The sequence below is a fragment of the Phycisphaerae bacterium genome, assembly GCA_012729815.1.
GTDB lineage: Bacteria > Planctomycetota > Phycisphaerae > JAAYCJ01 > JAAYCJ01 > JAAYCJ01.
In genome coordinates this window covers 1-48,377 of the sequence record JAAYCJ010000073.1, presented here as the reverse complement: position 1 = coordinate 48,377, position 48,377 = coordinate 1, and the positions used below count along the sequence as shown (strand labels likewise).

The 48,377-nt window shown below is 63.4% G+C and carries 37 protein-coding genes and 1 tRNA gene; 19 read left to right on the top strand and 19 right to left on the bottom strand.

All coding sequences use genetic code 11. From position 1 onward, the window contains the following. Nucleotides 1-425 precede the first annotated feature (425 nt). The 3 genes from GXY33_05785 to GXY33_05775 are packed head-to-tail and all read right to left on the bottom strand — an operon-like array spanning nucleotide 426 to nucleotide 2,388. Entirely contained in the window at nucleotides 426-623 is a 198-nt protein-coding gene (locus tag GXY33_05785; protein ID NLX04634.1) for a hypothetical protein, read from the bottom strand. Between the two features lie 36 nt (nucleotides 624-659). Continuing rightward, entirely contained in the window at nucleotides 660-1,001 is a 342-nt protein-coding gene (locus GXY33_05780) for a P-II family nitrogen regulator (protein NLX04633.1), read from the bottom strand. A gap of 43 nt (nucleotides 1,002-1,044) precedes the next feature. Further along, nucleotides 1,045-2,388 carry an ammonium transporter gene (locus GXY33_05775; protein NLX04632.1) on the bottom strand — a complete coding sequence of 448 codons (1,344 nt, stop codon included), beginning with the start codon at nucleotides 2,386-2,388 and terminating at the stop codon, nucleotides 1,045-1,047. 458 nt (nucleotides 2,389-2,846) lie between these two features. Here GXY33_05775 and GXY33_05770 point away from each other — a divergent pair, with 458 nt between their 5' ends. Next, nucleotides 2,847-3,158, top strand: coding sequence for a hypothetical protein (locus tag GXY33_05770; protein NLX04631.1), 312 nt, complete (start codon nucleotides 2,847-2,849; stop codon nucleotides 3,156-3,158). A gap of 32 nt (nucleotides 3,159-3,190) precedes the next feature. On the opposite strand, the gene GXY33_05765 is transcribed toward GXY33_05770, so the two are convergent. Then, nucleotides 3,191-3,532: a P-II family nitrogen regulator gene (locus tag GXY33_05765; protein ID NLX04630.1), complete on the bottom strand. Its 342-nt coding sequence runs from the start codon at nucleotides 3,530-3,532 to the stop codon at nucleotides 3,191-3,193. A gap of 42 nt (nucleotides 3,533-3,574) precedes the next feature. Beyond that, entirely contained in the window at nucleotides 3,575-4,876 is a 1,302-nt protein-coding gene (locus tag GXY33_05760; protein NLX04629.1) for an ammonium transporter, read from the bottom strand. Nucleotides 4,877-5,336: 460 nt separating this feature from the next. Between GXY33_05760 and GXY33_05755 the strand changes: the two genes are divergently transcribed. The 3 genes from GXY33_05755 (at nucleotide 5,337) to GXY33_05745 (ending at nucleotide 7,426) form a co-directional block, all read left to right on the top strand. Then, nucleotides 5,337-6,104, top strand: a complete 768-nt coding sequence (locus GXY33_05755; GenBank protein NLX04628.1) for a triose-phosphate isomerase — start codon at nucleotides 5,337-5,339, stop codon at nucleotides 6,102-6,104. An 89-nt stretch (nucleotides 6,105-6,193) separates the two neighbouring features. Next, a complete protein-coding gene (gene secG / locus GXY33_05750) occupies nucleotides 6,194-6,508 on the top strand; it encodes a preprotein translocase subunit SecG (protein NLX04627.1) in 315 nt (104 codons plus the stop codon). Nucleotides 6,509-6,535: 27 nt separating this feature from the next. Beyond that, entirely contained in the window at nucleotides 6,536-7,426 is an 891-nt protein-coding gene (locus GXY33_05745; GenBank protein NLX04626.1) for a YicC family protein, read from the top strand. 5 nt (nucleotides 7,427-7,431) lie between these two features. On the opposite strand, the gene GXY33_05740 is transcribed toward GXY33_05745, so the two are convergent. The 3 genes from GXY33_05740 to GXY33_05730 form a co-directional block, all read right to left on the bottom strand. Next, nucleotides 7,432-8,331 (bottom strand): OmpA family protein, encoded by a 900-nt coding sequence (locus GXY33_05740; protein NLX04625.1) that lies wholly within the window; start codon nucleotides 8,329-8,331, stop codon nucleotides 7,432-7,434. Between the two features lie 20 nt (nucleotides 8,332-8,351). After that, complete coding sequence (locus GXY33_05735; protein NLX04624.1) at nucleotides 8,352-9,131, bottom strand: motility protein A; 780 nt, start codon at nucleotides 9,129-9,131, stop codon at nucleotides 8,352-8,354. A gap of 154 nt (nucleotides 9,132-9,285) precedes the next feature. Next, entirely contained in the window at nucleotides 9,286-10,926 is a 1,641-nt protein-coding gene (locus tag GXY33_05730) for a SpoIIE family protein phosphatase (protein ID NLX04623.1), read from the bottom strand. A 310-nt stretch (nucleotides 10,927-11,236) separates the two neighbouring features. On the opposite strand from GXY33_05730, the gene GXY33_05725 reads away from it, so the two are divergent. Continuing rightward, nucleotides 11,237-12,163: a LysR family transcriptional regulator gene (locus GXY33_05725; GenBank protein ID NLX04622.1), complete on the top strand. Its 927-nt coding sequence runs from the start codon at nucleotides 11,237-11,239 to the stop codon at nucleotides 12,161-12,163. Nucleotides 12,164-12,202: 39 nt separating this feature from the next. Here the strand turns inward: GXY33_05725 and maf are convergent, their stop codons facing one another. After that, the gene (gene maf / locus GXY33_05720) at nucleotides 12,203-12,796 is read right to left on the bottom strand and encodes a septum formation protein Maf (GenBank protein ID NLX04621.1); all 594 of its coding nucleotides are present in this window, start codon (nucleotides 12,794-12,796) and stop codon (nucleotides 12,203-12,205) included. A gap of 340 nt (nucleotides 12,797-13,136) precedes the next feature. On the opposite strand from maf, the gene GXY33_05715 reads away from it, so the two are divergent. The 7 genes from GXY33_05715 (at nucleotide 13,137) to GXY33_05685 (ending at nucleotide 26,180) form a co-directional block, all read left to right on the top strand. Then, a complete protein-coding gene (locus GXY33_05715) occupies nucleotides 13,137-14,414 on the top strand; it encodes a thioredoxin domain-containing protein (protein ID NLX04620.1) in 1,278 nt (425 codons plus the stop codon). Nucleotides 14,415-14,713: 299 nt separating this feature from the next. Continuing rightward, nucleotides 14,714-15,592 (top strand): polyphosphate polymerase domain-containing protein, encoded by an 879-nt coding sequence (locus tag GXY33_05710; GenBank protein ID NLX04619.1) that lies wholly within the window; start codon nucleotides 14,714-14,716, stop codon nucleotides 15,590-15,592. Continuing rightward, on the top strand, nucleotides 15,589-16,158 hold the full coding sequence (locus GXY33_05705) for a DUF4956 domain-containing protein (GenBank protein NLX04618.1): 570 nt from the start codon (nucleotides 15,589-15,591) through the stop codon (nucleotides 16,156-16,158). The genes GXY33_05710 and GXY33_05705 overlap by 4 nt, the downstream gene beginning before the upstream one ends. 3 nt (nucleotides 16,159-16,161) lie before the next feature. Continuing rightward, entirely contained in the window at nucleotides 16,162-16,359 is a 198-nt protein-coding gene (locus tag GXY33_05700) for a hypothetical protein (GenBank protein NLX04617.1), read from the top strand. Next, complete coding sequence (locus tag GXY33_05695; GenBank protein NLX04616.1) at nucleotides 16,359-17,294, top strand: HlyD family efflux transporter periplasmic adaptor subunit; 936 nt, start codon at nucleotides 16,359-16,361, stop codon at nucleotides 17,292-17,294. Before GXY33_05700 ends, GXY33_05695 begins: the two co-directional genes overlap by 1 nt. 52 nt (nucleotides 17,295-17,346) lie before the next feature. Then, a complete protein-coding gene (locus GXY33_05690; protein ID NLX04615.1) occupies nucleotides 17,347-21,909 on the top strand; it encodes a hypothetical protein in 4,563 nt (1,520 codons plus the stop codon). Nucleotides 21,910-22,415: 506 nt separating this feature from the next. Further along, a complete protein-coding gene (locus GXY33_05685; protein NLX04614.1) occupies nucleotides 22,416-26,180 on the top strand; it encodes a hypothetical protein in 3,765 nt (1,254 codons plus the stop codon). Here the strand turns inward: GXY33_05685 and GXY33_05680 are convergent, their stop codons facing one another. Next, nucleotides 26,181-27,101: a hypothetical protein gene (locus GXY33_05680; protein ID NLX04613.1), complete on the bottom strand. Its 921-nt coding sequence runs from the start codon at nucleotides 27,099-27,101 to the stop codon at nucleotides 26,181-26,183. 432 nt (nucleotides 27,102-27,533) lie between these two features. Next, complete coding sequence (locus tag GXY33_05675) at nucleotides 27,534-27,971, bottom strand: hypothetical protein (GenBank protein NLX04612.1); 438 nt, start codon at nucleotides 27,969-27,971, stop codon at nucleotides 27,534-27,536. Nucleotides 27,972-28,179: 208 nt separating this feature from the next. Here GXY33_05675 and GXY33_05670 point away from each other — a divergent pair, with 208 nt between their 5' ends. Genes GXY33_05670 through GXY33_05655 form a run of 4 tightly spaced genes read left to right on the top strand, consistent with a single transcriptional unit; the run spans nucleotide 28,180 to nucleotide 35,091 of the window. Continuing rightward, a complete protein-coding gene (locus GXY33_05670; GenBank protein ID NLX04611.1) occupies nucleotides 28,180-28,833 on the top strand; it encodes a TetR/AcrR family transcriptional regulator in 654 nt (217 codons plus the stop codon). 51 nt (nucleotides 28,834-28,884) lie between these two features. Further along, on the top strand, nucleotides 28,885-30,642 hold the full coding sequence (locus GXY33_05665; protein NLX04610.1) for an efflux transporter outer membrane subunit: 1,758 nt from the start codon (nucleotides 28,885-28,887) through the stop codon (nucleotides 30,640-30,642). A gap of 57 nt (nucleotides 30,643-30,699) precedes the next feature. Then, the gene (locus GXY33_05660; protein NLX04609.1) at nucleotides 30,700-31,905 is read left to right on the top strand and encodes an efflux RND transporter periplasmic adaptor subunit; all 1,206 of its coding nucleotides are present in this window, start codon (nucleotides 30,700-30,702) and stop codon (nucleotides 31,903-31,905) included. Nucleotides 31,906-31,917: 12 nt separating this feature from the next. Next, complete coding sequence (locus tag GXY33_05655) at nucleotides 31,918-35,091, top strand: efflux RND transporter permease subunit (GenBank protein ID NLX04608.1); 3,174 nt, start codon at nucleotides 31,918-31,920, stop codon at nucleotides 35,089-35,091. Between the two features lie 144 nt (nucleotides 35,092-35,235). Here the strand turns inward: GXY33_05655 and GXY33_05650 are convergent. Next, nucleotides 35,236-35,307: transfer RNA gene (locus GXY33_05650), tRNA-Gly, on the bottom strand. 233 nt (nucleotides 35,308-35,540) lie between these two features. On the opposite strand from GXY33_05650, the gene GXY33_05645 reads away from it, so the two are divergent. Beyond that, nucleotides 35,541-37,202 (top strand): FHA domain-containing protein, encoded by a 1,662-nt coding sequence (locus GXY33_05645; GenBank protein NLX04607.1) that lies wholly within the window; start codon nucleotides 35,541-35,543, stop codon nucleotides 37,200-37,202. A gap of 3 nt (nucleotides 37,203-37,205) precedes the next feature. On the opposite strand, the gene GXY33_05640 is transcribed toward GXY33_05645, so the two are convergent. The 3 genes from GXY33_05640 to GXY33_05630 all read right to left on the bottom strand — a co-directional run bounded on the left by GXY33_05640 (nucleotide 37,206) and on the right by GXY33_05630 (nucleotide 43,741). Further along, nucleotides 37,206-40,103 (bottom strand): hypothetical protein, encoded by a 2,898-nt coding sequence (locus GXY33_05640; protein ID NLX04606.1) that lies wholly within the window; start codon nucleotides 40,101-40,103, stop codon nucleotides 37,206-37,208. 92 nt (nucleotides 40,104-40,195) lie between these two features. Then, the gene (gene fliM, locus GXY33_05635; GenBank protein ID NLX04605.1) at nucleotides 40,196-41,197 is read right to left on the bottom strand and encodes a flagellar motor switch protein FliM; all 1,002 of its coding nucleotides are present in this window, start codon (nucleotides 41,195-41,197) and stop codon (nucleotides 40,196-40,198) included. 96 nt (nucleotides 41,198-41,293) lie between these two features. Next, entirely contained in the window at nucleotides 41,294-43,741 is a 2,448-nt protein-coding gene (locus GXY33_05630) for a ComEC family competence protein (GenBank protein ID NLX04604.1), read from the bottom strand. Nucleotides 43,742-43,969: 228 nt separating this feature from the next. On the opposite strand from GXY33_05630, the gene GXY33_05625 reads away from it, so the two are divergent. Continuing rightward, complete coding sequence (locus tag GXY33_05625) at nucleotides 43,970-45,286, top strand: nucleotide sugar dehydrogenase (protein ID NLX04603.1); 1,317 nt, start codon at nucleotides 43,970-43,972, stop codon at nucleotides 45,284-45,286. 24 nt (nucleotides 45,287-45,310) lie between these two features. Here GXY33_05625 and GXY33_05620 read toward each other — a convergent pair whose 3' ends face one another. The 4 genes from GXY33_05620 to GXY33_05605 all read right to left on the bottom strand — a co-directional run bounded on the left by GXY33_05620 (nucleotide 45,311) and on the right by GXY33_05605 (nucleotide 47,664). Then, nucleotides 45,311-46,057: a hypothetical protein gene (locus GXY33_05620; GenBank protein NLX04602.1), complete on the bottom strand. Its 747-nt coding sequence runs from the start codon at nucleotides 46,055-46,057 to the stop codon at nucleotides 45,311-45,313. A 51-nt stretch (nucleotides 46,058-46,108) separates the two neighbouring features. Continuing rightward, a complete protein-coding gene (locus tag GXY33_05615) occupies nucleotides 46,109-46,399 on the bottom strand; it encodes a nucleotidyltransferase (protein ID NLX04601.1) in 291 nt (96 codons plus the stop codon). Between the two features lie 89 nt (nucleotides 46,400-46,488). After that, nucleotides 46,489-47,376 (bottom strand): radical SAM protein, encoded by an 888-nt coding sequence (locus tag GXY33_05610; protein ID NLX04600.1) that lies wholly within the window; start codon nucleotides 47,374-47,376, stop codon nucleotides 46,489-46,491. A gap of 30 nt (nucleotides 47,377-47,406) precedes the next feature. Next, nucleotides 47,407-47,664 (bottom strand): hypothetical protein, encoded by a 258-nt coding sequence (locus GXY33_05605; protein NLX04599.1) that lies wholly within the window; start codon nucleotides 47,662-47,664, stop codon nucleotides 47,407-47,409. A gap of 99 nt (nucleotides 47,665-47,763) precedes the next feature. On the opposite strand from GXY33_05605, the gene GXY33_05600 reads away from it, so the two are divergent. Next, on the top strand, nucleotides 47,764-48,377 hold a 614-nt coding region (locus tag GXY33_05600), incomplete at its 3' end, for a hypothetical protein (GenBank protein NLX04598.1).

The window sequence follows — 48,377 nt, the reverse complement described above, 5'->3', positions numbered from 1 at the left end:
TATCGTCTTGCCCACGGCCGGTATCCCGAGACGCTTGATGCCTTGGTTCCCGAGTTCCTCGATGCCGTGCCGGAGGATCCATTCGACGGCAAGCCGCTGCGATACCAGGCCCGCGCCAACGGCTTTGTCGTCTACAGCGTCGGTCATGATCTCGCCGACAATGGCGGTCGGGAGAGGGACGTTGCCGGCGCATCGCGCGTCTTTGGCGGATCACCTGCCCTTGTCAGGCCATACCCTCCCGGCAGCGATGTTACGTTTGCGGTTGGTCCTCAGCCGGAACCGGCTTTGAGCTTGCCGGCGGGCGGGCCGCCGCGGTGAAAAAAAGCCCCCGGTCGGTGGGTCGCCGACCGGGGTGAACGTGGGGCGTGGGTCCGCCCTTTCGGGCAAACAAAGGCAGCGAGAAGTTTGCCCGTGATTGAGGCTTGCTACCGAACCGGGATCAGTCGCGGCGTCGCCGGCGTTTCAGCGGGCCGGTACGCGGCCGATTCGCCGCAGCGGTTCTCCCGGTAGATTTTCCGCAGGAAATCCTGCTCCTGATCGTGCACGTACCTCAGGAACCTGGCCATCTGCCCGCGGCTGAGGCACCCGCAGTCCAGATACTCGTTCGCCCGCAACGTGTTCATGGCTCGTCCTCCGAATGACCTGGGCTTCCATCCGGCTCATCCGATCGCCTCGCTTCCGCGTTCGCCGGTGCGGATGCGAATGCAGTCCGGCAGGTCGAGTACGAAGATCTTGCCGTCGCCGATATCGCCCGTGCGGGCCCCTTCGATGATGGCGTTGACGGTCGGCTCGACGAAGTCCTCGTTGACCGCGATTTCGAGGCGGACCTTCTTGAGCAGGTTGACCTCCTCGATCACGCCGCGGTACATCTCGGTGAATCCCTTCTGCTGGCCCGCGCCCAGGACGTTGCTCACCGTCATCTTGTGCACTTCCGCCCGGAAGAGGGCCTGCTTGACGTCGTTGAGCTTGTGCGGTTGGATCATCGCTATAATCAGCTTCATTGCTTGTCACTCCTGAATAGTCGCCTTGTTGGGTTGGCTCCCGCTAAGTGGTCACGAAGATTTCGAAGCCGGCGTAGGCCTCCTGGCCGTGTTCGCCGATGTCCAGGCCGCGCAGCTCCTCGTCGCCGCTGACCCGCAGGCCGACCGTGGCCTTGATCGCGCCGAAGACCACCACCATCGTCACCACCGTCCAGGCCACGATCGCGGCTGCGCCGAGGGCCTGAATGGCGATCAGGTGAACACCGCCGCCGGTCAGGACGCCGCCCTCGGTGGCGAACAATCCCACCGCCAGGACGCCCCAGATTCCGTTGAGCCCATGCACCGACCAGGCGCCGACCGGGTCGTCGATCTTCAGGTTGTCCAGCAGCCGGACGCCCGCGACCACCAGAATGCCGGCCACGAGGCCGATCACGATCGACGAGACCGGGCTAACCGCTGCACATGGGGCGGTGATGGCCACCAGCCCGGCCAGCAGGCCGTTCATGGTCATCGTGAGATCCGGCTTGCCGTAGAGGGACCAGACCACGAACATCGCGCTGATGGCTCCGGCGGCGGCGGCCAGCGTCGTGTTCATCGCCACCATGCCCGCCAGGGCGGCGTTGCCGCCGGTCAGTCCCAGGGTGCTGCCGGGGTTAAAGCCGTACCATCCGAACCACAGGATGAATACGTCCAGGGCGGCCAGCGGGATGGTGTGGCCGGCGAGCACGCGAGGCCGTCCGTCGCGGCTGTACTTGCCGATCCGCGGGCCCAGCATCATCGCCCCGACCAGCCCCGCGAATCCGCCCACCGCGTGAACCACGCCGCTGCCGGCGAAGTCGGTGAATCCCAGCTGCGAGAGCCATCCGCCGCCCCAGACCCAGTGGCCGACGATCGGGTAGACGAACATGCTGATCAGCACCGAGTAGATCAGGTACGCCTGGAACCTCATGCGTTCGGCCACGCAGCCGGAGACGATGGTCGCCGCGGTTCCGCAGAAGACCACCTGGAACAGCCAGAACACCCAGATCGGCAGGCCCGCGTTTTCCTCGAGCCCGATCAGAAACCACCCGCTGGCGCCGAAGAAGTCGTTGCCGTCGCCGTACATCAATGCGTATCCAATGGCGAAGAACGCGATGGCGGCGAACGCGAAGTCCAGGAAGTTCTTCATCAGGATGTTGCAGGTGTTCTTGGCCCGCACCAGCCCGGCCTCGAGGATTCCGAATCCCGCCTGCATGAAGAAGACCAGGAACGCGGTCACCAGTACCCAGGCTGTGTTGATCGCAATTCCGTGATCCGTCAGAAGGGCCGAAACGTCCACTGGCTCGTCCGACTGGCCAAAGCAGACCCCCGGACAGGCCAGGAGTCCCAAGGCCACCGCCACCCACGTCCAGAAGCTTCTGCGTCTCATGGCTGCACTGTCTCCAACATGCAAAAAAGTCTTGCCGCACACGACGTGCGGATTGCCACTCAAGGATGCAATCCGCGCGCCATCGCGGACGGGCGATCGGAAAGGATTGCGGAGAATGGGTTTATGAGATGTTGGCGGCGGCATTGCGTTGGATGGGCGGCGACAAAAGTGTAATATGCTTTGAAGCGGCTACGTTTTTGTGTTCCATTTGCCGGGATTTGTTTATTGTGGCTTGTCAGAACGTTAAAGCTGTCCGGCTGTCCGTGACGATAGTTGGGAAGTACGCGTTGCGGTCGGACGCGCACCAACACCCAGTGGGCAACACCATGCAGCGTGAGAAGAGACTCAAGCATTCTTTACGGGAATGCCGGCAGCGGCTTGACGATCTTGATTCCCAGGCCTCCAGGGCCGCGGCTCGTCAACAAAGACGGGCCGAACGGATTCCCTATCGAACCGTCGTGAAGGCGGCATTCCACCAGGACCGCGCTCAGCCGCTCGTCTACACGTCGCTGACCCGCAATCTCAGCCGGTTTGGCGTCGCCCTCCTGATCGGCCAGTTCATCTACGCCGGCACCGCCTGCTGCCTCAACTTCGAACTGCCCGACGGCGACTGCCGCCCCCTGACCGGAAAGGTCATCCGATGCCGGTATCTGGCCGGCAGCGCGAGCCTCTACGAAATCGGCGTCGAGTTTGATAGCCCCATCTATCTTGCTGAATCAACGCCGTCGCCGCCGGAGGCGACGGAATCGCCGTCGCCATCCGGCCCGTAAGGTTCCGCCTTTTCCTGATTCGCCTGACCGCTTTAGATCGCCTTTCCTCCCCGCTCTTCCGTGCGGATCCGGATGCACTCTTCCAGCGGCGCGACGAAGATCTTGCCGTCGCCGACCTGTCCTTCGCCGTGGCGTGCCGCGGCCAGGATCGCATCGACGGTGGTTTTGACGAATTCATCGTTGCAGGCGATGTCCAGCCGCACCTTCGGGATCAGGTTGGGCACCACCCGTTGGCCGCGGTAGAGGTCCTCGGTCTGCTGCTGGCCATGCCCGGTGCACCGGCTCACCGTGATCCGCGTGATCTCCGCGTCGATCAGGGCCTCGCGAACCGCGTCCAACTTGTCCGGCTGTATGATCGCAGTCACCATCTTCATGATCGGTTGTCTCCTTTGATCGGGCTGCTCTTTATGCGCCTCTCAGTTCGGGTTCAACATTCCATAGCCGTGCTCGCCGTGGAGGCTGTGGTCCATCCCGGCCATTTCGTTCTGCGGCTGCATCCGCAATCCCAGCGTCTTGTCCACCAGCACGACCAGGATGATCGTCAGCAGGCCGGCGTAGGCGATGGTCGTCGCCACGCCCAGGACCTGGACGCCAAGCTGTCCCATCGTTGTCCAACTCTCGCCGCCGTTGTTGGCGACCCAGCTTTGGCGGATGAAGAATGTCAGCAGCACCGCTCCGAGCATTCCGGCCACGCCGTGGATGCCGAAGGCGTCCAGGCTGTCGTCGTATCCGATCCGGTTCTTGATGAGGATGGCCACGTAGCACACGCCCGAGGCCGCGACGCCCAGGGCGATCGCACCGGACGGCTGGACCACGCCGGCGGCCGGAGTGATAGCCACCAAACCGGCCAGGATGCCGCTGGCGATGCCCAGGCTCGTCGCCTTGCCGTGGTGGAAGGCTTCGATGATGATCCACGTGAGCGCCCCAGCCGCCGCCGCCACCTGCGTCACCGTCAGCGCCCTCGCCGTGGTCAGGCCGCTTTCGACCGCGCTGCCTGCGTTGAATCCAAACCAGCCCACCCACAGCAGGCCCGCACCGATCAGCGTAATGACCAGGTTGCTCGGGTGCATCGCGGTCCGCGGGTAGCCTCGCCTCGCCCCCAGATACAGCACCGCGACCAGGCCGCTGATGCCGGCGGAGATGTGGACCACCGTGCCGCCCGCGAAGTCGATTGCCCCCAGCTTGAACAGGAATCCCTCTTCCGACCAGACCCAGTGGCACAGCGGGCAGTATACCAGCAGGCTCCAGAGCACGATGAAGAAGCAGTACCCGCGGAATCGCACCCGTTCGGCGAACGCTCCGGCGATCAGGGCCGGCGTGATGATCGCGAACTTGCCCTGGAACATCGCGAATACGTATTCCGGGATGCCCGAGGCCATGATCGTCTCATCGATCCCATTCAGCAGGAACAGCTCGCCGTTCCAGCCGAACCATCCGCCCAGCACGTTCGGTCCGAAGCTCAGGGCGTATCCGCACACCGCCCAGAGCACCCCGATCAGGGCCATCGCAGCGAAGCTGTGCATCATCGTGCCCAGGACGTTCTTGGTCCGCACCAGACCGCCGTAGAACATCGCCAGCCCCGGCACCATCAACAGCACCAGGGCCGTCGAGATCAGCATCCACGCCGTGGTGCCGGTGTCGATGTGGTTGGGCTCCGCCGCCTGTACCGTGCCGGCCAGTCCCGGCGCCGCGCATAGAATCGCCGCCAACAGACCCATCGTTCTCACGCCCACGTTCGTTCTCCTTTTCTCGCTGTCTTACAATTTTGGCTGTACGTCGCCACAAGGCCTTTCGGTGGTCCTTACGCAATTTTGGTGCCAAACGCGGCATCCGCGCGGCTTGTGATCAGCTAACATGTTGGTAAAAAAGCTGTTATGGTAAATGAAAGGTCTGGTGCGGCGCCGCAACGCCTCGGGTTTCCGGCGGTGGAAAGCTACGTTTTTGTCCGCCGATGGGCCGGATGTACGTTTTTGTTAAATCGCTGTGGCGACCTGTCCTCCCCCCGGCCCCGGAACATCCGCTGCGAGCCATCCTCAGCGTGCTGGGGCCGTTGCTCAGCAGGCCAGAGGCGCATCCCGAAATCGCTTGGCTTTGGCTGGGTCACGGCGTATCATAGCCGTTTTCGTGTGCAGTCGCCCGGAAAGCGGCCTATTGCAAGAGCTTTTGAGGAGAAATCCGATGCGCAGACCCTTTGTCGCCGGCAACTGGAAGATGAACCTGAACCAGGCTGAGGCCGTCAAGCTCGTTCGCGAACTGGCCGAAGAGCTGAAATCCAACGCGGTCGAGGTCGGCGTCTGTCCGCCTTTCGTCTATCTGACCTCGGTGGCGGTGGCCATCGGCGACGCGGAGATCCGCCTCGGGGCCCAGGATGTCTACTTCGAGTCCAATGGGGCCTTCACCGGCGAGATCTCGTGCCAGATGCTTCAGGACGTCTGCTGCGAATACGTCATCCTCGGCCACTCGGAGCGCCGCCACGTGATCGGCGAGACCGACCAGTTGATCCACAGAAAGCTGCAAGCCGTTATTAATTCGGGACTTAAGCCTATTCTATGCGTCGGCGAGACGATCGAGCAGCGCGACGCGGGCCGGACCGAGAAGGTCGTCCAGGAGCAGCTTGCCGGTGGGCTCGGCGACCTTTCCGCCGCCCAACTGGGCAACCTGGTGATCGCCTACGAGCCGGTCTGGGCCATCGGCACCGGCCGCAACGCCACGCCGGATCAGGCCCAGGACGTTCACCGCTTCATTCGCGGCTGGCTCACCCAGAAGTTCGGCCCCCAGTTTGCCCAGAGCGTCCGCATCCAGTACGGCGGCAGCGTCAAACCCTCCAACGCCGGTGAGCTGATGGCCCAAACGGACATCGACGGGGCCCTGGTGGGCGGGGCCAGCCTCAAGGCCGCCGACTTCCTGGGCATCATCCGGGCCACGGCGCAGGCCAAGGGACTTTGACCGTCAATTCGGTTGCCATTTCCCTTAGCCGTCGGCTATAATAACCCGTTTCGACGGTAGTCGCGTTAATAAGTAAGGAAGAGTAATCCATGTGGGCGACACTTCTGGCCATTCTATTCTGTATCGTCTGTCTTCTGCTGATGATTATCATCCTGCTTCAGCGGGGCAGGGGCGGCGGCCTCTCCGGAGCGTTCGGCGGAGCGGGCGGTCAGTCCGCCTTCGGCGGGAAGACCGGCGACGTTTTCACTGTCGCCACCATCATCGGCACCGCGGTTTATCTGCTGATGGCCGTCTTCCTGGTTCGCGTCTACGTGCCTCAGAAATACGAATCGCCGACCTCGGGCCAACCCGAGATCGCCGTCCCGGCCACCCAGGAGGCGCCCTCCGACCTGCCGCTCGAATAGCGGCTTTGCTATCCACGGACCACACCCATGCTGGCATCGATGACAGGATTTGGACAGGCCTCCGCCACCCGCGACAGCGCCACCTACTCGCTGGAGGTCAAGTCGCTCAACGGCAAGTTCTTCAAGTCCGTCATCAAGCTTCCCGAAGCCCTGGGCAGCCATGAGCCCAGGCTCGAGCAGCTCCTCCGCGAGCGGCTCATCCGCGGTTCGGTTGTCTACGTGCTGCGTCTTCGCGACGTTTCCGAGAACGCCGCCTGGGACGTCAACACCGGGGCCATTCAGGGATACATCCAGGCCCTGCAGGGGGCCATGAAACTCGCCGGCGCCCAGAGCTCGGTCCGCATCGACCTGGCCGGTCTGCTCGCGCTGCCGGGCGTCTGCCAGATGCCCGAACTCGATCCTGAAGAGATGGAGAAGACTTGGGAACTCCTGAAGGGCCTTACCGATCAGGCCCTTGACCAGCTTCAGGCGATGCGCCTGGAGGAAGGGCGGTCCATTCAGGCGGATCTGCTGAGCCACTGCGCCCGGATTCGCGAGAACCTTCAGGTTATCCGTTCGCGGGCTCCGGTGGTTGTTCGCGACTATGCCGAGCGGCTCCGCAACCGCGTTCGGAACCTGCTCTCCGAGGTCGAGATCCAACTCCGCGAGGAGGATCTGGCCCGCGAGGTGGCCATTTTCGCCGAACGGGCGGACATCAACGAGGAGACGTCACGGCTGGACTCGCACCTTCTCCAGTTCCAGAACGTCATGGACAAGGAGGCCAACGCGGGCCGCAAGCTCGAGTTCCTCGCGCAGGAAATGCTGCGAGAGACCAACACGATCGGGTCGAAGGCCAACGATGCGGAAATCGCCCAGCACGTGGTGGCCATCAAGGGCCACATCGACCGGATCAAAGAGCAGGTGATGAACGTGGTCTGATCCGGCTAGTGGCCGCCGGCGGCCGGCGTTGCGGCCGGGTGCTCCGTCTCGGCCGGCGGCTGTGCTTCCTGGTGTGCCTCCGCCGTGGTTTCCGCTTCCCGTCCCGTGAGCATCTGTTCGCCTCGCGGCGCGGCGTCGGTCCGCTGGCCCGCGAAGTCGGAGACCAGCGATTCGGTGGCGACCACCTCGACCCGCCGGTTCGCCGCCAGGGCCATTTCGCTGTACGTGCCTTCCTTCAGCGGTTCGGTGTCCCAGCAGATTTCCACCCGCAGCGATTCGCGTTCCACGCCCAGGGCGATGAGCCGGTCGAACACCGCCTTGGCCCGCTCGAACGAGAGGTTCTGCCCGCTGCCGCGCAGGTGGTACTCCTCGTCCCGCGAGGTGTGGCCTTTGACCATGAACACATTGGTATGGCCGCCGATCTTGCGGGCGATGTCCACCAAGATCGGCACCGAGTCCGGCGTCAGATCGGAGGACTCCTTGTCGAAGGGGATGGCACCGCCGACCGTCAGGAGTTTGCCCTCGCGGACCGTGGTCACTTCCGAGAAGCGTCCCTCGACGCCTTCCACCCGGGTCCGCGACTCGCCGGCGTTGCCGTCGTTCGTGCCGCCTCCGGGCCCTTTTCTCTGCTTCTGCATCTTGATGAAGCCGTGCAGGATCGCCAGGTCCACCGGATCGGTCGAGTCGGCGGGAGGAATATATCCGAAGGCCTTCTTGATGGCGGCGATGATCTGGGCGAACTCCGGATCGTACTCCACGCTGCGGGTATTGCCCACCGAGATGATCACGAAGAAGCTCATCAGCAGCACGACCAGGTCGGCGAAACTGATCATCCACAACGGTGCGCTTTCGCCGGCCTCTTCGTGCTCGCCTCCGCCTTTTTTCTTGCTGTTGTGTCCGGACATTCCGAGCCGCTCCTTCTAGTCTAGCGTCGCTTTTCCAGCGACTTGCGCTGCCGGTCGGACAGGAACGAGTGGAGCTTCATCTCCACCACGTTCGGGTTGTCACCCGCCTGGATGCTCATGATGCCCACCAGCGTCATCTCCTTGAGGAGTTGCTCCTCGGATGAACGAATGCCCAACTTGTTGGCGATCGGTCCGCAGATTGCGTTACAGATGATCGTGCCGTACAGCGTGGCGCACATGGCCATCGCCAGTCCCCCGCCGATCGCCCCGATGTCGCCGCCCAGATTGCGGAACATCGCGATCTGTCCGATCAACGTTGCGCACAGTCCGAATCCCGGGCCGAACGCGCCGACCACCTCGAAGAACCGCTTGCCCTGTTTGTGTCGTTCGGCGAGTGTCTGGACCTCGATCTCCAGGGTCTGCTGGATGATCTCCGGGTCGGTTCCGTCGATCGCCAACTGGAGGCCCTTCTTGAGGAACGGGTCCTGCTGCTGCTTGATCGCATCCTCCAGGGCCAGCATGCCGTCGCGCCTCGCCACCTCCGCGTAGCTGACCAACTGCTTGACCAGCTTGTCCATGGGCAGTTCTTTGACCAGCAGCCATTTCTTGAGAATGCCGAACGTGTCCAGGACCGTCCGCAGCGGCATGGCCATGCAGCCGGCTGCGAACGACCCGCACAGCACGACCACCACGCCCTCGGTCGAGAAGAACGCTCCAATGTCCCCGTGGGTCGACTCGTACATTGCCCACAGGATGCCGCCTGCGGCGACGATCACGCCGATCAGTGTCGCGATATCCATCTCGATGCGTCCCTCATTCAGTCCGCCTGCCCGCACGCCGTTTCCCAACGTACCGGCAGACCGTTCCGCTTCTCATAAGGGAGTATCGACCGATTTGCCCCCCGACTTGGCTTGCGAGGGTGCTTCGACGGTTGCCGCGTCCGGTAATAAGCCGCTAGTCCGCCGAACGTCGAAACAGCAGCACCGTCACGTCCTGACTCGGACGCTCGCCCGATAAAAACGCCGACAGCTCGCTCGCCAGTTCACCCAGCACCGTGCTGGGCGACTCCCGCTGCGAGTCGCTCAGCAGGTCCAGCAACTGGCTCTCCTGGAACAGCCGTCCGTCCGAGGACGCCAGGGAGAATAATCCGCCCGTGCACAGGGCCAGGGCCTGCCCCTCCTCCAGCTTTCCCGAAACCGATTCGTACTTTGATTTTCGCGCCTCGCCCACCAGTTGTTCGTTCGGCGACTCCAGCCGCTTGCCGTCGCCCTCACCGTCGATCACGTACGCCCGCACCTGGCCCACGTGGACGAGGTGGAATTCGCCGGTCTGCGGAACGAGGCTCAAGACTCCCAGGTTCACCCGCCGGGGATCGTTGCGGGTCGAGAACAGCATCCAGCTCAACTGCCGCGTCAGCACCGCCGGCGCGTCCTGATGGACCGCTCCGATCCGAAAGCCGGCTGACAGCTCTCCCATCAGCACCGCTGAGTCCGGTTCGTCGCCGCTGATCTGTCCGATCAGCACCATCGCCAGCTTGTCGCTCCAGGGCACCACGTCGTAGAAGTCCGTGCAGACCCCGGAGCCGTTCTCCATCAGTGCCGCCATCCGAAGTCCGGACCACTGCGGCAGTTGCCACGGCACAATCCGCGCCTGCACCCTGCGGGTCATCTCCTGGCCGGCCGATCGCACCTCCTCCGAGTGGACCCACTGGGCGTACAGCACCCTTCCCAGCGCCGTGGCCATCTCCGAAGCCACGAAGACCGTGAAGTCCAGGTCGCTCGGATTGAACTTGCCCCGGTTCGCCTGGTTTTCCAGGTAGACCATTCCCATGCCCCCGCTGGAGTTCATCAGCGGGGCCGCGATGGCCGACTTTTCCCCGTTGTGGTTCGCCTCCGGGAACAGCACCGCCCGCCCGCACTCGACCACCGCCTTCTGGGCGCGTCGGGCCAGGGCCGGCGCATCGATCACCCGCCCAGCCATGTCCCGCCCCGTCGAGAGGTTCAGATTGCCTTCATCGTCGGTGCGCAGGCCGATCCACACGCACGAGGCCTGGAAATCCTCGATCAGCGAGTCGACCGCCATCGCCAGGATCGCGTGTGGATCAGCGATGGACGCCACCTTCGACGAGAATGAGGAGATGTAGTCAAAGCTGCCCTTTGAGAGGCTGAACGTGTCGTGCCGCTGCTTGACCACCGCCGTCTGATCCAGGTCCAGATCCTCGTAGTCCAGCTCAGCTGTCTCCGCGATCTCCGACTTGCTCCGGTAGACCACCTCCACCGGAATGAACCGTTCATTGTCCTTCTTTGAGGGATACACTTTGATCTTGTATTCGCCAACCGTCAGGACGTCGCGGTCGCGCAGCGTCTCCCGCCCGCGCAAGGGTTTGTCGTTGAGAAAACTCCGGTGGAGCTGATCATGGAGCGGTTCGACGTACCACCGGCCCTCCTCTTCAAGGATCATCAGGTGTCGTCCGCTGACGGTCTCGTCCGCAGCGAGCCGGATCTGGCAGGCCTCCTGGCGGCCCACGTACAGCGTCCGGTCGGCAAACCGCTTGTCGAGAATCGATGTTTCGCCTCGCTCCACTACAATCCGCATACCGTCCCTATCGTCAACCTGAACGTCTTTGTGAAGGGATAGAAAGCCCGAAAGGACCAACTTTCACCAGTCGGATACCGCCCAGCTTTCTCCAGTGTTCTATTTTATCGGACCCGGCAAGGATGCCAAAGTCAATAGTTCGCGGGGCGGCGGCACGCCTGGCGGCTCTATTAGTGATTATTTCTGTGTTGACAAGTGATATAATAGCTTCTTATAATATACATCATCCGTTCTGGTGGTGCCTGGGAAGTCTCTGTAACTTTTAGTAATTATATATGGTTGGAGTTGCCGGACACCGGGAGTATCTGACATGGACATGAAGCAGATCAAGATCTTCTGCGACCTGGTTGAGACCAAGAGCTTCTCGAAGGCGGCGGCCATGAACTACATCAGCCAGTCGGCCGTCTCGCAGCAGGTCAAGGCCCTCGAGAGCCAGCTCCGCCTGCAATTGGTGGACCGTTCGTGCCGGCCGTTGGCCCTTACCCATGCCGGCAATATCTGTTACCAGGGCTGCAAACAGATTTACGAGAAGTACGAGGAACTCCACAACCAGCTTGCCGCCTTCGCCCACGAGATCACCGGAGCGGTCACCATCGCGGGCATCGCCTCCATCGTGCTCTACCTGCTTCAGCCGTACGTGCGGTACTTCCTGCAGCGGTATCCCAACGTCCGGCTGAGGATCGAGCCGATGCGGGCCAACCAGGCCGTCGACGCCGTGCTCGAAGACCGGGCCGACATCGGCATGGTCGCCTGCCCGAAGGAAGACCGCCGGATGGGCGTGATCGACCTTTGCCGCGAACGCCTGGTTCTGACCATGCATCCCTCTAACCCGCTGGCCCAGAAGAAGAAGGTCGCCATCAAGGATCTGCACGATCAGCCGATGATCCACTTCGAGCGCGACCAGTCCACCCGCAAGCTCATCGAGAGCATCCTCCGCCGCAATGAGGTGTCCGTCAAGATCGTCATGGAGCAGGACAACATCGAGACCATGAAACGCGGGGTCGAAGCGGGCATTGGGATCAGCATCCTGCCCGAGCCGGCCATCGTGAGAGAACTGCAGATCGGCACGATCGTCGGCAAGCCGTTCGCCGAAAAGGAACTCCATCGTCCGGTCGGGATCATCTACCGCAAGGGCCGGGCGTTCAGCGAACCGGTCAAACGCCTCCTGGAAATCCTCAAGGAGCCGGCCCCCAAGATTGAGGAATCCCTGGCGCCTGCCGCCGTCCCGGCCCAGTAGCCGCCGGAGCGTTCCCGCCGTCGCCGAAACGTTCGAATGCTATCGCTCCGGAACGATTCCTTCCGCCGCCAGTATTCGGTTGACCAGTTCCATCGGCAGGCCCACGATGTTGGTGAAACTCCCCTCGTAGCGCATGACGTAGCGGTCGGCCTGCTCCTGGACGGCGTACGCTCCGGCCTTGTCGCGCCAGTCGGTCGTTCGCAGGTGCTCTTCGATCTGATCCTCGCTCATCGGCTTCATCGTGATGTGCGTGATCTCGCGGTCGATCCGCCGGAACAGCCGGTCATCCACCTTCAGCAGGGCCACTCCGGTAATCACCCGGTGGCGATTGTGCGACAGCAGCCGCAGCATCGTCCGGGCGTGGTCGGCGTCGCGCGGTTTGCCGAAGATCTGGCGGCCCAGGGCCACCACGGTGTCGGCGCCGAGGATGACCTGGCTGGGATCGGCGGCGTCGGCCGCCGCGCGGGCCTTGAAGTAGGCCAGGGCCTCCGCCGTCCCTTCCGGACCCAGGTCCTCGTCCAGTTCCGGTTCCTCGAGCTCCGGGCGGACCACCTCGAACCGGTAGCCCGCCTCGGCCAGCAGTTCCCGCCGCCTCGGCGATCCCGAAGCCAGTATCAGTCGCGTATGCGCCACCGTGCCTCCCCATCGGATTCATCATTTCCGTGCCCGGTCCTGGCGTTCTGGCCGGATCCGGTTCACCGTCCACTCGACGTTCCCATCCTTGCTGTGCGGACCCTGAAGCTCGCCTCGCGCGCCCTGAAGGGCGGCGATCGGGAGTCCATTATCGGAACTCCTTCTGCAGCCGATCGAGGCCGCATCCGGGTTGGTGTTATACCTTCCCTTGCCGCGGATGACAATGGACTTCGAATCTCCGTCCGGCTTGACCAGGATCATTTCCCGGTCCGACGTTCCCTTCGGACGCGCAGCCGCTATAATACTGGGCTTGCTGTTCCGGTGAGTAGAAGGAGGCGCAATGGCTGAGCTGGAAAAGGCTGCGGTGCCGGATCGTCCGAAGCTGACCTGTTACTGGTGTGTCATGGCCGTGCTGGCGCTGCTGGGCGTGGGCGTCTGCTGGACCATGATGGCCGCCACCGCCGGGCAGATTCCCGCCCTGGAATGGCAGTGGCTCTGCGGGGACGACGGCCTTTCGAGCTACGGCTGCAGCGGCGTTTTCGCCAGCCGGTACGGCAAGTTTCTTGGATTGCCTTTGTCGCTCTACGGGCTGCTCTACTTCTTATCTGTGGCGATTTGGCTGATCGTGTTCGGCCACGATGCCTTCAATATTCTTCTCGTTGCATTTTTATCTGTAGGGCTTACTGTTTCGGTGGCTCTGCTCGGGATTTTGTATCTGGTGCTTCCCGGCAACTGCGGGTGGTGCCTGTTGGTCCACGTGTGCAATTTTCTGCTGATCGGTGCGGGCCTGATAGCGGGATGGCGGTGTTACCGGTCGGGCTACCGCCTGTCGGTCCGCACGTGCATCCCCAAGGCCGCGGTGGTGGGGCTGATCTTTGTCGCCATGGTGGGATGGGCGTTTGCCGGCATGACCGGCACCATGATGGTCCAGTACAAGCAGAGCTACATGCAGATCGCCGAAGACGCTGAGTACCAGCTCTGGCGGTTTGCCTCGCAGGCGCCCCGGGAACTGGCGATCAGGCCGGCCGACCACATCCTGGGCGACCCCGAGGCGCCTATTAAGTTTATTATTTACAAAGACTTCCAGTGCGATAGCTGCACTGATGCATGGCGGGCGATCGACGGGTTTCGCCAGGAGCATCCCCAGCCGGCGGACATCGTCGTGATCGTGCGGCATTGGCCCCTGGCCCGCGAGTGCAACGATCAGGTATCGAGCAACCTGCATCCGTATGCATGCCGGGCCGCCTACGCCGCGGAAGCCGCCGCCGTCCTGGGGGGCGACGAGGCTTTCTGGCAATATCACCAGGCGCTGGTCGAGCAGCACAAGCAGCTGGACCGGAGTCCGTATCTCCAGATCGCCGAGGAGATCGGGCTCGATCGAGACCGCTTCGTGGAAGTCTGGACCTCGCAAGAGGTGCGGGAGAAGGTGGCGGGCGACCTTGAGACCGCCAAATCTCTTGATTTCAAGGGGGTTCCGGCGATCTTCCTGAACGGCCGGTTCATCGGCGACGCCTGGCGCAATCCTGAGGTCCTCAAACGGATGGCGGCCGATCAGCTCTCCGGTGCTTCGACTGCCGCCTCGGACCCGACATCCTTGCCCGCCCCGAGCCAGCACTAGCGACGTCGCGGGCGCCACAGGCCTTCGCGCCCGGCGTTCCTGGCAGGGCTGATCGATTCTAAGTCATTCCTTGAAGCGGGATTAACCTTGTTGACTTGACAGGGCTTGCGTCGGGTGTTAAAAGGGATTTAGGGATTCATTTCATCCGTATAAGCCAGAGGTCGGGTCCGGATTCCTAGTAGGCTGGTCCATTGGCAACTCGTCTGGATATTCAGATGTGGCTCTTGGACGCAGGCGATGCAAGATAAGTGCCAGTTGATTTTTCTGCATAATTGTAGATTGGGTCGATGCTGGGAGTTGTGGAAAATCAGAGACCTCGGAGTATCGAGTCTCGCTTCGAGATCAAGTACCTGATCAGCGAAGCGCAGGCCGCGGCCATGGTGGTATATCTGCGTCCGTTCATGCGGCTTGATCGTCACGCCCGGTCACACGAGCGAGGGGCCTATCCGATCGTCAGCCTCTACCTGGATTCCGACAATCTGCTGCTGTGCCGCCAGACGATGACGGGGGAGAAGAACCGGGTGAAGCTGCGGGTCCGCAGCTACACCGACGATCTGGACTACCCGCGGTTTTTCGAGATCAAGCGCCGGGTGAATCGGGCGGTGATCAAGTCGCGGGTCCGGGTGCCGGCGTGGGCCCTGGAGAAGTACCTTCAGGCGTCGCCGGGCGATGCCCCGGCCGATCGAAAGCTGGAGCAGTTCCTGTTCTACATGGAGCGGATCAAGGCCAAGCCGGTGATTCGGGTTCGCTACATGCGGCAGGCCTTCGAGAGCCTCGCGGGCGATCCGGTGCGGATCACGTTCGACCGGGATCTGTCGATGCAGGTGACCCAGCGGGCCGAGCTGCAGATGGCGGGTGAGGGTTGGCGGCGGGTGACGATGCCTGGGGTGATTCTGGAGATCAAGTTCACCGGGCGCTATCCGGCTTGGCTCAACGGCATGGTCAGGCGCTTCGACCTGATGCAGCGGTCGGTGGCCAAATACGTCAGCAGTGTACAACAGGCGCGGCTGCTGGGCTTTTGCGCCCCGGTGCGCGCGGGAGTGGCGAAATGGACGGACTACTGCAATTCTTCGAGAACTTCGGCGTCGGCGGAGAGAGGGTTTCTCCCCTGGACGTCCTGGTATCACTCCTCCTCGCCTTCGTCCTCGGTCAGGTCTTCGCGTGGGTCTACTACATGACTCACAGCGGTCTGTCGTACTCGCGATCGTTCGTGCAGTCGCTGATTCTGATCACGGTGGTGGTGGCGATGGTGATGGCGGTGATCGGCAACAGCATCATCACCGCCTTCGGGTTGATGGGGGCGCTGGCGATCATCCGGTTCCGGAACATTCTGAAGGACACGCGCGACATGGCGTTCGTGTTCTGCGCGCTGGTGGTGGGGATGGCGGCGGGAGCCCAGCGGCACGAGGTGGCGGTTTTGGGCACGATCGTGTTGTGTTTGATCGCGATTTATCTGCACTGGACGTCGTTTGGCTCGCACCAGCCGCTGAACGCGTACCTGCGGTTCCGCCTGCGAGGCGGGTTGGCTCCGGGACATCCGCTGCTGGACGTCCTGAAGCGATACTGCAACCACTTCACGCTGATTTCAGTCCAGGACGTGCTGGGTTCGCAGGCGGCGGAGTACGCCTATCAATTGATGGTGCGCGACCGTTCGCGGAACGAGGACCTGGTCTCGGCCCTGGAGTCCGTCGAGGGAATCTCGGAGATCGCCCTGACCGTGCAAGAAGAACTCCTTGAGGTTTAAGTCATGGCAACGGTGAATTACTGGCTGGATCACGCCAAGCGGATGGGACGCCGCCACGGCGTGTCGATCATCGTCTGGTTGGCGGCGGTGGCGATGGTGGTGTGGCTGAGCTCTGGCCGGAGGGTTCGCTTCCAGGCGCTCGGGATCGCCCAGAGCGAGACCCGGCAGATCGCGTCGGTATGCACGGGGGGGGGCGTTTGATGCCGATTCGGCTGTTCGACGAGGTTCGTCAGGGCCAGACATTGGCGGTTCTGGAGGACGACCAGGTTCGCAGCGCCTTGGCGACCGCCTCGGCTGAGGTCGCCCGGCTCCGGGCGGAACTGGCGGCGACGGAGGCCCGGCTCGAGGCCGACGCTCAGAATCAGCAGTTGGCCCGGACGGCTGAGGGCCGCCGGTTCGCCACGGACGTCGAGACCGTCCGTCTTCGGGTGCTCGATCTGACCACCGAGATTGAGACGGACCGGATCGCGCTGGCGGACCTGAAACTGCAGGCGGAGGTCTTGCAGAGCGCGCAGCCGAGCGACGCCGCCGCTTCCGGCCAACCGGAAGATGTCCGCTCGCCTTATGCCTCGTTGCGGAAGAGGATCGAGGAGGATGAAGCGGCCCTGGTCCAGGCCAGGAACGATCTGGCCGACGCCCAGCGCCGTCTGGCGGATTTCGAGGCGCAACATCCGGCCGTTCCGAGCCTTGAGACGACGCTGGCCCCGCTTCGCGAGGCGATCACCGTCCAGGACCGGCGAGTCGCTGAGTTGTCGGTCGAACGGGCGATGCTGGTGCTGACTTCGCCGATGGACGGCACGGTCATCGCGGTGTTTCGCGGCGCCGGCGAGGCGGTGCGGCCGGGCGATCCGCTGGTGTCGGTGGTGGCGAAGGAGCCGACGTCCGTGCTGGCCTACCTGAGCGATCGGGAGTTCAACGAGGCTGAGAAGGGGATGCGGGTGGAACTGGTGACGCGGGCGGATCCGACGCGGATGGGGCTTTCGACCGTGCAGATGCTGGCGCCGGCGGTTGAGACCAAGCCGATGCAACTGTGGCGGAACCCAGCGGTGGCGGAATGGGGACGGGCGGTGCTCGTGACCGTGCCTCATGAGATGCGATTGTTTCCCGGTGAAGTGGTGGTGGTCCGGTCCCGCTGAACGGTGAGTTCTGGGAACGCGGACGCGGACAGGTGAAGGAAGGGAAGACGACATGCGTGCGGTGAAGCGGAATGCGGTACTGATTGGTCTGTTGGCTGCGGGCGTGTGGGCGGCAAGCGCCGTTCCCGCGCGAGGGCAACTCCTGTTCATCAACGAGTTCATGGCGACCAACGACACGACGATCGACGACGAGTACGGTGAGTACGACGATTGGGTCGAGATCTACAACGGGGGCGGCACGGCCGTGGACATCGGCGGGATGTACGTGACCGACGACCTGTCCGACCTGACCAAGGCCCAGATTCCAACCGGGTACTCGGCGACGACCACCATACCAGCGGGCGGCTTTCTGATCATCTGGTTTGACGACGTGGCGACCCAAGGCCCGCTGCACGTGGCCATGAAGCTCAGCGCCGACGGCGAGGACATCGGCCTGGTGGCCGCGGACGGGACGAGCGTGATCGACAGCCTGAATTTCGACGTCCAGTCCACCGACGTGTCGATGGGCCGCCAGCCCGACGGCAGCGCCACCTGGTATTACTTCGCCGACGCCACTCCCGGCGCCTCGAACACCACGGCGGGCTCGCCGGGATATGCCTCGTCGCCCGTGTTCTCGCACGCGGCGGGATTCTGCGCCGGTTCGTTCTCGCTGACACTCAGTTCGCCGGACCCGAACGCGACCATCTACTACACGCTCGACGGCAGCGAGCCCACGGAAGGGGCCTCGCACAACCCGTACACCTACCGCTACGAAGAATACTACGGCGGGTCCACCGAGACTCGCTATTACGACACCTATCAATACAGCGGACCGATCGCGATCAGCTCCACCACGGTGGTCAGGGCCAAGGCGGTCCGACCGGGGTACATGCCCAGCCAGACGGTCACCCGCACTTTCATTCTGGAAGCCGCGCCGACGCTGCCGGTGATCAGCCTGTCCTCGACGCCCGCCAACCTCTGGGACGATCTGATCGGCATCTTCGTGATGGGCCCGCCGCCGTACACCGGGACGCGGTTCGGCTCGGCCAACGTGTGGGAGGATTGGGAGCGGGCGGCGTACCTGGAACTCTTTGAGCCGGATGGGACGCTGGGCGTCAGCCAGGGCATCGGCGTCAAGACCGGAGGCGACATCAGCCGGCTTGGGCCGCAGAAACCGATGGCCCTCTACGCCCGCAGCGCGTATGGAGCGGGCGAGATCGACTACCGGGTGTTTCCCGACCGGGATATCGACGTCTTTGAGGGGTTGACGCTGCGCTGTTCGGGCGACGACTGGAGCTATACGTTGTTCCAGGATGCGTTAACGACCTGGGGTCTGGTGGACGAACTGGACCTGGACACGCACGCCTATCGCCCGGCCCACATCTACCTGAACGGCGAATACTACGGCATCATCAACATCCGCGAGCGCCGCAACGACCAGTACGTGGCGTCGCACTACAACATTGAGCCGACCGAGGTTGACATCCTGGTGGACAACATGGACGTGGCGGCGGGCGACGCGACGCACTACCAGGGGCTGCTGGACTACATCCGGGCCAACGACCTGCGCTATCCCGCGCCGTTCGCGCATGTCCGGACCTTCATGGAGGTTGACAACTACCTCGATTACATGGCTTCGGAGATCTACATCGCGAACACCGACTGGCCAAGCGGCAACACCCGCTACTGGCGGCCGCGGGTGGACAACGGCCGGTGGCGGTGGATGCTGATCGACACGGACTACGCCTTCTGTTCGCCTCGGCCCAATTCGCGGGTCGTCGAGACCGGCCTTTACGAGCAGTACGACATGATCGAGCACGCGACCACGGCCACGTCCTCACACTGGTCCAACAAGCCGTGGTCCACGGAGCTCTTCCGCACGCTGCTGCAGAACGGCGATTTCCAGACGCGGTTCATCCGCGACATGGCCGACCACATGAACGTGACGTTCCGTCCGGACCGCGTGCTCGCCGAGATCGCGGAGAAGCAGGCGCTGCTTGAGCCGGAGATGCTTGACCACATCGGACGGTGGGGCGGGGTCTATAACCCCTGGAGTGGAACGATCAACCCCTGGCTGGTGGGGATTCCCTCGATGAGCCAGTGGGAAAACGAGATTCAGCGGCAGATGGACTTCGCCACCAGCCGGGCGCCATACGTCCGGCAGCACGTGATCAGCCATTTCGGTCTCAGCGGCAGCGCGGAGATCACCTTCAACGTCTCGCCGGCCGAGGCTGGGCGGGTCAAGGTCAACCGGCTGGTCCTGCCGACCGAACCGAGTGGGGCGTGCGCGGGCACCTACTTCCTCGACGTGCCGATCAAGGTCATGGCGATGCCCAACCGCGGGTATCGATTCGCCAACTGGACCGAATGCAGCGGCGGGCCTTCGATGCTGATGACGCCGACAGGAACCGCGACTCTGACCGCCAATTTTGTGGCCGACGCCGGCAACACCAATCCGATCATCATCAACGAGATCAACTACAACTCGGCGGCTGATTTCGACGCCCAGGACTGGATCGAGCTGTTCAATCCCAATGACTGGGAGGTCGATCTGTCCGGCTGGCAGTTCACCGACTCCGATCCGAATAACGTCTACGTCTTTCCGCCGCACACGTCGATCGGTCCGCGGGACTACCTGGTGCTGTGCAACAACCAGGTGTACTTCCACAGCTTCTTCCCGCAGGTCGAGAATTACATCGGCGATTTCACGTTCAACGCCAGTAACGGCGGCGAACAGATCAGCCTGTACGACGCGGACGGATACCTGATCGACACGGTGACTTACGGCGACGTCTCGCCCTGGCCGACCGCGCCGGATGGAACCGGGCCCACGCTGGAACTGATCTGCCCGGCCACGGACAACGGCGCGGCCTCGAGCTGGGCCGCTTCGACCGGACACGGCACGCCCGGCGCGATCAACAGCGTGACCGCATGCGGCCCGCAGATCACCCAGCAGCCGCAGGATGCCAGCATCTCGCTGGTGCAGGGCGCGACGTTTAGCGTGACGGCGGCCGGCAGCGGCACGCTGCACTACCGGTGGGAGAAGAACGGCATGGAGGTCGGCGGCGACTCGGCGTCGCTGCACCTGACCGGGCTGGAACTCACCGATACGGGTGCGGCCGTGGTCTGCTACGTCAGCAATGCGTGCGGCACGGTGGCGAGTCGGACGGCGATACTTGAAGTGACGCCGCCGTCGATCCTTGTGGTCGACTCGGCCGCCGCGGCCGGCGGTGACGGGTACACGTGGGCCACCGCCTACAACGATCTGCAGGCCGCTCTGACCGCCGCGGCGGGTTCCGGCGGCGTGGTGGCCGAGATCTGGGTTGCCGGCGGGACGTATCGGCCGGACCAGGGAACGAACCGTCGCGATCTCTCGTTCCAGTTGCTCAACGGATTGAGCATCTATGGCGGCTTCTCCGGCCAGGAGACGGACCGGTCTCAGCGCCGCCCGAATCACAACGTGACGGTTCTGAGCGGTGACATCGGGGCTGTCGGCAGCAATTCCGACAACAGCTATCACGTGGTTGTCGGCAGCGGCACCGACAATACGGCTGTCCTGGACGGAGTAACCATCACCGGCGGCAACGCCACTGGATCAACCGAGAACATGGGCGGCGGCCTCCTCAACGCGGCTGGATCGCCCAGCCTTCGGCACTGCATCCTCATCGACAACGTGGCGATGTACGGCGGTGGAGTCTGCAACTTGGGCGGCAGTCCCGTTTTGACGAACTGCCGCCTGATCGGCAACATGTCCTTTTACTTCGGCGGCGGAATCTGCAACTTTGACAGCAATCCCGTCCTGATCAGTTGTACGCTCTCGGGCAATGGCAACTTCACCAGTGCCGACGGTGGTGGTATCTACTGCGCGGGCACCAGCAGCCCGTCTTTGAACAGTACCATCCTCTGGCTCAACAGCCGCAGTGGCGGTACCAGCGAATCGGCTCAAATCTATGCCGGAACCGGTGCGCCTGCCGTGGATTACTGCTGCATTCAGGGCTGGACGGGCGGGTTGGGTGGAACCGGGAACATCGGGCAGGACCCGCTGTTTGCCGACGCCGACGGCGCGGACGACGATCCCAACACCTTCGGTGACAACGATTACCACCTGACCTCGACTTCGCCCTGCCGGGACGCCGGCGATCCCGGCCTTGCCGCGGGCGATCAGCTTGACATGGATTTCCTTCCCCGCATGGTTGGCGGTCGAGTGGACATCGGAGCCGACGAGTTCCTCTGGCCCGGTGATGCGAACCTTGATGGTGCTGTGAGTCTCGGCGATCTGTCCGTTCTGGCGGCCCACTACGGCACCGTCAGCGGTATGACATGGGCCGATGGCGATTTCACCGGCGACGGGGCGGTGAGCCTCGCCGACTTGAGCATCCTGGCCGCCTACTACGGTCAGGGCTACGGTGCGGCGGCTGGGATCGTGATGTCGTTTGAGGAGGCCTACAAGCAGGTATTCGGCGAGGCGCCGGCGGTTCTCGATGATTGTCCACAAGACGCGGAGCCGGCTGAGCTGCCCGGTTCGGCCTGTGGCATACTGGGCATGGCGCTGATCGGGCTGATCGTGTTTGGGTGCCTCTTGCTGCCCGGTTGGCGAGAGGTGACGACCAGGGGAGTGAGTTTCAGGCGGGACTGACAAGTCTGTCTGGCAGTCCTGTTGGCATTCAAAGATCAATGGCGCAAGGCGACACTCCCGAGCGCCTTGGTCAGAAACCCGGGCTGTCGGGGTCCGTGGGCTTTGAGCCGCGCCTCAGTGGCATCGGCGGTGAGGGGCTTGGGCGCGACGAGATTGGCTTGAGCTTGGTTTGAAACTTTGCTCCCCCATGTGGCGTTATATTCTTATGGGCCCACGTCAGGACAGTCGGCGCCAAGGCCGCTGGACGCGGTCGAACGGGGGTATCGCGAAGAGTTCGGCGGATTAGTAATACTGGATAAGAGTAAGGACAACTTCAAAAGGCTGCGGCCGGCCATGTAGCATCGCTGCCAGACTGTGCACGCCTGCTATCGCCAGACGCACCGGTGTGAGTGATGAATGCATCTGACCCTGGATACGGTACATTCATAGGTGGTCTGCCTTCGGCGGTTCGAACCGCTGGCGCCGACGGCTTGTATAAGTCATGTTGCTTAGAATAGGAGTACAACATGTGTGTGATCGGGACTCTGCTTCGAGGATTGCTGGCGGTGGTCCTGTTGGTCGGATCGGTGGCGGCCCAGGATCTCTTTATCAACGAGTTCATGGCGGTCAACAGTTCGACCCTGGCCGACGACACCGGCGACTATGATGACTGGGTGGAGATCTACAACGCCGGTTCCGAGGCGGTCAACCTGGCGGGCATGTACCTGACGGACGATCTGGCCGAGCCGACCAAGTGCCAGATTTCCGCAGCCGACGCCGCCCGCACAACGATCCAGGCGGGTGAATACCTGATCTTCTGGTTTGACGATGACAGCGAGGACGGGATCCTGCACCTCGATATGCAGCTTAGCGGAGACGGCGAGGACATCGGCCTTTTCGCTGCGGATGGAGTCACCGAGATCGACAGCGTCACCTATGGGGCCCAGACCGTCGACGTCTCCTACGGCCGGTATCCCGACGGGGGCGACGAGTGGTTCTTCTACGATACGCCCTCGCCCAATTCCGCCAACGATGATTCGGGCATCGTTCGTTTCGCCAATCCGCCGGAGTTCTCGCACACCCGCGGGTTCTATTCGGGCGCGGTCTCGCTGCAACTGACCGCCGACAGCGGCGCGAGGGTATTCTACACGCTCGACGGCAGCGAGCCGACCGACGGGGCCTCGCAGACCGCCTACACCTATCGCGACGAAGACACCAGCGCGACCTCCACCCGCTACTACCGGACGTACGCCTACAGCGGTCCGATCAACGTCGCCTCCACCACGACCGTCCGGGCGCGGACGTTCCAGGACGGTTTCCTGCCCAGCCGGCCCGTCACGCACACCTTCCTGATCGCCGACGCCTCGACGCTGCCGGTGGTCTCGCTCTCGACCAGTCCCAACCACCTCTGGGACGACCAGACCGGGATCTACGTCATGGGACCCGATCCCGGCGATCCGCAGTTGTACAAGGACGGCAACGTCTGGCAGGACTGGGAGCGGCCGGTTCACGTCGAACTGATCGAACCGGACGGGACGGTCGGGCTTGCCCAGGACGCGGGCATGAAGATCGCCGGCGGGACCACGCGGCTTGGCCCGCAGAAGAGCCTGGCCCTGTTTGCCCGATCGGACTACGGGCGCGGCGAGTTCAACTATCAGATCTTCCCGGAACTGGACCACGACGAGTTCGAGGCGTTGATGCTCCGGAACTCCGGCGACGACTGGGTCTCGACCCTGATCCGCGACGGCGTCATGGTCGGACTGGTCGCCGATCTGGACGTGGATGCCCAGGCGTTTCGTCCGGCGGCGGTGTACGTCAACGGCGTGTACTGGGGTATTCACAACATCCGCGAGAAGATGAACGAGCACTATCTGGCCGACCACCACGACGTTGATCCGGACAACGTCGATATGCTGGAGGAGGATCTCGATGTCATCGAAGGCGACGCCAGCCACTACGAGTCCCTGTTGACCTACATCCGGACCCACGACATGACGCAGCCGCAGAGCTATACCTACGTCAAGACCCTCATGGACGTGGAGAACTTCATCGACTACCAGGCGTCGCAGATCTATTGCGCGAATACGGATTGGCCGGGCAACAACATCAAGTACTGGCGGCCCCGCACCACGGACGGCAAGTGGCGCTGGCTGCTGTTCGACACCGACTTCGGCTTCGCCTTTCCCGCTTCGAACTCGGTTTCCGCCAACGATCCGGCCCACGACACGCTGGACCACTGTTCGACGCGAAACGTGCCTCACTGGTCGAATCCGGAGTGGTCGATCGAGCTGTTCGCCACCCTCCTTGAGAACGGTGAATTTCGCAACGAGTTCATCCGGCGGATGGCGGACCTGCTGAACGTGACGTTCGACCCGGACCGCGTGACCGATATGATCGACGAACGCGCGGACCTGATCAGCGGCGAGATGGGCGATCACGTCGGGCGGTGGGGCGGCGTGACCAATCCGTGGAGCGGGAGTTGGTCGCAGGGGATTCCCTCGGTCGGCTTCTGGCAGAGCAAGGTGAACATCCTGCGCAATTTCGCCTCGGTGCGGCCGGACTACGTGCGCGGTCACGTGGTCAACAAATTCGGTCTGGCGGGTACGGCCACGGTCGCGTTCAGCGTCACGTCGGCTGGGTCCGGTCTGGTCAAGGTCAACCGGATGCTCAATCCGGAGGGAACCTGGAGCGGGACGTACTTTCGCGGGATTCCCATCACGCTGACCGCCGTGCCGGGGATCGGCTACCGGTTCGTGGAGTGGCAGGGCGACGTGAGCGGCGCCTCATCGCCCGTCAGCCTCAACGTGACGGGCGACAGGAGCGTGCAGGCGGTCTTTGAGGAGGCTGAGTACACCCTCAGCGTGCAGGTTCAGGGTCAGGGTTCGGTCGATCCGAACGGCGGAACGTACGATGCGAACGTGGAGGTCGAGCTGAACGCCGAACCGGCCGACGGCTGGGTCTTCGACCACTGGGGCGGCGACCTATCGGGCTCGGACAATCCCGCCACGATCGTGATGGATGACGACAAGAGCGTGATCGCGGTGTTTGTGACCGCTCCCGAGCCGCCCAGCGGATACCGGTTGACGGTCCAGATCGAGGGGGAAGGTTCAGTCGATCCGAACGGCGGGACCTTTGACGTCGGCGCGCAGGTCGAGCTGACCGCCACTGCGGATTCCGGCTGGCAGTTTGACCACTGGGAGGGGGATTTTTCTGGATCGGCCAATCCGCTGACGATCGCCATGAGCGGCGACTATACCGTCAAGGCGGTCTTTGTGCCGGTTTCAATCGCGCAGTACGTCCTGACGGTACGCACCCACGGCGACGGTTCGGTCGATCCGGCGGGCGGAGTCTACGCGGCGGGCGCGCAGGTGGAGTTGACGGCCACCGCCGACGCCGGCTGGCGGTTCAGCCGATGGGTCGGCGACCTGAGCAGCGACGCCAACCCATCCACGGTGACCATGAACGCCAACAAGACGATCACCGCCGTTTTCGTCGAGGAGGAGACGCCGCGTTACACCCTCAGCGTCGGCGTCACGGGTCTCGGCTCGGTCACGCCGTCATCCCGGAGCTACGACGCCGGGACCGAGGTGCAGGTGCGGGCCGTCGCGTCGGAGGGATGGGTTTTCGACCACTGGGAGGGCGATCTTTCGGGATCGACCAACCCGGCGGCGATCACCATGGACGGCGACAAGACGGTTCGGGCGGTTTTCATGGAGGCCTCCAGCCTGTGCACGCTGACCGTAACGATCGAGGGCCAGGGCCAGGTCGATAAGAGCAGCGGCACGTACTCCAAAGGGACGGTCGTGGCCCTGACGGCGACGCCCGCTGACGGATGGATATTCCTGCGGTGGGAGGGCGACTGCGCCGGCACGGACTGCGCGGCGCAGATCACCATGGACGGCGACAAGAGCGTCAAGGCCGTGTTCGGCGAGGAGTCGATCACGCCGCCGATCTCCGGCGGATGCTTCATCGCCACCGCCGCCTATGGCAGCGAACTGGAGCCCCACGTGGCGACGCTGCGCGACTTCCGCGACAAGCACTTGGTGACTAACGCTCCCGGTCGATGGTTCGTGCGAACCTACTATCGCCTCTCGCCGCCTGTGGCGACGGTCATCGCCGTCGATCCGCAGTGGCGGACCGCGGTGCGGGCGGCCCTGACCCCGGTGGTGCTGACGGTGGTTCATCCGATACAAGCCGCAGCGGCAATGACGATCCCCGCGATCGGGCTGATCATCGCCATTGGTCGCCGACGAATCACTCGTCGTTCGGGACCGGCGGGGCGTGCGGCCTGATCACTCGAAGTAGTGCGCCAGCAGTTCGTTCGGCGGTCCGTCGAATTCCGCCATCTCGAGTCCCGCGACGCCCTGCTGATTGCCGCTGTGGAAGTACAGGATGGTCTTGCCTCGCCAGAAGCACAGCTCCGCGTCGGATGCGCTGAGTTCGCGGACTTCCGGGTGTCCCGGATCCGGAGCATGCGTCGGGTCGACGGGCAGTACCGCGCGTCCTTCCGGCGCGTCCTCCCAGCGAACGAGGTCGCGCGATCGGGTGATGCAGTTCTCGTAGTGCCCGTTGGAACGGGCTTGGAGGTAGAGCGTGTAATACCAGCCGTCGGCGTAGTACAGGGCCGGACCGCCCACGTACTTATCCGTCCCGTAGAACGCATTGGGAATCCGCCGCCAGTGGATCAGGTCTTCGGATTCACAATACTTGAAGGTGAACGGCGGCCAGCGGGAATCATCGGTTTCGTAGAGCATGACGAAGCGATCCGGGGCCCGGCAGATCGCGACGTTAAAGAGCAGCTCATCCCGCTCCGACTCGAGCACGGTCAGCGGGTCGGACCAATGCACGAGGTCATCGGAGCAGACCATGTTGATCTTCTTGTGTTGACGCCACGGCAGATCCGTTCCGTAGTCGCCGGCGTAGACGTACAGCCGTCCCTGGTGGAGGAAGCCCTCGCCGAAGTAGTGGTTGCGCAGCGGCACGCTGACGATGGCATCCGTCTCCACGTCGCGGATTCGAATCTCATCCTCGTGAAAGCGATAGGTCGGATCGTCCGTCGGGAAGTCGAGAAACCGCGGGTGGTTTTCCACCCGGTAGAGACGGTCGTTGAAGACGACGGGCGTCACCTCGTGCGAGACCGGCCCGAAAGAGGCCGTTCGCCTCAGCCGGTTCGACCATGGCTGTCTGCACTTGCCTGTCTCTTCTTGCCTCACTGTCAGCCTCCGCATTTATAACTATCTATTTTAACATAGTAGTTTTGATCATATCGGGGGCGAAGCCGCTTGTTGCCGTCGCCGCGACGGGTATTACTATCCGAAACCTGTCAGTGCCGCAAGCGCAAGTTTCGGCAGTCGGGCTTGGCCGCTTGTTTTTTGGTCCTGCCCGGCCCAGCCGCCGTCATTGCTCCAGACTGTGGATATAAGTAATTATGTTATAATGATTTCTAATCAGGGTGGTATTGGGGGTGATTTCTACCGCGAGAGGCTCTGGATAGATCTGTACTCAAACTTCCCGGTTTTTTCGTAAGTGATGTCATAGTAAGTCCCTCCGCAAGTGGAAACAGGCGTTGAGGATGTGCGTCAGGCCGGTGAGCAGGCGGTACAACATGAAATCGACCCGGTCGGGAAGGACCTGGGCGTAGTCGATCAGCCGTTCGGCCAACCGCAGATGTTTCTCCCATACCCGTTGACCAACGCCCCGGTGCTGCCGTCCCGCACCGTGGCCAGATGATCCATCTTCGTCGCCAGCGGCTTGGCCAGGTCCGAGAGGTCCAGGATCAACGGCGTATCGTCGGTCATCAGCGGCCGCCAGACGTTCGGAAGCGTCTTGGCGACCCGCTCGTCGAAATCGGTCGCGGCGGTCAAGTGAAGGTCCAGCCGCTTGACCCGACTGGCGTACCGGCACCGTTGGTTCGGAACCTCCCTGGCCATCGGACAGACGATCGGATGACCGGCCCGAACCAGCCCCACGAACCCGTCCCGGAGAAACTTCTTCTCCGGAACCGACAGGCTCCCGTTGATTTCGTCGAGAAACCCATGCAGATTCGCCGATAACGACTCCATCAAAGCCTCCTGCTTGACCATGACATATCTCCTTATGTCATAACGATTTGAAGGAACGCATACACATCCTTCTGATCGTCAGACATAGGGAGATCTCTTTGCCCCAATCCCCCTGCCCACACCCTCCTCAAAAAATCGGGAAGTTTGAGATTTGTACACTTGACCAATTTTGGTCGACTGATTATAATTCGCGGACTCTGGTTGATAGAGAGGAAAGCTCCGGAATCCGATGGGCACCTATTCGACAAGCGATGAGACCCGCCAAGCCCTCATCCACGCGGCCGGTGAGTTGATCGCCGAGCGCGGTGTGGGTGAGGTCTCCACACGGGCGATCGCCCAGCGGGCCGGAGCGAACATCGGCACAATCCACTACCACTTCGGCGGCAAGGAAGGTCTGCTCAAAGAGATGCTACGGTTCGCTTTTCAGACGAACGCGGCCGCCTCGCTGCCGGCGGTGATCGAGGAGTGCGAGCGCCATCTGGACGACGCCCCATCGCGGGCTCAGGCGGTCCAGACGATCGTTCGGCACGTGATGCAGGCGATCTTTTCGCCGGAGCGGCCGCGCTGGCGCTCTCGTGTGCTGTATCAGGTGGCGCAACACGCCGGCCCGCTCCGCAGCTTTCTTCGCGAGCAGGTGCTGGACCCTCACTTCGAGGCGATCACGCGATTTATATTGCGGATAAGGCCCGAGTGGACGATGCACGAGGTCAGCCTCTGGACGCACATGCTGTTCGGTCCCGTGGTGTTTCACGCCGATCATTGTGAAATACTTCTCGACCGGTTAGGAACCCAGACTTTTCCGCAGGACTACCTGGCCAGACTGGAACGGCGGCTTACCGATGACGCGATCCGCGCCCTGGGACTGCCGGCGGAGGTCGTCTGAACCAGGGCGGCAGGACATCACACCTTACGGAGCAGCGAGTACTGAAAGACAATGAGTGACCCCCGAATCCAACTTCCCGCCGCCTCAAACGCGTTGCGTGTCAGCCTCGTCAGGTTGCGGCCGTGGGCGGCGATGTCGGTTCTGTTTCTTGCCGTCGCCGGCTGTGCGGTCGGACCGGATTACCGCGCACCGGAGTTGCAACTTCCCGATCGGTGGCATCCGCCGGCGGCGGAGGGGTTGGCGGAGGGTGACGCGAACGTTCAGCGGTGGTGGGAGGTCTTTGAGGATCCGAAGCTCACGGAGCTGATCGAGCGGGCTGCGACAGGCAATCTCGATCTGCGACTCGCTGTGCTGCGAATTCGCGAAGCGCGGGCCTTACGGGGCGTGGCGGCGGGCGAACTGCTGCCGGTTCTGGGCGGGCAGGGGACTTCCCAGCGGTCCAAGAGCAGCGCCAACGGGCCCACGGCTTTTCCTTCAGCGCCTGGAAAGGGCGAGGTCTTCGCTGAGACGGTGGGACGCGGCATTGCCGGCAGCGCCCTCGGAACCGGCTTTGGCGCGATCGCGCCGGGCGCCACGGGCATCACCGGTCCGGTCGCCAGCGGCCTGATCGGGCTGATCCCCAGCCCGTCGAAGCTGCCGGAAACCGACGAAGTCAACCTTCACGCGGCCGGTTTTGACGCCTCGTGGGAGATCGACGTGTTCGGCGGCATTCGGCGGAACGTCCAGTCCGCCGACGCGGCGCTCGAGGCTTCCGTCGAGGACTATCGCGACACCCTGGTGACGCTGCTGGCTGAGGTCGCAACCACCTATGTGGAGGTTCGAACGCTGCAACGCCAGGTCGAGGCCACCGCGCGGAACATCGACCTTCAGGAACAGACGCTCGCACTGACCCAAACGATGCTGGATCTGGAACTGGCGACGCAGCTTGACGTCCAACAGGCCCGTACCAACCTGGCCACGACGCAGTCGCAGCTCCCGCAACTTCAGAGCGCCCTGGCCATCAGCATCTATCGCCTCAGCGTGCTGATCGGCCAGGAACCGTCGGCCCTCTGGGAGGAGTTCGCCGCCGAGAGTCCCATCCCGCAGCCGCCGGCGGAGGTGCTGGCGGGTGTTCCGGCTGACATCCTGCGGCGACGTCCCGACCTGCGGGCTGCGGAACGCGGTCTCGCGGCTCAGGTCGCCGGAATTGGCGTCGCCACAGCGGAACTGTATCCGAAGTTCACGCTCTCGGGAACTCTCGGATATGAATCGACCGACTTCGCCCACACGCTCGACGCCCGCAGCGTCACCTACGGGTTCGGGCCGTCGTTTCGGTGGAACATCTTCGACGGCCTGCGGAACCTCAATCGGATCGCCGCCCAGGAGGCGGTGACGTACCAATCGTACGTTCTCTACGAGCGTACGCTGCTGGCGGCCCTCCAGGAGGTCGAGAGCTCGATGGTGGCCTATCAGCGAGAGCGGGACCGGCACGACGCGCTGCGGCGGGCGACGGAGGCGGCTGAGGAATCCGTGAAACTCGCCGAGACACTCTATCGCAACGGCCTGACCGACTTCCAGAACGTCCTGGACAGCCAGCGATCGCTGGTGAACCTGGAGAACACGCTGGCCCGGAGCACGGGCCAGGTGGCGATCAACCTGGTGTCTCTCTACAAGGCGTTGGGCGGCGGCTGGTCGCCGCAGGCCAACCCGCAGCAGGAGTATCTGGAGACTCCCGCTCCGCTCAGCGACCCGGTGGAGTTCTTCTTCACCGGCGGCAAGAACGCGCTGCCGTGGGAGAATCCGCCGGAGGCCGCTGGCGAAGCCGAGTGACGATGGCCGTTACCTGACCGGAAACTACGACGAATGTCATTTCAAGCAGAGGATGGTATGCAGATCGACAACAGGATCAGACGGATTGCCGCCGTCGGCGTGTTCGCCGCCGGATTGGCATTGACCGGCTGCGACAGGACAAGCGGCGACGCGCCGCCGGCCCAGGCCGCTTTGCCCGAGGTGGCGGTGGTGACGGTGGAGCCGCAGCGCGTGGTGCTGAGCGCGGAGCTGCCCGCGAGAACGGCGGCCCACCTGATCGCCGAGGTGCGCCCGCAGGTCGGCGGCATCATTCAGGAGCGCCTGTTCACCGAAGGGGCCGACGTCAACGAGGGCGACATGCTCTACCGGATCGATCCGGCGCTCTACCAGGCGGCGTACGACAACGCCGTCGCGGCCCTGTCCCGGTCCGAGGCGAACCTGCCGCCGATCCAGTCGAAGGTGACCCGTTTCGAGGAGGCGGTGGCCGCCAAGGCGATCAGCCGGCAGGCCTATGACGAAGCGGTCGCGGCGCTCAACCAGGTCAAGGCCGACATCGAGTACGGCCAGGCGGCGGTTCAGGCCGCCCAAATCAACCTGGGCTACACGCGCGTCACCGCTCCGATCAGCGGGCGAATCGGCCGCTCCAGCGTCACTGTCGGCGCCCTGGTCTCGGCGCACCAGCCGGTGCCTCTGGCGATCATTCAGCAGCTCGATCCGATCTACGTGGACGCCTCGCAGTCCAGCGCCAATCTGCTGCGCCTGAAACAGAACATGGCGGCCGGCCGGATCAAGAGCGGCGGCGCGGACCAGGCGCGGGTGAGGCTGCGGTTGGAGGACGGCACGCCGTATCCGTTGGAAGGAACGTTGAAATTCTCCGAAGCCACCGTCGATCCGAGTACCGGGTCGTTCATTCTCCGGATGGTCTTTCCGAACCCGGACCACGTTTTGCTGCCCGGCATGTACGTGCGGGTCGTCATCGAGGAAGGGGTCGTCGAGCAGGCGATCCTGGCCCCTCAGCAGGGCGTCTCACGCGATCACAAGGGCAATCCGCAGGCGATGGTCGTGGACGCCGAAGGCAAGGCCCGCCAGCAGATGATCACGGTTGACCGGGCGATCGGCGATACGTGGCTCGTCACCTCGGGTCTGGCGCCGGGCGATCGGGTGATCGTCGAAGGCCTTCAGAAGGTGCGGCCCGGAAGCGCCGTCAAGGCGGTCCCTCTGGCCGCTGAGGGGGGCGAAGGCCCCAAGGCTCAATCGACCAGCCAACCCGCCGCCAAGAGCTAGACGGAGTTTCCGATGCTATCGAAGTACTTTCTGGATCGACCGGTGTTCGCCTGGGTCATCGCCATCATCATCATGCTGGCGGGCGGCTTGGCCATCTACAACCTGCCCATTTCGCAGTATCCGCCGATCGCTCCGCCGTCGATCTACATCCAGGCCTTCTATCCCGGCGCCTCGTCCGAGACCGTCGAGAACAGCGTGACCCAGATCATCGAGCAGAAGATGACCGGTCTGGACAAGATGCTCTACCTTTCCGCCACCAGCGATTCGTCGGGCTCGTCGCGCGTCGAGCTGACCTTCGCCCCGGGCACCGATCCGGACCTGGCCTGGGCCAAGGTGCAGAACAAGCTCCAACTCGCCCTGGCGAGCCTGCCCGAGGTCGTCCAGCGGCAGGGGGTCACCGTCGGCAAGGCCACGCGAAACTACCTGATCGTCGTGGGTCTGATTTCGGAAGACGGCAGCATGGACGGCAACGACCTGCGGGACTTCGCCCAGTCCAATCTCGAAAAGGTGCTGGCGCGGGTGCCCGGCGTGGGCGAGGTGGAGAGCTTCGGGACTCAGTACGCCATGCGCATCTGGCTGAACCCCGATCAGCTGGTCGATTATCACCTGACGGTTGAGGACGTGATCCTTGCCCTGCGGTCGTACAACGTGGAAGTCTCCGCCGGCCAGTTCGGCGGCGCGCCGGCGGTTGAGGGCCAGCGGCTCAACGCCTCAATCGTCGTCCAGAGCATGCTCAAGACCCCCGACGAGTTCGCGGCGATTCCGCTTCGCATCAACTCCGACGGCTCGGTCGTGCGGATCCGCGACGTGGGACGTGCCGAACTGGGCGCCGAGTCGTACGACATCGAGGCGTTTCACAACGGCCGGCCCTCCGCCGGCATGGCCATCCGGCAGGCGGCGGGCGCCAACGCCCTGGACACCGCCGACGCGGTCAAGGCGAAGATGGAGGAGATGGGCCGCTATTTTCCGCCGGGCATGAAAGTCGTCTATCCGTACGACACCACGCCCTTCGTCAAGGTGGCGATCCACGAGGTGGTCAAGACTCTCTTCGAGGCGATCGTGCTGGTGTTCCTGATCATGTGGCTGTTCATGGGCAACTTCCGGGCCACGCTGATTCCGACCATCGCGGTGCCGGTGGTGCTGCTGGGCACGTTCGGGGTGCTCGGGCTTTTCGGCTATTCGATCAACATGCTGACCATGTTCGCCATGGTCCTGTCGATAGGCCTGCTGGTCGACGACGCCATCGTGGTGGTGGAGAACGTGGAGCGGATCATGAGCGAGGAGGGCCTCTCGCCCCGCCAGGCCACCGCCAAGTCGATGGAGCAGATCACCAGCGCCCTGATCGGCATCGGCCTGGTGCTTTCCGCCGTGTTCGGCCCGATGGCCTTTTTCGGCGGCTCGACCGGCGTCATCTACCGCCAGTTCTCCGTGACCATCATCGCCTCGATGCTCCTGTCGGTGGTGGTGGCGTTGATCCTGACGCCGGTTCTCTGTGCCTCGCTGCTCAAGCCGGTCAGGGCGGGACACGAACCGGCCGAGAACGCGATCTTCTTCCTTCGCCCCTTCTTTTCCTGGTTCGACCGCGTCTTCTTCCGGACGCGAGACGCCTACGTCCGGGTGGTCGAGCGGTCCTTCGGCAGGAAATTCCGCTACCTCTTCATCTACGTCGTGATCGTGGTTGTTGTGACGGTGCTCTTTCGCCGCATGCCCACTGCCTACGTGCCCGATGAGGATCAAGGCATCATGTTCTCCCAGATCATGCTGCCGACCGGCGCGAGCCTGGAACAGACCCAGAAGATCGTGGACGAGGTGCGGCGGTATTTCGAGGAGAACGAAGCGGAGACGGTCGAGTCGTGCATGACCGTCTGCGGGATCGGTTTTTCCGGACGGGCCCAGAACAACGGCTTGGTGTTCATCAAGCTCAAGGACTGGGAGCTTCGCGAAAGCCCGGAGCGAAAGGTCAAAGCCATTGCGGGACGGGCGATGGCGCATTTCTCGCGGCTCCGCAACGCCATGGTGTTCGTTTTTCCGCCGCCTTCGGTGACCGAACTTGGTAACGCCACCGGCTTCGACTTCCAGTTGCTGGATCGGGGCGGGGTCGGCCACGACGCGCTGATGCAGGCCCGCAACCAGCTTCTGGGCATGGCGTCCAAGGACTCGCGTCTGGCCAAGGTCCGGCCCAACGGCTTGGAGGACGTGCCCGAATACCGCGTCGACGTGGACTGGGAAAAAGCCGGCGCCCTCGGCGTGCCGATCACCTCCATTCACCACACCGTCTCGCAGGCGTTCGGCAGCGCCTACGTCAACGACTTCATCCAGGGCGGCCGCGTCAAGCGAGTCTTTCTTCAGGCGGACGCGCCGTACCGCATGCTGCCGCAGGACCTGGAGAAGCTCTACGTCCGCAACCGCGAAGGCAAGATGGTGCCCTTCTCCGCCTTCGCCACCGGCCGCTGGGCGTCCGGCACTCAGCGGCTCGAGCGGTTCAACGGTTTTCCGTCGATGAACATCTGGGGCGAGCCGGCGCCGGGCGGAAGCTCGGGCGACGCCATGCAGGCGATGGAGGAGATCGTCGCCAAACTGCCCAAAGGGGTCGGCTTCGAGTGGACCGGGCTTTCCTATCAGGAGCGGATGTCCAGCTCCCAGGCGTCCCTGCTGTACGCCTTCTCAGCCGTCGTGATCTTCCTCTTTCTCGCCGCCCTCTATGAGAGCTGGTCGGTTCCGATCTCGATCATGCTGGTATTGCCGCTGGGCATTCTCGGCGCCGCCGCCGCCACCTGGCTGCGCGATCTCCACAACGATGTGTACTTCCAGATCGGGTTTCTCACCACGCTTGGGTTGACGACCAAGAACGCCATCCTCATCGCCCAGTTCGCCAAGGAGCGCATGGCGCAGGGCGAAGGGCTGATCGAGGCCACCGTCGGCGCGGCGCGGGTGCGGCTGCGGCCGATCGTCATGACCTCGTTGGCCCTGTTCTTCGGCGTGATGCCGCTGGCCATCGCCTCCGGCGCCGGCGCCGGCGCGATGAAGGCCATCGGCACCGCGGTCACCGGCGGCATGTTCACCGCGACGGTCATCGCCATCTTCTACATCCCGCTCTTTTTCGTCCTCGTCTCAAAGGTGTTTGGAGTGGGTCGCTCCACTTCAACGCACGCCTCAGCCGACAAAGAGAGCAATGAGGCGGTCTGATCGACAGCCGGACCAGCGACGGCGCGTCCCGGCCCCGGAACCGGCCATGGCCTCGCCCGGGCTGGGCGAGAGGCATAACGCATGGCATTCTAAGGGGTTAGCGTTGGATGGATTCGGGCCTCACGAGGCCGGCGCATGAAAAAAAGCGGGTGATGGGACTTGAACCCACGACATTCACGTTGGCAACGTGACGCTCTACCACTGAGCTACACCCGCTTGGGTCACGCCTATTCTATACCAGGGACGGGCGGGAATTCAAGGGTGTCTCCCACAAAAAAATCGCCCATTCAGCCCGCGTTCCCGGGCTTCCGGAGGCCGCGGCGGGGGCGGCTTGACTTTCCCGGCGAACTTCTATAATTTACGTGAGAGGGAAACTCTCACACTCATCCTTGCGAGTCGCGTCGGTTTTCTGTGTAATAACCTGTTTCTGATCTACAAGGATTGGCGTCGTGACCAGTGTCTACGTGATCCAGGGTCCGGAGAAGGGGCAGACGTTTGAGCTGAATGACGCGGAGTGCGTCGTCGGCCGCAGCGACGTCCAGGTCCGTCTCAAGGACACGACCGTCTCGCGGACGCACGCCCGGCTGTTCGACCAGGTGGGCCAGTACTACATCGTCGATCTGGGCAGCGCCAACGGGACGTACGTCAACGGCGTGCGGATCGTCCGGCCGTTCCAGCTCAAACAGGGCGACCACATTCGCGTGGGCAAATCGGTGCTGGTTTTCAGCGAGGATCAGCCGATCGAACTGCCGCCCGACGAGACCGAGGTCGGCAACATGATCGACTTCGACGTCCAGGGCGAATTGGTCGACTCGGCGATCGTGGCCGCCATCCCGTCCGACCGCGACATCCTGCTTGCCCCGCCCGAGCCCAGCCAGGCCAACAAGCACCTGCGGGTGCTCTATGAACTGGTCTCGGCCACCGGCCAGGTCTACAACATCGATCAGCTTCTGCACGGGGTGATGAACCACATCTTCCGCGAAATCACGGTCGACCGCGGGTTCATCCTGCTGCTCAACGAGGACACCAAGCGCTTCGAGCCGATCGTGGTCAAGTACCGCCGGCCCGAACGCGCCAAGAAGATCATGACCTCGAACACCATCGTCGATCACGTGCTGACCAAGCGCGAAGCCGTGCTGTGCACCAACGCGATGACCGACCGGCGGTTCAAGAAGGGCCAGAGCATCCAGGGCTACGGCCTGCGGTCGGTGATCTGCGTGCCCGTGATCGCCCGCAGCAAGATCTACGGCGTGATCCACATCGACTGTTCCATTTCGGACTACACCTACAACAACGACCATCTGCACCTGCTGTCCGCGATCGGCTACCAGACGGGTCTGGCCCTCCAGAATATCCAGCTCTACCAGGAGAGCATCGAAGCCGAGCGGCTCGCCGCCACCGGCCAGACCGTCGCCGCCCTCTCGCACTACGTCAAGAACATCCTCCAGGGCCTCCAGGGCGGGGCCGACACGGTCGAGTTGGGCTTCCGCAACGAGAACCTCAAGACCATCGGCACCGGCTGGAAGATCGTCGACCGCAACCTCGGCAAGATCCACAACCTGATGCTCAACATGCTGGCCTTCAGCAAGGAGCGCGAGCCGCGGCTCGAGCCGGTTCAGATCAACGTGATCGTCGACGAGGTGCTCGACCTGACCCGCAAGCTGGCCGACGACCGCGGCGTGATGCTGGTCACCGATCTCGAAGAGCACATGCCGCCGATCTTTGCCGATCCTGACGGCATCCACCAGGTGATCCTGAACATCGTCAACAACGGCTTGGAGGCGGTCGAGCGGAACACCGGGGCGGTCACCATCCGCACCCGCTACGACGAGGACGCGGAGGCCGCGGTGCTGACCATCGGCGACAACGGCCCGGGCATCGAGGATGAGCATCTCGAATATATCTTCGACGTGTTCCACTCCACCAAGGGCCACGGCGGCACCGGGCTGGGCCTGGCGGTGGCCAAGAAGATCGTCGACGAGCACGGCGGCACGATCGCCGTCACCTCGCATCCGGATGAAGGGGCGCTGTTCACCATCCGCCTGCCGCAGGAGCATGAAGAGCACCAGGCGTCGGAAGGCACCTCCGGCCCCAGCGACGCGACGCGATAGCGATCATTCGGCGGTTTCGCGGCCCGAGACGTGGACCTGCGAGAAACCGTATGGCTTCTCCACCCGCCAGGCGCATCCTTCCGGAACCTCGACTTCCAGGTCAAGAATTCCGTCTCGCGATTCCCAGGCGACGCCGACAATCCCCCGCGGCGTGTGGACTTTGCCCCGCGCGAAGGCCAGATCGCCCGGGCAGGGCCGGATCAGGATCTCAGCGAACCCCGACCGTGCCGGCTGAACGCCCAGGATGTTGGTGTAGAAGTGAAGGTGGGCGCTCGTGCCGTATCCATGCACTTCGTATTCCTCGCCAAGCCGGTCCTTGCCCTTCCAGTCCGAGAGGCGGAAGAACTCGCCGAACGTCGTAGCGCCCAGTTCCAGCCACCGGCCGTAGTACCGGCGGATCAACTCGTAGGCCAGCAACACCCGATCGTGCCGAAAGAGATTCTCGACGAAGTAGAAGTAGAAACCGAAGGTGTGCAGCGGGTAATTCGGTACGTTCTCGTCAGGCAGCCCGAACTCGTCGCAGAGGTACCGCAGCAGCCGGTCCCGCTGGCCGTCTGTGTGATACCCGAAGTACAGGGCCGCGATCTGAATGATCGGATGACCGATCGAGGCCAACTCGTCGTTTCGCCGGAAGTTGGCGAAGCGCCCGAATTGTTCGCTCCACAGCCGTTCGCACACGGCGGTTTTGACCCGCTGGGCCTTGCGAGTGTAGAACGCGGCGCGATCCGTCTGCCCCAGATGCTCCGCCAGACCGGCGGCGGCCTCCAGGGCGGCGCCGTAGAGAATGTTCAGGCCCGAAAGCTCGCCGTCGAAGATGCCAACGTATCCTTCGTCGCGGCTCAGGGAGTCATCCAGATAGGTGATGCAGCCGGGCCGCTGAATGGGCATGTTCGCCAGGTTCAGCAACCCTCGCTCGTTCGTCGCCTTGGCGAAGAACCGCAGGTTGTCCTCGACGACCTCGAACATCTCCTCGGCGAGTTGACGGTCGCCGGAAAACAGGTAGTGGTCGCGCAGCCACACGATCCACCAGAGGCATTCGGTGTACTCGTCGTTGTTGGGCGAGGACAGCCCGTGGCTGTCGAACCAGCCGCTCTCGTTCTGCGTCCGCGCGGCCAGGCGAAACGCCTGACGGGCGAGAGCGTAGTCGCCGAAACAGCATCCAGCCGCCCGCGACATGTAGTTGAACGAACTGGTGTTGAACGTTCCCTGCTCGCGCTTCAGGCAGTCCTGATACCCATACTGCATGAGCAGTTCGGTCGTGTAGCGGCTGACCTCCCAGATTCGATTCAACAGAGGGTCGGAGCATTCGAACGCCGCGATGTACTCGACCGGATAGCCGACTGTCACCATGCCGGAGCGGACGATCTCGATCGGTGCACCGCCGCGGTTCGACAGGTGAATGTACCGTCCGGTCCGCCGGTGCAGCGGCTGCCACGTCTGCGTCGCCTTCCGCGTATGGACCCGGTCCACGTATTTCAGATTGCCGGCGTTGGAGAACCGGATCGCGTGATCGCGATGCTCGAGTTGGGCGTATCCAACGTCCAGAATGCCTTCGCCATTGCTGCAAAGATCGAGCTGCGGATAGCCAACCCGGACCTTTCCAAGGTCGATGACGCAGAACTCGCCCGGAGCCAAACGAACGCCGTCCGGACCTGGGCAGCGGACGGCCTCACCGCGCCGTTCGTATCGCATCAGCGTCGCGTAATCGGTCACATCGGTGTAATCGTGAGGATCGTACGTGGATCGCACGCCCTCCCGCACGTCCGACAGCTCGGCCCTCACCGCCGCCAGGCTGTCGTTGGCGCCCGTGCTCTCGGTTGGTCCCGCCAAGCGCCAGCCGTCCGGCGAACACTCCAACTCCGCCGGCAACCCGCTGGCTGGATCGAGCGGAACCATCGCGACCCCCCATCCCTGCTTGCCGTGATCGACCGCCATCAGAACGCGATTCTCTCCAGCCGCAAGCTTCACCTTCACCCGCCGCCCGGGTGTTCCCATCCCGTAGTGCACCTGCTCGTATTCGTCCTTGCCGCGCCAGACCCGCGTGCGGGCAAAGTGGATGCTGTAGCTCTTCTCGTCCTGGAGCCGGCCGTTGACGAACAGCCTGTAGGCGTCGTCGCACTCGACGTGCAACACGACCTCCCGCTCCCGCTCGCTGCGGATGGTGGTTTCGGCGTAGACGATGCCTTCGCGGCTGGGCGGCAGGATGCCATCGAAACGCACGGCGTGGACGGCGTCCAGCGTGAACCCGCCCTTGACCGCGTCCTGCGCCTCGACGAACCGCTCCCGCAGGAGCGGAATCCCGCGCGGGATCAGTCGCTGCCACGGACGGGTCGGATGGGGGCCGAAGACCTCCGGAGCCGACCAGGACAGATCGTCGAACTCCGCTTTTTCCCAGCCGTCCTCCACCTGGCGAAAATCGAAGGTCTCCATGAACCCACACGACCAGAACATGCGAGGCGACCGGTCGCCGTAGGCGTCCGCGCGGCGGGTACGCCAGCTTCCGTCGGTGCACACCGTCTGCGGTCCGCCGTCGGTCTGTACGTCCAACTGGACGATCAGTCCCGCCTGGTGGCGGTGCTGCCCGTGAAAGCCGATGCCGTAGTTGTGGCCGATCACCGCGATTGCGTTGCCGCCCGTTTCGAGCAACGAAGTGACGTCATATCCGTCGTATTCCTGAAACCAAGGATCGCACGGCGTCGGCCCGCGCCCCACGTACCGCCCGTTGATCAGCAAGAGGTAATCGGTGTGGGCGGAGATCCGGCAGACGGCCCGCTCGATCCGCCCCTCGACTTCGAATCGGCGACGGGCCAGGATGTGATCGTTAACGGACCAGCACCGTCCTGGATGCCAGATCCAGCTTGCCTCCCACTTGCGCCCATCGCAGCCCGCTTCCTGTTTCATGTCCCTGCACCTCCTTGGATGGTCGCGCAGTGTGCCGCATCAGGAAGGAAGATCAAAACGTCTTGTGTCCGGGAAAATACCTGGAGGGGGAGTTACAGCCGCTCGTCCGGGGCCGCCAGGCGGGTGACGCGGATGGCGCGATTGTCGCGGAACTGGCCGAGGCGGCCGGCAAACTTGTTCTTGCCCTCGATCTGGATGATGACCTCCGAGTTGGCCGGCTTTTCCGTCTGGATCACGTCGCCGACCTCCAGTTCCATCAGTTCCCGCATCGAAATCCTGGTCCGGGCCAGGAACGCGCGAAGGTTGACGCTGGCGTGCTTGAGGCTGCCCGCGACAGTTTCCCGCACGTTCGTCATATTGTCTTTGCGGCGGTACGAGAGCCAGTTCTGCGAGGCCAGCTTGTCCAGGATCGGCTCGATCGTGGCGAAGGGAATGCAGAGGCTCATGGTGCCCGTCTTGCCGCCGAGCTTCAGCTCGAACGTGATGACGATCACGACCTCGTTCGGAGCGACCACCTGGACCAGGTGCGGATTCGATTCCGTCTCGGTCAGTTCGAATTCGTCGATTCCCAGGCTCGACCACGTGTCGCCCAGCATCTTGATCGCACGGTCGATGATCCGGCCGACCAGCCGCTGCTCGATCGACGTCAGCGCCCGCTGCGGAATGAAGGCGTCCACGTGCGTCCCGCCCAGCAGCCGGTCGATGATCGGGTAGATGATCAGCGGGCTGATCTCCAGGCAGATCGAGGCCTCCAGCGCCTTCAGCGAGATCAGGTTGAAGCACGTCGGATTCGGCAGCGAGTGGGTGAACTCGCTGTAGGTAAGCTGCTCGGTATCGACGATCCGAACCTCCAGGATCGTCCGCAGAAAACCGGACATCGCCGCCCCGAAGTTCCGGGCAAATCCCTCGTGCATGCCCTCCAAAGCCCGAATCTGGTCCTTGCTGACCCGCTCCGGACGCTTGAAATCGTACGAGGTGACCTCGCGATGCACCTTGCTGCCGTCGCTGCCGAGGATCTCCTCGACCTGGTTGGTGGACCCGCCCACCGCCGCCAGCAGGGCATCAACTTCCGATTGATCGAGTACGTCCGCCATGATCCGGTTGCTCAGCCTTTCGCTCGGCGCAAAGTCCACGCAGATTTTGCGCGTTCCTGCCTAATTATCGGACAGTGAACGGCCAAACCTTAAACGCTAATCCCGGTTCGTGTCAATGGTCTGCCAGCCGCGGCTCGCCATGGTCACCGTCAGGCCGGATTCCTCCGAAATCCGCTGATACCAGCCCTCCAGAGAGGGTTTGACCGGTCCGCAAACGATCAGCCGTCTGGCCGCGAGACTTCGCAGAAAAACTTCGAGGGCTGCTCCCACCTCGTTCCGGCCGCTGATGACCACGGCGTCGACGGTAAGCTCCGGGCGGTCCTGACGGATGCGTTCGCAGGCGATGGGGCTGACCATCGACGCGACGATCAGCCGCTGGCCTTCGCTTTCGACCAGGTACATCGCGCCCAGTTCGCAGAGGGCCCGCAGCGACTCCACGCCGCGGATCGTCACCGGCCGCTGCGGCAGGGCCAAGGCGGCTTCGGCAACCGCGCGATCAGGCCACAGCGGTGTGACCTTGACGCCTTCGAACTCCACCGCCGATCCCGCCTCCAGCATCCGATCGCCGGACAGAACGCCCGTCTGGAACAGGCTTTCGACCGGCTCGTACCGATCGCGCACCGCCTCGAACGCCGGTCCCGCGAACGTCTGGAGATCGGGATACTCCGCATGCAGGGCGGGCAGGTCGTTGAAGAACCGCTGTTCCGGAAAGGTCAAAAACACCGCGGGCGGTGACGCCAGGTGCCTGGCCCGCAGTTCCCGGACCAGTTCCACCGCCTCGCCGGGCCGCCCGACGCCCGCGTCAACCAGCAGCGTCTGCCGTCCGGCTGCGATGGCCACCAGTTGCCCGTCGCCCCGATTGGCCACGACGACCAGCCCAAACCCGCCGCGACCGCTTGGGGCCGCCGCCGCCGACACGAGCCACCACGTGGCGTAGATTCCCACCAGGGCGAGCACGGCGTTCATCTTCGGCCGCGGACGGAGTAGTTCCTCAAGCCGGTCGCGCAGACCGGAGGTCATCAGCATTTCGCCGACGGTGGGCCGGTCGCCCGTCACGATCCACGCCAGCACGCCATAGTAGCCGATGGTCCAGAGCACAGGCGGCGGCGCCACGTCCAGCGAAACCCCGGGCACAGCGGCCAGCGCCGACACGGCCTTGGCCATCAGCCAACTCAACCACGCCGTTACCGACGGCAGCAACAGGGCCTGGCCGAAGACGACGGTCAGCACCAGTTGCACAAAACCGCAGGCAATCAGTAGTGTGGCGGGTATGGCCAGCAACACCGAGGTCAGCGGCGAGATCAGGCTGATCGTCCCGAAGTGGTGCATCACGATCGGCAGCGACCCCATCCAGGCCGCCAGCGACACCGCCGCCGCTCGTTTGCCCATATCGAGCAGGCAGTTCGCCGCCCCGCTGAGCCGGCTGGGCGGGTCGCGCCGGTCCCACACGGGATCGGTCGAGCCGAACAGCTTCAGGTAGATGGGCTTCTGAAGGAGCATCAGCCCGATCAGCGAGACGAACGAGAGCTGAAATCCCACATCGAAAAGCTGCTCGGGGCTGATCAGCAGCAGGATCAAAGCCGCCGCCGCCACCCAGTTTAGCGAACTCACAGGCCGGCGGGCCAATACGGCGACGGCGGCGAACGTCGCGGTGATCGCCGCCCTCAGGATCGGCGGCCGCAGTTCATTGACGCCCACAAACGCCCACACCACGATCAGCACGATCAACGCGGCGCTTCGCCGTGAGAGGTTCAGGACGATCGCCACCGCCCATGCCGCGAAAGCCAGCACGCCGAGATGAAAACCGCTGACCGCCAGCAGGTGCGCGCCGCCGGCGGCTTGGAACGCCCGATTCAGCGACTCCTCCACCTCATACCGCTGTCCCAGGACCATGGCCGAAACGAGCGAGTGGCCCTCTGCCGTATCGGTCTGGTTCGAGATCATCAACCCGGCGGCGGCTCGCCGCAACTCATCCAGCCCGCGGGCCAGAGGGTTCTTCCGCTGATCGACGACGGTGATATCGGCGGTCGAGGCGATCGTCATTCGCACCGGAACCGTGCCGCTCAGCCTCGGTTCGGCCCGCAGGATGCCCGGCCACCGCAGATACGGCTTGGCCGGAGCAAGATTACCCTTCAGACGCAGTTCCATCCCCGGGCGAAAGCGGTCGTGGATGCCGCCCAGATTCACCTGGACTGGCCCGTTGACCTTCGCGGTTTGCCCCGCTACCGACAGGCGCCTCGCCTCGACGGTGAAGTACGTGTAGATGTACTGCCGCGAGAAAAATGGGTAAGTCTCTTTGTCCCGGCGAGTTACCGGCGCGCGAACCACCACGCCGGTTAACTCGACCTGACGGACCGGCTCGGCCACCAGCCTCGCCAGATGATCGGGCGACAGCACGCGGACCGCTGCGGCGTGATGCAAAGCCCCGACCGCCGTCGCCAACGCCAGCCAGAACGCCATCCGCGGACGGCTCCGACCAAAGAAAACCGCCAGCCCCGCCGCTGAAACACCCGCTCCCGCGAATAGCCACGGCCATGGCGGCATGTAACAGGCGTCGGCCGCGATGCCCAGGCTGAAGCACAGGACCGGAACCGCAATTGGCGCGGCATTGATCAGACGTACCCCGTTGGATTCAGTTCCCGTTGCCACTTTGCCGATGAAGGTCTTGTCTGCTCAGCTGAACTGGATCAAAAAAAGTCCGGCTGTAATTTCCTTCCGATCGTATTATAATTCGCAGCAACGGGAGATTACCAGGAATTATCGGAGAGGCCCATGCGTGAACAGCTATATCGAAAACTGACAGACAAGAAGGCTCTGATCGGGGTGATCGGACTGGGCTACGTCGGCCTGCCTCTGGTTCGCGAGTTCTACCACGCCGGGATGAAGGTAATGGGGTTTGACGTGGACCCCGAAAAGATCAGGAAGCTCAAAGCCGGCAAAAGTTATATTGAGCACATATCTTCTTCGCTAATAAAAGAGCTGATCAAATCGGGACGCTTCGAAGCCACCGACGACATGAAGCAGCTCAACAAACCCGATGCGATCATCATCTGCGTGCCCACCCCGCTCAGCAAAACCCGCGACCCCGACATGCAGTACGTTGAGGGTACAGCCCAGGCCATCGCCAAGCGGTTGCGCCGGGGCCAACTGGTGGTGCTGGAAAGCACGACCTATCCGGGCACGACCGCCGAACTGGTCAAGCCGATCCTGGAGGAAAGCGGCCTGAAGGCCGGTAAGGACTTCTACCTGGCGTTCTCGCCCGAGCGAGAGGATCCCGGCCGCAAGGACTATACCACCGCCACCATTCCCAAGGTCGTCGGCGCCGACGACAAAGCCAGCCTGGAACTGGCCAAGACCCTCTACAGCCAGGCGATCAAGACCGTGGTGCCGGTCTCGTCGGCGGCGGTGGCCGAGTCGGCCAAGCTGCTCGAAAACATCTACCGCTGCGTGAACATTGCCATGGTCAATGAGCTCAAGATGCTCTTTGACCGGATGGGCATCGACGTCTGGGAGGTCATCCGGGCGGCCAGCACCAAGCCCTTCGGTTTTCAGCCGTTCTATCCCGGCCCGGGTCTCGGCGGACACTGCATCCCGATCGACCCGTTCTACCTGACTTGGAAGGCCCGCCAGTTCGAACAGCCCACGCGGTTCATCGAGTTGGCTGGCGAGATTAACACGCACATGCCCGAGTACGTGGTCTGGCGGCTCATGGAGGCCCTCAACGACCAGGGCAAAGCCGTCAAGGGATCGAAGGTGCTCGTGCTGGGCCTGGCGTACAAGAAGGACGTCGACGACGTTCGCGAATCGCCGTCGATCACGCTGATCGAACTGCTCCGCCAGCACGGGGCCAAGGTGGACTACAACGACCCGCACATCCCGCGGACGCACCGGCAACGCGAGCACGATCTGCGGATGGTCTCCAAAGACCTCTCCGAGAAGATGCTCAAGGGCTACGACGCGGTCCTGATCGCCACCGATCACAGCTCGTACGACTACGAGTGGATCGTCCGCAACGCCCGTCTGGTCGTCGACACCCGCAACGCCACCGCCAAGATCCGCAACGGTAAATCAAAGGTCATCAAGGCTTAAGAGAGAGCGATCCGGCGGACAGGCTCACCGTTGATCGGCGCCGACGGTTTGCAGCGTCGGCGAGGTCGTCGGCTGCGTGACTCCAGCGGGCGAATGAAAGCGGCCCTTGATCCCGGCGAATTGAACGTCGCTCGCCTGGAAGCTCCCGTCGGCGCAGCGGAAGGTGAAGGATGCGTACTCAGTGGGGCGGGTCGGATCGAAATCGCCCGAGGCCGGCTTGAACGCGTAACGCCACGTGAGGGTGGTTGTTTCCTCCGTCTCCGAGCGCTCATACGGCCGCCCGAGTTTTCCGGTCAGAGTTTCCTGCGTCGGCAGCGCGACGGTCATCCCATCCCCGTCTTCCATCTGACCGGTGGCAGTGCGTTTCCCGATGTCAACTTGGGCGCGGCCCATCGAACGAAGCGCGCCAATCAGAAAGGACCTGTCGAACACAGCCAGGAACCGCTGAGGGATGCGCGACTCGACGAACCGGCCTTCGCGGCAGACAAAGATCAGCGGTATGTCGTAATTCCCCTCCTCGACCTTGCCGTCCGGATGGCATTTCTGATAGAGGTACGTCAAACGCCGACCGTCCGGAGTGTCCGCCACCGACGTCGGCGGCTCAAACAGCGCATGCAGGTCCTGCTCCAGCAGCACCGGCTCGCGAAACGTCAGGACCAGATCCCCCTCCTCGCGCACGACGACATAATCATCAAACGCCGCCAACTGCTTCTTAAGCTCCAAAAGCCGAAGATAAAGACACCCCGGCAACAAGAGAAGTAGCGTTAGCATAGCGGGAATCAGAGATGTTCGAATCCTCTTCAGCTCGCCGTTCCTAACTTGTCACAACTCCCGAGCCTCCGCCAGGACATCGTCGCGAAGGTATGGACTCAATCCCCCTTCGGTTACCACGTCGACGCCACAGCCGAGCAACTCCTCCGCATCCTGTTTGATCGCCACGATGACCAGCAGGCTGCTGTCCGGCGACATCTGAACCAGGAGATCGAGATCACGCGGCTCCGAGCCGCCCGCCCTGGCCGCCGATCCGAAAACGCGAACGCGCGTCGCGCCGTGGGATCGGGCAATTCGCAATAGCTCCTCGCGGTGGTCCCTGATCTGTTGCCTGGTCAACATGCCAATCCCTCTACTCGGATGCATCCTCCACATGATGCATTCTACAGGATCTCTGGTCAGGTATCCATCTCCAACCGAAATTCCGGCGCCTACTCCGCCAGACGCAGCCCGCGGGCCTTGGCGTGGTCATGCACTTCCCGCCATTCGCTGCGGCTGGTGCGGCGGGCAATCTGGGGGAACCGGCGGGCTTGGTGTTCCGGCCGGTACTGAGCCATGACGTTCACGTATGTGTTGGGCGAAATCTGGTCCGCGAGAAAGTCGATGATCGCCTTGCTGTCATCGACGGCCCCGGGCATGACCAGGTGCCGCACCAGCAGGCCGCGCGTCGCCAAGCCGTCCTCGATCGCCAGATCGCTCACCTGACGGTGCATCTCCAAAACCGCCGCTTTAACGACTTCGGGATAGTCTTCCGCCCGCAGCAACTCCGCCGCCAGATGCCGGTCGAAAAACTTGACGTCCGGCATGTAGATATCGATGTACCCATCAAGCAGCCTCAGCAACTCAACGCTCTCGTAGCCGCCGCAGTTATAGACGATCGGCGCGCCCAGACCCCGCTTCCGCGCACGGATAATCGCCTCGAGCACACGCGGCGCCTGCGGCGTGGGCGTCACGAAATTGATATTGGCACAGCCGCGCTCTTCAAGCTCGAGCATGATCCGCACCACCTGCCCGACTTCAACCTCCCGCCCCTCGCGGTGAATCGAAATCTCGTAATTCTGACAGAACAAACACCCGAGATTGCAGCCGGTCAGAAAAACCGTCCCCGATCCGCCAACCCCGACCAGCACCGACTCCTCGCCGAAGTGCGGCCCATACGAACTGATCGTCATCCGTCCGCCCAACCCGCAGAACCCGACCTGCCCGCCCAGCCGATTGACGTGGCATGTACGTGGGCACAGGCGGCAGGGGGCCAGCAACTCACATGCCTGCTCGATCCGACGACGCTCATCGTCGGTGAACGCGCCGGAAGTTTGCATATTCCCCCCAGTTTCCCTGTCTTGACATGGCTAGGCGAGCAGACGTTCGAGATCCGCCCGAACTTCCGGCAGGAGGTACAGGCTCTCCAGGTCGCCGCAGCTCGAGAGGGCGCCGATGGCGGAGGCGTAGCGGGTCTCCGGATCGGCGTCCATATCCATGAATACCAGCGTCTTACCGCGCAACCGGCAGCATCCGCCGCCCTCGCCGCCCAGCCGATCGAGTCGCACCTGGACGTTGAGTTTGTCGAAGACTTCCAGCAGATATCGCAGCTTTTCCTCGATGTTCACGTGGGCCGGACCTCGCTCAAGACGGCTTCGGCCTTGTGCCGATAACCACTCCATAAGCGTTGCCACAATCAGATTATAGACACTTTATGGACGGCGGCTATGAAAGCGACCTCCGGGAATAATCCTAACGCACTCGAGGAAAAACTGCAAACCCTCGAGAGCTGCCTGAACCAGCTCCAGGATCAACTGATCCGGGCCCAGCGCCTCGCGGCGTTGGGCACAATGGCGGGAATGATCGCCCACGAGTTCAACAACCTCCTCACGCCGGTGGTCAGCTACGCCCAGTTCGCCCTCAAGACCGAAGATCACGCCCTATGGCACAAGGCGCTGACGATGGCCGCCCAAAGCGGAGCCAAAGCCGCCGACGTCGCCCAGCAGATCCTCGGCTTCGCCCGCGGCGCCACCGACCAGAGCGAGGCCAGCATTCCCGACGTCGTCGACAGCACGCTCAAGAGCCTCGTTCGCGATCTGAGCAAGGACAACATTCAACTGACCCTCGAGGTCGAACCGGCCGTCGCAACGATCCCTCCGCACCTGCTCCACCAGGTGCTCTATAACTTAGTCATCAACGCCCGTCAGGCGATGCTCGGCAAGGCCGGCCGGCTGACCATCCGGTCGAAGGCCGCCGACCGGCAGGTGTCGATCGAGGTGGCCGACACCGGCTGCGGCATCGATCCGGAACAGCTCCCGCGAATCTTCGATCCGTTCTTCAC

Excerpts from the sequence above, each read along its gene's own strand:
- GXY33_05785 (NLX04634.1), bottom strand. The coding sequence starts at position 623 with ATGAACACGTTGCGGGCGAACGAGTATCTGGACTGCGGGTGCCTCAGC.
- GXY33_05780 (NLX04633.1), bottom strand. The coding sequence starts at position 1,001 with ATGAAGCTGATTATAGCGATGATCCAACCGCACAAGCTCAACGACGTC.
- GXY33_05775 (NLX04632.1), bottom strand. The coding sequence starts at position 2,388 with ATGAGACGCAGAAGCTTCTGGACGTGGGTGGCGGTGGCCTTGGGACTC.
- GXY33_05765 (NLX04630.1), bottom strand. The coding sequence starts at position 3,532 with ATGAAGATGGTGACTGCGATCATACAGCCGGACAAGTTGGACGCGGTT.
- GXY33_05760 (NLX04629.1), bottom strand. The coding sequence starts at position 4,876 with ATGGGTCTGTTGGCGGCGATTCTATGCGCGGCGCCGGGACTGGCCGGC.
- GXY33_05755 (NLX04628.1), top strand. The coding sequence starts at position 5,337 with ATGCGCAGACCCTTTGTCGCCGGCAACTGGAAGATGAACCTGAACCAG.
- secG (NLX04627.1), top strand. The coding sequence starts at position 6,194 with ATGTGGGCGACACTTCTGGCCATTCTATTCTGTATCGTCTGTCTTCTG.
- GXY33_05745 (NLX04626.1), top strand. The coding sequence starts at position 6,536 with ATGCTGGCATCGATGACAGGATTTGGACAGGCCTCCGCCACCCGCGAC.
- GXY33_05740 (NLX04625.1), bottom strand. The coding sequence starts at position 8,331 with ATGTCCGGACACAACAGCAAGAAAAAAGGCGGAGGCGAGCACGAAGAG.
- GXY33_05735 (NLX04624.1), bottom strand. The coding sequence starts at position 9,131 with ATGGATATCGCGACACTGATCGGCGTGATCGTCGCCGCAGGCGGCATC.
- GXY33_05730 (NLX04623.1), bottom strand. The coding sequence starts at position 10,926 with ATGCGGATTGTAGTGGAGCGAGGCGAAACATCGATTCTCGACAAGCGG.
- GXY33_05725 (NLX04622.1), top strand. The coding sequence starts at position 11,237 with ATGGACATGAAGCAGATCAAGATCTTCTGCGACCTGGTTGAGACCAAG.
- GXY33_05715 (NLX04620.1), top strand. The coding sequence starts at position 13,137 with ATGGCTGAGCTGGAAAAGGCTGCGGTGCCGGATCGTCCGAAGCTGACC.
- GXY33_05705 (NLX04618.1), top strand. The coding sequence starts at position 15,589 with ATGACTCACAGCGGTCTGTCGTACTCGCGATCGTTCGTGCAGTCGCTG.
- GXY33_05700 (NLX04617.1), top strand. The coding sequence starts at position 16,162 with ATGGCAACGGTGAATTACTGGCTGGATCACGCCAAGCGGATGGGACGC.
- GXY33_05695 (NLX04616.1), top strand. The coding sequence starts at position 16,359 with ATGCCGATTCGGCTGTTCGACGAGGTTCGTCAGGGCCAGACATTGGCG.
- GXY33_05690 (NLX04615.1), top strand. The coding sequence starts at position 17,347 with ATGCGTGCGGTGAAGCGGAATGCGGTACTGATTGGTCTGTTGGCTGCG.
- GXY33_05685 (NLX04614.1), top strand. The coding sequence starts at position 22,416 with ATGTGTGTGATCGGGACTCTGCTTCGAGGATTGCTGGCGGTGGTCCTG.
- GXY33_05675 (NLX04612.1), bottom strand. The coding sequence starts at position 27,971 with ATGGTCAAGCAGGAGGCTTTGATGGAGTCGTTATCGGCGAATCTGCAT.
- GXY33_05670 (NLX04611.1), top strand. The coding sequence starts at position 28,180 with ATGGGCACCTATTCGACAAGCGATGAGACCCGCCAAGCCCTCATCCAC.
- GXY33_05665 (NLX04610.1), top strand. The coding sequence starts at position 28,885 with ATGAGTGACCCCCGAATCCAACTTCCCGCCGCCTCAAACGCGTTGCGT.
- GXY33_05660 (NLX04609.1), top strand. The coding sequence starts at position 30,700 with ATGCAGATCGACAACAGGATCAGACGGATTGCCGCCGTCGGCGTGTTC.
- GXY33_05655 (NLX04608.1), top strand. The coding sequence starts at position 31,918 with ATGCTATCGAAGTACTTTCTGGATCGACCGGTGTTCGCCTGGGTCATC.
- GXY33_05640 (NLX04606.1), bottom strand. The coding sequence starts at position 40,103 with ATGAAACAGGAAGCGGGCTGCGATGGGCGCAAGTGGGAGGCAAGCTGG.
- fliM (NLX04605.1), bottom strand. The coding sequence starts at position 41,197 with ATGGCGGACGTACTCGATCAATCGGAAGTTGATGCCCTGCTGGCGGCG.
- GXY33_05630 (NLX04604.1), bottom strand. The coding sequence starts at position 43,741 with ATGCCGCCATGGCCGTGGCTATTCGCGGGAGCGGGTGTTTCAGCGGCG.
- GXY33_05625 (NLX04603.1), top strand. The coding sequence starts at position 43,970 with ATGCGTGAACAGCTATATCGAAAACTGACAGACAAGAAGGCTCTGATC.
- GXY33_05620 (NLX04602.1), bottom strand. The coding sequence starts at position 46,057 with ATGCTAACGCTACTTCTCTTGTTGCCGGGGTGTCTTTATCTTCGGCTT.
- GXY33_05615 (NLX04601.1), bottom strand. The coding sequence starts at position 46,399 with ATGTTGACCAGGCAACAGATCAGGGACCACCGCGAGGAGCTATTGCGA.
- GXY33_05610 (NLX04600.1), bottom strand. The coding sequence starts at position 47,376 with ATGCAAACTTCCGGCGCGTTCACCGACGATGAGCGTCGTCGGATCGAG.